The 55,938-nt window shown below is 70.3% G+C and carries 58 protein-coding genes (2 of these 58 running past the window's edge); 22 read left to right on the top strand and 36 right to left on the bottom strand.

The window, feature by feature from the left end:
- On the bottom strand, positions 1 to 852 hold the 5' portion of the coding sequence (locus AXK61_RS12705; protein WP_068574315.1) for a BTAD domain-containing putative transcriptional regulator. It extends 288 nt beyond the left edge of the window; the window shows 852 of its 1,140 coding nt (coding positions 1-852); its start codon is at positions 850 to 852; its stop codon lies beyond the left edge, outside the window.
- Positions 853 to 1,060: 208 nt separating this feature from the next.
- On the opposite strand from AXK61_RS12705, the gene AXK61_RS12700 reads away from it, so the two are divergent.
- From AXK61_RS12700 to AXK61_RS12670, 7 genes are all read left to right on the top strand, one after another.
- Positions 1,061 to 2,311, top strand: coding sequence for an inorganic phosphate transporter (locus AXK61_RS12700; RefSeq protein WP_068745609.1), 1,251 nt, complete (start codon positions 1,061 to 1,063; stop codon positions 2,309 to 2,311).
- Positions 2,312 to 2,314: 3 nt separating this feature from the next.
- Entirely contained in the window at positions 2,315 to 2,617 is a 303-nt protein-coding gene (locus AXK61_RS12695; protein WP_068745608.1) for a hypothetical protein, read from the top strand.
- Positions 2,618 to 2,625: 8 nt separating this feature from the next.
- A complete protein-coding gene (locus tag AXK61_RS12690) occupies positions 2,626 to 2,937 on the top strand; it encodes a DUF3349 domain-containing protein (protein WP_068745606.1) in 312 nt (103 codons plus the stop codon).
- 148 nt (positions 2,938 to 3,085) lie between these two features.
- Positions 3,086 to 3,436, top strand: a complete 351-nt coding sequence (locus AXK61_RS12685) for a DUF3349 domain-containing protein (RefSeq protein ID WP_068745605.1) — start codon at positions 3,086 to 3,088, stop codon at positions 3,434 to 3,436.
- 9 nt (positions 3,437 to 3,445) lie between these two features.
- Positions 3,446 to 4,603 (top strand): o-succinylbenzoate--CoA ligase, encoded by a 1,158-nt coding sequence (gene menE, locus AXK61_RS12680; protein WP_068745604.1) that lies wholly within the window; start codon positions 3,446 to 3,448, stop codon positions 4,601 to 4,603.
- 68 nt (positions 4,604 to 4,671) lie between these two features.
- Positions 4,672 to 6,465 (top strand): acyl-CoA dehydrogenase, encoded by a 1,794-nt coding sequence (locus tag AXK61_RS12675; protein WP_082789328.1) that lies wholly within the window; start codon positions 4,672 to 4,674, stop codon positions 6,463 to 6,465.
- 21 nt (positions 6,466 to 6,486) lie between these two features.
- A complete protein-coding gene (locus tag AXK61_RS12670; protein WP_068745603.1) occupies positions 6,487 to 7,362 on the top strand; it encodes a 1,4-dihydroxy-2-naphthoate polyprenyltransferase in 876 nt (291 codons plus the stop codon).
- A gap of 205 nt (positions 7,363 to 7,567) precedes the next feature.
- Here AXK61_RS12670 and AXK61_RS12665 read toward each other — a convergent pair whose 3' ends face one another.
- The 3 genes from AXK61_RS12665 to AXK61_RS12655 form a co-directional block, all read right to left on the bottom strand.
- Positions 7,568 to 8,095, bottom strand: coding sequence for a LysR family transcriptional regulator (locus AXK61_RS12665; RefSeq protein WP_068574302.1), 528 nt, complete (start codon positions 8,093 to 8,095; stop codon positions 7,568 to 7,570).
- Positions 8,096 to 8,338: 243 nt separating this feature from the next.
- Positions 8,339 to 9,442, bottom strand: a complete 1,104-nt coding sequence (cds1, locus tag AXK61_RS12660; protein WP_068574300.1) for an L-cysteine desulfhydrase Cds1 — start codon at positions 9,440 to 9,442, stop codon at positions 8,339 to 8,341.
- A complete protein-coding gene (locus AXK61_RS12655; RefSeq protein WP_068574298.1) occupies positions 9,439 to 9,738 on the bottom strand; it encodes a DUF4229 domain-containing protein in 300 nt (99 codons plus the stop codon). The genes cds1 and AXK61_RS12655 overlap by 4 nt, the downstream gene beginning before the upstream one ends.
- Before the next feature lie 177 nt (positions 9,739 to 9,915).
- Between AXK61_RS12655 and AXK61_RS12650 the strand changes: the two genes are divergently transcribed.
- The gene (locus AXK61_RS12650) at positions 9,916 to 10,077 is read left to right on the top strand and encodes a BldC family transcriptional regulator (protein ID WP_074850913.1); all 162 of its coding nucleotides are present in this window, start codon (positions 9,916 to 9,918) and stop codon (positions 10,075 to 10,077) included.
- Between the two features lie 88 nt (positions 10,078 to 10,165).
- Here the strand turns inward: AXK61_RS12650 and ccsB are convergent, their stop codons facing one another.
- The 6 genes from ccsB to hemL are packed head-to-tail and all read right to left on the bottom strand — an operon-like array spanning position 10,166 to position 16,133.
- Complete coding sequence (gene ccsB, locus AXK61_RS12645) at positions 10,166 to 11,161, bottom strand: c-type cytochrome biogenesis protein CcsB (RefSeq protein WP_068574294.1); 996 nt, start codon at positions 11,159 to 11,161, stop codon at positions 10,166 to 10,168.
- Positions 11,162 to 11,163: 2 nt separating this feature from the next.
- Entirely contained in the window at positions 11,164 to 12,807 is a 1,644-nt protein-coding gene (gene resB / locus AXK61_RS12640) for a cytochrome c biogenesis protein ResB (RefSeq protein ID WP_068745602.1), read from the bottom strand.
- The gene (locus AXK61_RS12635; RefSeq protein WP_068574290.1) at positions 12,804 to 13,589 is read right to left on the bottom strand and encodes a cytochrome c biogenesis CcdA family protein; all 786 of its coding nucleotides are present in this window, start codon (positions 13,587 to 13,589) and stop codon (positions 12,804 to 12,806) included. The genes resB and AXK61_RS12635 overlap by 4 nt, the downstream gene beginning before the upstream one ends.
- Entirely contained in the window at positions 13,589 to 14,179 is a 591-nt protein-coding gene (locus AXK61_RS12630) for a TlpA disulfide reductase family protein (protein WP_068574289.1), read from the bottom strand. The genes AXK61_RS12635 and AXK61_RS12630 overlap by 1 nt, the downstream gene beginning before the upstream one ends.
- A complete protein-coding gene (locus tag AXK61_RS12625; protein ID WP_068574287.1) occupies positions 14,176 to 14,805 on the bottom strand; it encodes a histidine phosphatase family protein in 630 nt (209 codons plus the stop codon). Before AXK61_RS12625 ends, AXK61_RS12630 begins: the two co-directional genes overlap by 4 nt.
- A 23-nt stretch (positions 14,806 to 14,828) precedes the next feature.
- Positions 14,829 to 16,133, bottom strand: coding sequence for a glutamate-1-semialdehyde 2,1-aminomutase (gene hemL, locus AXK61_RS12620; protein ID WP_231855529.1), 1,305 nt, complete (start codon positions 16,131 to 16,133; stop codon positions 14,829 to 14,831).
- Between the two features lie 236 nt (positions 16,134 to 16,369).
- Here hemL and AXK61_RS24955 point away from each other — a divergent pair, with 236 nt between their 5' ends.
- From AXK61_RS24955 to AXK61_RS25710, 7 genes are all read left to right on the top strand, one after another.
- Entirely contained in the window at positions 16,370 to 16,546 is a 177-nt protein-coding gene (locus tag AXK61_RS24955) for a hypothetical protein (RefSeq protein WP_156485648.1), read from the top strand.
- Positions 16,543 to 16,938 carry a type II toxin-antitoxin system death-on-curing family toxin gene (locus AXK61_RS12615; protein WP_068574285.1) on the top strand — a complete coding sequence of 132 codons (396 nt, stop codon included), beginning with the start codon at positions 16,543 to 16,545 and terminating at the stop codon, positions 16,936 to 16,938. Before AXK61_RS24955 ends, AXK61_RS12615 begins: the two co-directional genes overlap by 4 nt.
- Before the next feature lie 83 nt (positions 16,939 to 17,021).
- Positions 17,022 to 18,434, top strand: coding sequence for a WS/DGAT/MGAT family O-acyltransferase (locus tag AXK61_RS12610; RefSeq protein ID WP_068745601.1), 1,413 nt, complete (start codon positions 17,022 to 17,024; stop codon positions 18,432 to 18,434).
- Positions 18,431 to 19,912, top strand: a complete 1,482-nt coding sequence (locus AXK61_RS12605) for a carboxylesterase/lipase family protein (RefSeq protein WP_068745600.1) — start codon at positions 18,431 to 18,433, stop codon at positions 19,910 to 19,912. The genes AXK61_RS12610 and AXK61_RS12605 overlap by 4 nt, the downstream gene beginning before the upstream one ends.
- Positions 19,913 to 20,109: 197 nt before the next feature.
- The gene (locus AXK61_RS12600; RefSeq protein WP_068745597.1) at positions 20,110 to 21,621 is read left to right on the top strand and encodes a carboxylesterase/lipase family protein; all 1,512 of its coding nucleotides are present in this window, start codon (positions 20,110 to 20,112) and stop codon (positions 21,619 to 21,621) included.
- A 40-nt stretch (positions 21,622 to 21,661) separates the two neighbouring features.
- Positions 21,662 to 23,626 carry an acyl-CoA dehydrogenase family protein gene (locus AXK61_RS12595; RefSeq protein WP_068745595.1) on the top strand — a complete coding sequence of 655 codons (1,965 nt, stop codon included), beginning with the start codon at positions 21,662 to 21,664 and terminating at the stop codon, positions 23,624 to 23,626.
- Between the two features lie 12 nt (positions 23,627 to 23,638).
- Positions 23,639 to 24,274, top strand: a complete 636-nt coding sequence (locus tag AXK61_RS25710; protein WP_231855528.1) for a hypothetical protein — start codon at positions 23,639 to 23,641, stop codon at positions 24,272 to 24,274.
- Between the two features lie 29 nt (positions 24,275 to 24,303).
- Here the strand turns inward: AXK61_RS25710 and AXK61_RS12585 are convergent, their stop codons facing one another.
- A complete protein-coding gene (locus tag AXK61_RS12585; RefSeq protein WP_068574274.1) occupies positions 24,304 to 26,604 on the bottom strand; it encodes a serine/threonine-protein kinase in 2,301 nt (766 codons plus the stop codon).
- Between the two features lie 191 nt (positions 26,605 to 26,795).
- Here AXK61_RS12585 and AXK61_RS12580 point away from each other — a divergent pair, with 191 nt between their 5' ends.
- Positions 26,796 to 27,716 carry a tetratricopeptide repeat protein gene (locus tag AXK61_RS12580; protein ID WP_082778171.1) on the top strand — a complete coding sequence of 307 codons (921 nt, stop codon included), beginning with the start codon at positions 26,796 to 26,798 and terminating at the stop codon, positions 27,714 to 27,716.
- 61 nt (positions 27,717 to 27,777) lie between these two features.
- Positions 27,778 to 28,719, top strand: a complete 942-nt coding sequence (locus tag AXK61_RS12575; protein ID WP_068745593.1) for a hypothetical protein — start codon at positions 27,778 to 27,780, stop codon at positions 28,717 to 28,719.
- A gap of 19 nt (positions 28,720 to 28,738) precedes the next feature.
- On the opposite strand, the gene AXK61_RS12570 is transcribed toward AXK61_RS12575, so the two are convergent.
- The 7 genes from AXK61_RS12570 to AXK61_RS12540 all read right to left on the bottom strand — a co-directional run bounded on the left by AXK61_RS12570 (position 28,739) and on the right by AXK61_RS12540 (position 35,161).
- The gene (locus tag AXK61_RS12570) at positions 28,739 to 29,554 is read right to left on the bottom strand and encodes a DUF1266 domain-containing protein (protein ID WP_175400083.1); all 816 of its coding nucleotides are present in this window, start codon (positions 29,552 to 29,554) and stop codon (positions 28,739 to 28,741) included.
- A 41-nt stretch (positions 29,555 to 29,595) separates the two neighbouring features.
- Positions 29,596 to 30,075, bottom strand: coding sequence for a hypothetical protein (locus tag AXK61_RS12565; protein WP_068574267.1), 480 nt, complete (start codon positions 30,073 to 30,075; stop codon positions 29,596 to 29,598).
- Between the two features lie 69 nt (positions 30,076 to 30,144).
- A complete protein-coding gene (locus AXK61_RS12560) occupies positions 30,145 to 30,822 on the bottom strand; it encodes a TetR/AcrR family transcriptional regulator (RefSeq protein WP_068574265.1) in 678 nt (225 codons plus the stop codon).
- 3 nt (positions 30,823 to 30,825) lie between these two features.
- On the bottom strand, positions 30,826 to 32,991 hold the full coding sequence (locus AXK61_RS12555) for an MMPL family transporter (protein ID WP_068745592.1): 2,166 nt from the start codon (positions 32,989 to 32,991) through the stop codon (positions 30,826 to 30,828).
- 99 nt (positions 32,992 to 33,090) lie between these two features.
- Entirely contained in the window at positions 33,091 to 33,714 is a 624-nt protein-coding gene (locus tag AXK61_RS12550) for a CYTH domain-containing protein (RefSeq protein WP_068745590.1), read from the bottom strand.
- Between the two features lie 23 nt (positions 33,715 to 33,737).
- Entirely contained in the window at positions 33,738 to 33,944 is a 207-nt protein-coding gene (locus tag AXK61_RS12545) for a heavy-metal-associated domain-containing protein (protein WP_068574257.1), read from the bottom strand.
- 71 nt (positions 33,945 to 34,015) lie between these two features.
- Positions 34,016 to 35,161 (bottom strand): serine hydrolase domain-containing protein, encoded by a 1,146-nt coding sequence (locus AXK61_RS12540; protein WP_068745587.1) that lies wholly within the window; start codon positions 35,159 to 35,161, stop codon positions 34,016 to 34,018.
- Positions 35,162 to 35,200: 39 nt separating this feature from the next.
- On the opposite strand from AXK61_RS12540, the gene AXK61_RS12535 reads away from it, so the two are divergent.
- A complete protein-coding gene (locus AXK61_RS12535; RefSeq protein WP_068745585.1) occupies positions 35,201 to 35,680 on the top strand; it encodes an NUDIX hydrolase in 480 nt (159 codons plus the stop codon).
- A 290-nt stretch (positions 35,681 to 35,970) separates the two neighbouring features.
- Positions 35,971 to 36,384, top strand: coding sequence for an endonuclease domain-containing protein (locus tag AXK61_RS12530; protein WP_068745583.1), 414 nt, complete (start codon positions 35,971 to 35,973; stop codon positions 36,382 to 36,384).
- Between the two features lie 103 nt (positions 36,385 to 36,487).
- On the opposite strand, the gene AXK61_RS12525 is transcribed toward AXK61_RS12530, so the two are convergent.
- Positions 36,488 to 38,233: a GMC oxidoreductase gene (locus tag AXK61_RS12525; protein WP_068745581.1), complete on the bottom strand. Its 1,746-nt coding sequence runs from the start codon at positions 38,231 to 38,233 to the stop codon at positions 36,488 to 36,490.
- 132 nt (positions 38,234 to 38,365) lie between these two features.
- Between AXK61_RS12525 and AXK61_RS12520 the strand changes: the two genes are divergently transcribed.
- Positions 38,366 to 38,938, top strand: a complete 573-nt coding sequence (locus tag AXK61_RS12520; RefSeq protein WP_068745626.1) for a TetR/AcrR family transcriptional regulator — start codon at positions 38,366 to 38,368, stop codon at positions 38,936 to 38,938.
- Here AXK61_RS12520 and AXK61_RS12515 read toward each other — a convergent pair.
- The 7 genes from AXK61_RS12515 to AXK61_RS12485 all read right to left on the bottom strand — a co-directional run bounded on the left by AXK61_RS12515 (position 38,922) and on the right by AXK61_RS12485 (position 45,563).
- A complete protein-coding gene (locus tag AXK61_RS12515) occupies positions 38,922 to 39,413 on the bottom strand; it encodes a DUF3093 family protein (RefSeq protein WP_068745579.1) in 492 nt (163 codons plus the stop codon). The two genes, AXK61_RS12520 and AXK61_RS12515, sit on opposite strands and share 17 nt — an antisense overlap.
- Entirely contained in the window at positions 39,410 to 39,991 is a 582-nt protein-coding gene (locus AXK61_RS12510; protein WP_156485647.1) for a hypothetical protein, read from the bottom strand. Before AXK61_RS12510 ends, AXK61_RS12515 begins: the two co-directional genes overlap by 4 nt.
- A gap of 55 nt (positions 39,992 to 40,046) precedes the next feature.
- Entirely contained in the window at positions 40,047 to 41,039 is a 993-nt protein-coding gene (gene hemB / locus AXK61_RS12505) for a porphobilinogen synthase (RefSeq protein WP_068745574.1), read from the bottom strand.
- Positions 41,040 to 41,060: 21 nt separating this feature from the next.
- The gene (locus tag AXK61_RS12500) at positions 41,061 to 42,782 is read right to left on the bottom strand and encodes a bifunctional uroporphyrinogen-III C-methyltransferase/uroporphyrinogen-III synthase (protein ID WP_231855527.1); all 1,722 of its coding nucleotides are present in this window, start codon (positions 42,780 to 42,782) and stop codon (positions 41,061 to 41,063) included.
- Positions 42,783 to 42,808: 26 nt separating this feature from the next.
- On the bottom strand, positions 42,809 to 43,783 hold the full coding sequence (gene hemC, locus AXK61_RS12495; RefSeq protein WP_068574241.1) for a hydroxymethylbilane synthase: 975 nt from the start codon (positions 43,781 to 43,783) through the stop codon (positions 42,809 to 42,811).
- Entirely contained in the window at positions 43,776 to 45,113 is a 1,338-nt protein-coding gene (locus AXK61_RS12490; protein ID WP_068574239.1) for a glutamyl-tRNA reductase, read from the bottom strand. Before AXK61_RS12490 ends, hemC begins: the two co-directional genes overlap by 8 nt.
- Before the next feature lie 207 nt (positions 45,114 to 45,320).
- On the bottom strand, positions 45,321 to 45,563 hold the full coding sequence (locus AXK61_RS12485) for a glutaredoxin family protein (RefSeq protein WP_068574237.1): 243 nt from the start codon (positions 45,561 to 45,563) through the stop codon (positions 45,321 to 45,323).
- 122 nt (positions 45,564 to 45,685) lie between these two features.
- Between AXK61_RS12485 and AXK61_RS12480 the strand changes: the two genes are divergently transcribed.
- Positions 45,686 to 46,573: an HAD family hydrolase gene (locus tag AXK61_RS12480; protein ID WP_068575280.1), complete on the top strand. Its 888-nt coding sequence runs from the start codon at positions 45,686 to 45,688 to the stop codon at positions 46,571 to 46,573.
- A gap of 108 nt (positions 46,574 to 46,681) precedes the next feature.
- Here the strand turns inward: AXK61_RS12480 and AXK61_RS12475 are convergent, their stop codons facing one another.
- The 10 genes from AXK61_RS12475 to AXK61_RS12430 all read right to left on the bottom strand — a co-directional run bounded on the left by AXK61_RS12475 (position 46,682) and on the right by AXK61_RS12430 (position 55,484).
- Positions 46,682 to 47,560, bottom strand: a complete 879-nt coding sequence (locus AXK61_RS12475; protein ID WP_197466799.1) for a hypothetical protein — start codon at positions 47,558 to 47,560, stop codon at positions 46,682 to 46,684.
- 279 nt (positions 47,561 to 47,839) lie between these two features.
- Positions 47,840 to 48,910 carry a lysophospholipid acyltransferase family protein gene (locus AXK61_RS12470; RefSeq protein ID WP_068574232.1) on the bottom strand — a complete coding sequence of 357 codons (1,071 nt, stop codon included), beginning with the start codon at positions 48,908 to 48,910 and terminating at the stop codon, positions 47,840 to 47,842.
- The gene (locus AXK61_RS12465; RefSeq protein WP_068745573.1) at positions 48,907 to 49,998 is read right to left on the bottom strand and encodes an NAD-dependent epimerase/dehydratase family protein; all 1,092 of its coding nucleotides are present in this window, start codon (positions 49,996 to 49,998) and stop codon (positions 48,907 to 48,909) included. The genes AXK61_RS12470 and AXK61_RS12465 overlap by 4 nt, the downstream gene beginning before the upstream one ends.
- A 75-nt stretch (positions 49,999 to 50,073) precedes the next feature.
- Complete coding sequence (locus AXK61_RS24375) at positions 50,074 to 50,175, bottom strand: 30S ribosomal protein bS22 (RefSeq protein ID WP_003402602.1); 102 nt, start codon at positions 50,173 to 50,175, stop codon at positions 50,074 to 50,076.
- A gap of 161 nt (positions 50,176 to 50,336) precedes the next feature.
- Complete coding sequence (locus tag AXK61_RS12460; protein WP_068574228.1) at positions 50,337 to 50,582, bottom strand: helix-turn-helix domain-containing protein; 246 nt, start codon at positions 50,580 to 50,582, stop codon at positions 50,337 to 50,339.
- A 128-nt stretch (positions 50,583 to 50,710) separates the two neighbouring features.
- Positions 50,711 to 51,520, bottom strand: coding sequence for a pyrroline-5-carboxylate reductase (gene proC / locus AXK61_RS12455; protein WP_068745571.1), 810 nt, complete (start codon positions 51,518 to 51,520; stop codon positions 50,711 to 50,713).
- 25 nt (positions 51,521 to 51,545) lie between these two features.
- A complete protein-coding gene (locus AXK61_RS12450) occupies positions 51,546 to 52,367 on the bottom strand; it encodes a thioesterase family protein (RefSeq protein WP_068745569.1) in 822 nt (273 codons plus the stop codon).
- A 39-nt stretch (positions 52,368 to 52,406) separates the two neighbouring features.
- Positions 52,407 to 53,252 carry a sugar phosphate isomerase/epimerase family protein gene (locus AXK61_RS12445; RefSeq protein ID WP_068745567.1) on the bottom strand — a complete coding sequence of 282 codons (846 nt, stop codon included), beginning with the start codon at positions 53,250 to 53,252 and terminating at the stop codon, positions 52,407 to 52,409.
- 14 nt (positions 53,253 to 53,266) lie between these two features.
- Entirely contained in the window at positions 53,267 to 54,364 is a 1,098-nt protein-coding gene (locus AXK61_RS12440) for a hypothetical protein (RefSeq protein WP_156485645.1), read from the bottom strand.
- Positions 54,365 to 54,524: 160 nt separating this feature from the next.
- Positions 54,525 to 55,484 carry a Ppx/GppA family phosphatase gene (locus AXK61_RS12430; RefSeq protein ID WP_068745561.1) on the bottom strand — a complete coding sequence of 320 codons (960 nt, stop codon included), beginning with the start codon at positions 55,482 to 55,484 and terminating at the stop codon, positions 54,525 to 54,527.
- A gap of 48 nt (positions 55,485 to 55,532) precedes the next feature.
- On the opposite strand from AXK61_RS12430, the gene AXK61_RS12425 reads away from it, so the two are divergent.
- A protein-coding gene (locus AXK61_RS12425; RefSeq protein ID WP_068745622.1) for a hypothetical protein crosses the window boundary here: on the top strand, positions 55,533 to 55,938 show its beginning. The gene runs 410 nt beyond the window's last position; the window shows 406 of its 816 coding nt (coding positions 1-406); the start codon lies at positions 55,533 to 55,535; the stop codon falls past the right edge of the window.

Raw genomic sequence — 55,938 nt, 5'->3', positions numbered from 1 at the left:
GGCCGCGGCCACCGACACGTCGGTCTCCGTCTTTTCGAAGGCCCGTGGGTCACCGGGCACTGCCGCTGGACGAGCGGCGGCGAAGGCGAGCGGCTCCTGGCGCAGCACCTTGCCCTCGAGCTCGACCAGTGCGGGTGTCGGGTCCGCGCCCAGCTCATCGGCGAGGGTGCGGCGCAGATCGCGGGCCGCCTCGAGCGCATCGGCCTGCCGCCCGGTGACGTACAGCGCCGTGATGAGCTGCCCCCACAGCGGCTCCTGCAGCGGATGCTCGGAGACCAGCCGGCGCAGCTCGCCGATGACGGACGCCGCCCGGCCGGCCGCGATCTCCGCGTCGTACATCGCGGACTGCACGGCGGCCCGCTCCTCCGCCATGCCCACCGCGAAGTTGTCCGCGAACTGCAGGCCGCGCAGATCCGCCACCGCATCCCCGCGGAACTCGGACAGCGCGGAGGCGAACATCAACGACGCGTGGTCGTAGCGCCCCGCTGCGGCGAGTTCGGCGCCCCGTCTGCGCGCCGCGTCGAACCGGCCCACATCGGACTGCTCCGGCGCCAGATCCAGACGGTAGGTCGACCCGGAGGTGACCAGTTGCGCGTCGAGCCCGGACCCTGCGCCCGGGCCGCGCAACGCCTTGCGGAGGCCGCTGACGAACACCTGGAGGCTCGCGCGTGCCGACGCGGGCGGGTTGCCGTCCCACACCTGCTCGCTCAGGGAATCGACGGTGACCGCGCGCCCGCGGTTCATCACCAGCAGCGCGAGCACCGACCGGGGCTTCACACCGGAGACCTCGTTGGGCGCACCGTCGACGGAGAGCGAGACCTGACCCAGCACCCGGATATCCAAAGACGCCATGCCGGAATAGTAGTCGGGACGCATCGACCGCCCGGTTGAGCACCTGCAAAACCACCCCAAAACGGACATCGCCCGAGAGTTCTGAGAGCACCCTGAATGAACATCTGATGAACGATGGTAGGACGGTAGAGAATCTGCAGGTCAGAACGGTGTCGGGCCCGTCTCACCCGTTTGGTGGAACCACCCCTTCGGCCGCACTATTTTCACCATGAACAGCGAACTCATCATCCTGCTGTTGGTGATCGTGACGGCACTCGCCTTCGACTTCACCAACGGCTTCCACGACACGGGCAACGCGATGGCCACGTCCATCGCGACCGGCGCCTTGAAGCCGAAGACCGCAGTGAGCCTGTCGGCGATCCTGAACCTGGTCGGCGCCTTCCTGTCCGTCGAGGTCGCTCTCACCGTGACCAACGCGGTGATCAAGATCCAGAACAAGGACGGCTCCCCGAAGACGGAGTTCACCGAGCAGCACGGCCGCGCCCTGCTGATCATCGTGCTGGCGGGCCTGATCGGCGGCATCGTCTGGAACCTGCTGACCTGGCTGCTGGGCCTGCCCAGCTCCAGCTCGCACGCGCTGTTCGGCGGCCTCATCGGCGCTGCGCTCGCCTCCGGCGCCGGCGTCGTCTGGGTCGGCCACGGCAAGCTCGACGGTGTCGTCGGCAAGGTGATCATGCCCGCGCTGTTCGCGCCGATCGTCGCCGGCCTCGTGGCCGCCGTCGGCACCTTCCTGATCTTCAAGATCGTCGCCGGTGTCGCCGAGCGCTTCACCGAGGAGGGCTTCCGCTGGGGCCAGATCGGTACCGCCTCGCTCGTCTCGCTGGCTCATGGCACCAACGACGCGCAGAAGACCATGGGCGTCATCACCCTCGCCCTCATCGGCTACAGCGCTTCGACCCCCGCCTCGACCGGCCCGTTCGCCTGGCACGACACCCACGGCGTCCCGTTCTGGGTCAAGGTGGCATGTGCCGTGGCGATCGCGCTCGGCACCTTCCTGGGCGGCTGGCGCATCATCCGCACCCTCGGCAAGGGCCTGATCGAGATCAGCTCCCCGCAGGGCATGGCCGCCGAGGCCTCCTCCGCCACGATCATCCTGGCCTCGAGCCACCTCGGCTTCGCCCTCTCCACCACGCACGTCGCCACCGGCTCGATCCTCGGCTCGGGCGTCGGCAAGCCGGGCGCGAAGGTGCGCTGGGGCGTCGCCGGCCGCATGGTCGCGGCATGGGTGATCACCCTCCCCGCCGCCGCCGTCGTGGGCGCCGTCATGTGGTTCGTCGCCGCCAAGATCCCGACGCTGGCCGGCCCGCTGGTCGCGTTCATCATCCTGGCCACGCTGTCGGGCTACATGTACTGGCGCGCGCAGCAGCAGAAGGTCGACTCCAACAACGTCAACGCCGAGTGGGACGACGAGACCAATGCGGTCGCGCCGGCCGCCGACGAGAAGATTGCGAAGGTCTAAGACATGGAAACCATCTCCCTCGCCCTCAGTGCGGTCTGGAAGGTCCTCCTCGTGGGCCTGATCCTCGGCGCAGGTCTGCCCGCCCTGTTCGCCGTCGGCGTCCGCGGCCTGGCCGTCGGCAACGGCCACGAGCGGGAGGACGGCACCGTCCACCAGCCGAACCCGCTCGGCAACGTTCTCGCCGCGATCGCCTTCGTCATCGTCATCGCCGCGATCCTCCTCGGCATCGCGATGATCGTCGCGTCCGGCTTCAAGTACGAGCTCACCTTCGAGCACATCTACCCGTGGTTCGAGAAGAAGAAGTAGGGGCGGACATGACCACCGAGAACACCCAGGACAGCGTCCTGACGCAGGTCCTCGACTGGCTGCGCGCCGGTTACCCCGAGGGCGTCCCGCCGAAGGACTACTTCCCCCTCCTCGCCCTGCTCAAGAAGCAGCTCACCGAGGACGAGGTGAACTCCGTCATCGGCCGCATCCTCGCGAACCGCCCCGACGAGGTGCACCGCGAGGAGATCGAGGCCGCGATCACGAAGGTCACGCAGACCGAACCGAGTGATGCCGACCTGCGCCAGGTCGCGAGCAAGCTCGCCGCGGGCGGCTGGCCGCTCACCGGTTTCGCCCACTGAGAGAAGTTCGCTCAGCCGTCGACCACGACACCACGCGGACGGCCCCCTATGCTGGTCACAGGCATAGGGGGCCGTTCACGATAGTCTCCCTGTGACATTGCAACACCCGGCGCCCCGCGCGGCGCACTGCACCGGAGGTGAACAGCTCATGAGTTCGGGTTCGGGCTTCCTCGCCAAGATCGTGGACTGGCTGCGTGCCGGCTACCCCGACGGCGTGCCCAGCACGGATTACCAGCCGCTCCTGGCACTCCTCGACCGCCAGTTGACCAGGGACGAGGTCAAGGAGGTCGCGCGCGAATTGATCGACGACGCGCACCTCACCGAGGCCGGTCTCGACCCGATCACCCGTGTCGACGCCGGCGTCGCCATCAGCGGTCACACCCACGAGCTGCCGCTCGAGAAGGACATCGCGCGGGTCCGCGAGCGGCTCGAGCGCAAGGGCTGGCCCTTCGACAACTCCCCCCTCGACCCCGATTACCACCGCCGCGACTCGCAGTAGCCTGATCGGGTGATCCTCGAGCCGCTGCCGATCGACACCGTCGAATCCGCCCTGCCGCAGTTGGAGGCACTCCTCGCCGGCACCGCCCCGGCGTGGCTGCCCGTCCCCGCGCAGGATCCGCGCGAGGCCGCGCGGCTCAGCGGGGCCCTCGCCGGGGGCGAGGCCATCGACGAGCGGGTCGCTCTCGTGGTCGCGACCTCCGGCACCACCGGCACACCCAAGGGCGCGATGCTCACCCGGGAAGCGCTCGCGGCCAGCGCCGCGGGCACGCACGCACGGCTCGGCGGCACGGGCCAGTGGCTGCTCGCGATGCCGCCGCACCACGTCGCGGGAGTGCAGGTGATGTTGCGCTCCCTGGCCGCCGGACACGCACCCGCCCAGCTCGACGTCCGCGGCGGCTTCGACCCCGGGTCCCTCGCTCCGGCGCACGCCGCGATGACGGCGGACCGTCGGTACGTCTCACTGGTGCCCACCCAGCTCGTGAAGGTCCTCGCCGACCCCGCCGCCACCGACGCCCTGGCCCGCTTCGACGGCGTACTCATCGGCGGCGCCGCCTGCCCCGCCCCGGTCCGCGAGGCGGCGCTCACCGCCGGCATCCGGATGGTCCGCACGTACGGGATGAGCGAGACGGCCGGGGGCTGCGTGTACGACGGTGCGCCCCTCCCCGGCGTCGAGATCCGCCTGGACGGTCCGGAATCCCGGGTCGTCCTGGGCGGCCCGACGGTGGCCCTCGGCTACCGGAACCTGCCCGATCATCCCGCGTTCGCGGAGCCCGGGCACTTCCGCACGGACGATGCGGGAACCCTGTCCGACGGTGTCCTCTCCGTCACGGGCCGGCTCGACGAGGCCATCTCGACCGGAGGCCTGACGGTGCTCCCCCAGGTCGTCGAGGCCGTCCTCGCGCGGGTGCCCGGCGTGGCCGAGGTCGCCGTCTTCGCCCAGCCCGATCCGCGGCTCGGCCAGCGCGTCGCCGCCGCCGTCGTCCGGACCCCCGGCACACCGGAGGGCGCGGTCACCGTCGAGGCCCTGCGGCGTGCGGTGGAGGCCGAACTGGACCGGACAGCGGCACCGCGCGCGGTGTATCTCGTCGACGAGCTACCGCGGCGCGGGCCGGGAAAGATCGATCGACGGGCATTGGCGGCGCAGATCACAAATATTCACGGTTGAAGGAATCTGGTCTAAGCTTACTGCCGAGTAAGATCGCTCGGCAGTAGTCAGCCCCGGATCGGAGAACCGTGAAGCAGAACATCGCAGCGCAGACGCCGCTGCTCAACCCCCGCGACGTCGACTTCCTGCTCTACGAGTGGCTGAACGCCGAGGAGCTGACCAAACGCGAGCAGTTCGCCGACCACTCCAAGGAGACCTTCGACGCCGCGCTCGACCTGGCCGCCGACATCGCGGTGCAGAAGCTGTCGAACCACTACAAGGAGGCCGACGCCGCGGAGCCGACGATCCAGCCCGACGGCACCGCGAAGACGCTCCCCGAGACCAAGGCCGGCCTGGACGCGATCAACGAGGCCGGCTTCACCTTCGCCGAACTGCCGGCCGAGGAGGGCGGCATCGGCCTGCCGTCGCTGATCAGCAAGGCCGCGTTCGCGTGGATGCAGGCGGCGAACGTCTCGACCACGGTCTACTCGGGCCTGACGCTCGGCAACGGCAACGTCATCCGCTCCTTCGGCACCGACGAGCAGAAGCGCCTGTACCTCGAGCCGATGATCGAGGGCCGGTTCACCGGCACCATGTGCCTCTCGGAGCCCGACGCCGGCTCGGCGCTCGCCGACATCAGCGCGAAGGCCGAGCCCCGCGGCGACGGCACCTACGCCATCACCGGCACCAAGATGTGGATCACCGGCGGCGACCACGAGATGACCGAGAACATCGTGCACCTCGTGCTGGCCAAGGTTCCGGGCGCGCCGGACGGGGTCAAGGGCATCTCGCTGTTCATCGTCCCGAAGTACCTGGTGAACGACGACCAGTCCGTCGGCGAGCGCAACGCCGTCAACCTGGTGAGCCTCAACCACAAGATGGGCAACAAGGGCACCACGAACTGCCTGCTCTCGCTCGACGGTGCCACCGGCTACCTCGTCGGCGCCGAGAACCGCGGCCTCGTGCAGATGTTCCAGATGATGAACGAGGCGCGCGTCGCGGTGGGCCTCGCATCGTCGGCGATCGGCTACACCGGCTACCTGCAGTCGCTGGAGTACGCGAAGACCCGCGTGCAGGGCCGTCCCGTCACCGCCCCGACCGGGCCGCAGGTTCCGATCATCGAGCACCCGGACGTGCGGCGGATGCTGCTGGCGCAGAAGAGCTATGTCGAGGGCGGGCTCGCGCTCTCGCTCTTCTCCGCGCGGCTGATCGACGACGCGCACACGGCACCGTCGGAAGAGGAGCGCGCGGCCGCCGGCCAGCTGCTCGACCTGCTGACCCCGATCATCAAGAGCTGGCCCAGCGAGTGGGCGACGCGCGCCAACGACCACGCCATCCAGATCCACGGCGGCTACGGTTACACCCGCGACTACAACGTCGAGCAGCTCTACCGGGACAACCGGCTCAACGCGATCCACGAGGGCGCCAAGGCGATTCACGGCCTGGACCTGCTGGGCCGCAAGGTGCCGCAGCAGGGCGGCGCGGCGTTCGGCGCGCTGCTCGGCCGGATCGAGGCGACCGCGGCCCGCGCCGCCGCCGTCGACGAGCTCGCCCCGTTCGCCGAGGCGCTGCGCGCCGCGAGCGCCCGCGCCGTCGAGGTGACGATGACGCTGGGCGGCTCCGGCGATCCGTCGCTCTCGCTCGCCAACGCCACGTCGTACCTGGACGGTCTCGGTCACGTCGTGGTGGCGTGGCTGTGGCTGGATCAGGCCCTGGCCACCTACGCCGAGGACGGGACGGCGCGCAACGAGGCGTTCTACCGCGGCAAGCGGGCGGCGACGCGGTACTTCTTCGTCTACGAGCTGCCCAAGGCGCACACCGAGTTCGACCTGCTCGCGAAGCTCGATCGGATCACGCTCGACCTGGACACGGCGGTCCTCTAGCGACTGCATAGGGTGGGTCGCATGGCAACCCCCGCGCAGTGGCTCGAAGGAGCCCGGCCCCGCACGCTCCCGAACGCGATCGCCCCGGTGATCGCGGGCACGGGGGCGGCGGGGTTCCTCGGCGGGGCGGTGTGGTGGAAGGCCCTGCTGGCGCTCGTGGTGTCGCTGGCGTTGATCATCGGCGTCAACTTCGCCAACGACTACTCCGACGGTGTCCGCGGTACCGACGACGACCGCGTCGGCCCGTTGCGGCTCGTCGGGTCGGGGCTCGCGTCCCCCGCCGCGGTCAAGCGCGCGGCGTTCCTCTGCTTCGGCGTGGGCGCGGTGGCCGGGATCGCCCTGTCGCTGGCCTCCGCGTGGTGGCTGATCCTCGTGGGCGCGGTGTGCGTCGCGGGCGCGTGGTTCTACACGGGCGGGTCGAAGCCCTACGGCTACCTCGGCTTCGGCGAGATCGCGGTGTTCGTGTTCTTCGGCCTGGTCGCGGTGCTCGGCACGCAGTTCGTGCAGGCCGGCAGGGTCGACGGTGCCGGCGCTCTCGCCGCCTGCGCGGTGGGCGCGTACAGCTCGGCGGTCCTCGTCGCCAACAACCTGCGCGACATCCCCACGGACCGCGAGTCGGGCAAGATCACCCTCGCGGTCCGGCTCGGCGACTCCCGCACCCGCGTCCTGTTCGCCGTCCTGGTGGGCGTCCCGACGGTGCTCGGCCTGGTCCTGGCCCTCGTCTGCACGCCGTGGGCGCTGCTGACTCTGCTGTCCGCGCCCCTCGCGATGCGCGCCGCGCTCCCGGTGGTCCGCGGCGGCCAGGGTCGCGATCTGATCCCGGGCATCGCCCAGACCGGCCTGGCCATGCTGGTGTGGTCCATCGCCGCCGCGGTCGGGCTGTTCCTGGGCGCGTGACGTAGGCGTCGTCCGCCGCACCGCACGTCCCGACTAGGACCGCTGGTACGCGCGACACCGGTAGGCACGATCCCCGTTCGGCGGCGGCGGGTCCCGTGTCGTTCTGAAAACCCATGCGTGACACGCATGGCCGCATCGTCGCAGGTCACAGTACGTTCTTCCGAATCGAGCAATGCGCCCCGCGCATGGCTCACGCTGTCGACGACTAGACGCGCAGCAGGAATTCGGCCAGCTCCGCGGGCGGATCGGGCAGATTCACCAGCTCGACCCGGGAGGTGCGCATCGCCTTGACCACGTGGGTCTCCAGATCCTCGATGCCCGGACCACTGCGGAGCACCATCGCGATCTCGACCTCGCCAGCGAGCAGAGCCGCGATCGGATCATCGAGGATCACCTCCTCGGCGTGGGGCGTGTGCTCCCGGTTCCACCGGATCATCGTGCTCTCGAGGTGCGCGGGCAGTTGCACATCAGCGCGATGGGCCAGGCGGAACGCCGCCGGTCGCTCGCCACCGAGGGTGCGGAGCTCGTCGAAGCCGCCCACGATCCGCTCGATGAGCGTGATCGCCGAGCGCGCCCCCGTGGCCAGCTGCGCTCCCTCGACCCCGCGCCGGAAGAGAGGGAACCCCACCAGCTTCTCGGCGGCCGCGACCGACCGCGTGACGGTGGATTGGGCGACGCCGTGTACCCGCGCCGCCTCACTGATGCTGTGCGTGTGCGCGACTGTGGCCACCACCCGTAATCGTTCTATGTCCGACATGTCGGGACGGTACCGCCGGTCACTGACGAGTTTTCGCTTCCGCCCGGGCGGGTTCGGCGCTGCGGTCGGTCGCGGCGCCCAAGCCATGCGCCCGGCGCATGGTTCGCGTCACGGAAACATAGCGTGACCAGTAATTTCACCCGCCATGCGTCCCACGCATGGCTTTCCGAACGAGACACGCACCTCGGCCTGCAGGCCGGCCGCAGAACCCCGTCGGACCTACTCCCGCCAGGAACCGTCCGTCAGGAACCGTTCGACGGTGAGCGTCGGCGGGATCAGGTCGAAGCCCTTGGACGCGACCCAGGCGTCGTCGAAGTAGGTGTCGAGGTAGCGGTCACCGTCGTCGGCGAGGAGCGTGACGACACTCCCGGACCGGCCCGCGTCCACCATCTCGGCGATCACGCCGAACGCGCCCCACAGGTTCGTGCCCGTGGATCCGCCGACGCGGCGTCCGAGCATCGCGGACGCGATGCGCGCCGCGGCGATCGAGCCCGCGTCGGGCACGCCGACCATCCGGTCCACGATCTCGGGGATGAAGGAGGGCTCCACGCGCGGCCGGCCGATGCCCTCGATCCGCGAGGACTGCCCCGTCTCCACCGAGCAGTCCCCCGCCTCGAAGCCGGGCAGGAAGCTGGAGTTCTCCGGGTCGACGACGCACAGGCGCGTGGCGTGCCGGCGGTAGCGGATGTACCGGCCGATCGTCGCGGACGTGCCGCCGGTGCCCGCGCCGACCACGATCCACGCCGGCTCCGGATGCTCCTCGAGCGAGAGCTGCGAGAAGATAGACTCGGCGATGTTGTTGTTCCCGCGCCAGTCGGTCGCCCGCTCGGCGTGCGTGAACTGATCCATGTAGTGCCCGCCCAGGTCCCGGGCGAGGCGCGCGGCCTCGGTGTACACCTCGTCGGCGCGATCGACGAAGTGGCACGTGCCGCCCTCCCGCTCGATGAGCGCGACCTTCGCGGGCGACGTGGTCCGCGTCATCACTGCCACGAAGGGCAGGCCGAGCAGCTTGGCGAAGTACGCCTCGGACACCGCGGTGGAGCCCGACGACGCCTCGATCACCGTGGTCCCCTCCCGCACCCACCCGTTGCAGAGGGAGTAGAGGAACAGGGACCGGGCCAGGCGATGCTTGAGGCTGCCCGTGATGTGGGTGGTCTCGTCCTTGAGGTACAGCTGGACGCCACCGCCGTCCCCCTGCGCCCAGGACCCCAGCGGGAAGCGCAGCAGGTGCGTGTCGGCACTGCGGCGCGCATCGGCCTCGATGAGCCGCACTGCGTTGTCCACCCAGGCGCGGTCCCCGGACCGATCGCAGACGACCGTCATTCGTCCACGCCCTGTAGCCGCCGACGGAAGTCGTCGCGCTTCTCCTTGCGGGCGGCGTCGATCACCGAGGCGCTGCGGTTGACGCGATCCCGCAATCCCTTGCCGACGACCATCGACAACGGAAGGGCGACGACGAGAGCGAACAGGAAGACGATCACGAGTGGGACGTCGTCCGTGAACAGCCGACCGATTCCGTAGAACACCGCCGCGATCACGGCGACAAGCGCCAGGCGGAACAGCGTATACAAAACAATGTCGCGCGCCAGCGTCCGCTTGGCGGCTCCCGTATCGGTCATGCCGATCAGCCTACTCCCCGTCCGAAATCCGACTTTACCAATACTTGACAGTCCGATAGAGGTTCGAGTACTCGGGCAAATCGCTGCATACTGGGCATCATGACCACGGCACACCCGAACCTCGCCCAGCGCACCGTCGACCCGCGCGCCGCGGCGCCCCGTCAGCCCGAGCGCCTCATGACCCCAGGCCAGGTGGCTGCTCTGTTCAACGTGAACCCGAAAACGGTCACCCGGTGGGCGGGTGCGGGCCTGCTCGGCTCGGTCCGGACCCCGGGCGGGCACCGTCGCTTCCGCGCATCGGAGGTCTTCGCTCTACTGAACCAGAACACCACGGCGTAGCCGGTCCGCAGGCCGGAAAAGGGGCGCCGCTCCGTCGTTGATGACGGAGCGGCGCCCCTTTTCCGTACGCGGATTTCCGGCGCGGATATCAGCCCGCGTAGGAATGCAGACCGGTCACCACGTAATTGATGAAGAACAGATTGAACACCATCGCGGCGAATCCCAGGATGTTCAGATAGGGCGCTGCCTTGCGCCACACGGAGGTCGCCCGCGCATGCAGGTACGCCGCGTAGATCACCCACGCGATGAACGACACCGTCTCCTTCGGGTCCCAGCCCCACGGCCGGCCCCACGCCGCCTCGGCCCAGATCGCACCGCAGATCACGCCGGCGCTGAACAGCGGGAACGCCACGATCACGGTGCCGTAGGCCACGCGATCGAGCACCTGCGCGGAGGGCAGGGCCTCGACCAGCCGGCCCGGGAAGCCCGACGATGCCTCCACAGTCCCGTCCGGCCGCTCGTAGCGGCGCCGGAACAGGTACAGCAGGCTGGCCACACCGGAGACGAGGAAGATGCCCGAGCCGATCGACACGATCGACACGTGGATCGCGAGCCAGTAGGACTTCAGCGCGGGCACCACGGGGCCCGCGGTGGTGTACAGCACGCCCTCGGCGACGAACATCAGCGCCAGCACCGGGAGCAGCACGAACACGAGGATCGGCCGGGTCTCGGACTTGCGGAGCATGATCAGTGCGGCGAGCACCGCACCCGCGCAGGTGATGGTCACGAACTCGTACATGTTGCCCCAGGGCATGCGACCGGTGGCGATACCGCGGGAGACGATCGACGCGACGTGCAGTAGCAGGCCCGCCACGACCACCGCGTAGCCCATCCGGCCGATCCGCTCCGACCGGGAGCGACGCGGACCGTCGTCCACGACGACGCCGGGCGTGCCGGCCGTGGCGATGGGCGCCCCGCCCGCGGCGACGAGCTCCCGGCTGCGGTCACGGGCCGCGGTCGCGGTGACCCGGGTGGTCGCGAGTTCGATCACCAGCAGCACCAGGGCGACCGCGTAGATCGCGGTGGCGCTGAGGAACATCGTCTCGGCGTACCCCGCGAGGGTCGTGTTGGTCGTCGGTCCCATGGTCAAGCCACCTTCTCACCGTTGCGGCCGACGAGGCGGTCGGCCAGTGCATCGAAGTCTTCGTTCCATCCGGCCTGGTCGGTGCGGGCCAGTCCGGCGATCTCCATCACGGTACCGCCGCCCTCGCGCGGGGTCAGCCGCACGAACACCCGTCGCCGTTTCACCGTCAGCGAGACGATCAGCCCGCCGAGCATCCCGATCGCGAAGAGCAGCGTCCAGTTCTGCGCGGGATTGTGGCTGACCTGCAGCGCGGCGAAGTTGGTCACGCCGTCGAAGCGCACCTGCGTGCCGTCCTCGAGCGTCGTCGACTGGCCGACGTCCAGGTTCACGCGGGCCTTCTTCTCGAGCCGTCCGGAGTCGATCTGGTCCCGGCTGAGCGAGAAGATGTTCTGCGGCTTGCCCGAGTCGAGGCCGGTATCGCCCTCGTAGACGTCGATCGCGACGGCCGGGTCGTTCGGCGCCGGGAACCGCGAGGTCAAGAGGGACCCGTTGAGCTGCTTCGTGGGGGCGAGCAGGCCCTCGATCCCGATCTGCTTGGTGCGGCGCTCGTCCTCGGTCTTGTACAGCTCGGCCGGCGGGTCGAAGCGCAGCGCGCCGGAGCTGAGGAAGTAGACCTTGTCCTGCGGCGCGAACTGCATGGTCTGGGTACGGGTCTGCCCGCCCGGGTAGGTCACGGTGAACGTGCCGGCGTAGCCGTGGCCGAGCATGTAGACGCGCACGCCCTCCATGCGCAGGGGCTTGTTCACCTCGATCGTGAACTTCTTCCACGTGCCGTCGCGCAGGCCGTCGCGGTCCTGGTAGGAGGCGTTCGTGGAGAACATGTCGGGCTGCGCGTTCGGCAGGAAGGTGGCGTTGACGGCGTCCGCCTTGATGCAGAAGGGTGCGAGCCCGGTGCCGTCGACGAGGTTGCCCGCGCGGAAGTTGTCGTAGTTCGACGAGGTGTTGCAGAAGCCCTCGTCGCCGGCGATCACGATGCGCGAGCCCTCGTAGCCGAACTGCTGCCCGACGCCGATCGCCACGAGGATGCCCAGCAACGACGCGTGGAAGAGCAGGTTGCCCGCCTCGCGGAGGTAGCCCTTCTCGGCGGAGACGGTGACGGTGGCGCCGCCATCGGTGCCGGCCTCGGCCGCCGTTTCCACCCGGGAGATCTTGCGCCAGCCGCGAAGTCCGGCGAGCGCCGTCCGCGCCGCGGTCTCCGGGTCCTCGTCGCTCTCGCGGATGGTGTGCCGAGGCAGGCGGGACAGGTTGCGGGGAGTGTTGACGGGGGCCGTGCGCAGCGCGCGGACGTGCTCGAACAGCCGCGGCAGGATGCAGCCGACGAGTGAGACGAACAGCAGCGCGTACACGGCGGTGAACCACACCGACTTGAACACGTCGAAGAGCTGCAGCTTGTCCATGATCTCGCCGACCGTGCCGTGGTCGGCGATGTACTTGGCGGTCGCGGCGCCGTCGATGTCGCGCTGCGGCAGCAGCGCGCCGGGCATGGCCGCCACGGCGAGCAGGAACAGCAGGACCAGCGCCGTCTTCATCGAGGTCAGTGAGCGCCAGGTGTTGCGGACCGTGGCGATCGCGCGGCGCAGCGGCGACTGCCGCTGCGGGCTCGACGGCGGGACCGGCGGGTTCGGGTGTTTCGTCAAGGTACTCATATGGGCATCACCGTGTCGGAGACGAAGAGGCGGCGCACCAGGTCGATGAACTCGGCCCAATAGCCGGTGACCAGCGCGACGCCCACCGCGATCATCAGCACTCCGCCGAGGATCTGGATGCGGCGCGAGTTGCGGCGCAACCACCCGACCGCGCGGACCGCCACCGTCGACCCGAGGGCCAGGATGATGAAGGGCAGACCGAGCCCCGCGCAGTAGGCGACGATGAGGACCGCACCGCGGGCGGGTTCGGCGTCCGTGCCGACGACGATCGACAGGATCCCCGCCAGCGTCGGGCCGATGCACGGGGTCCAACCGAGCGCGAACACTCCGCCCAGCAGGGGCGCGCCCGCGAGGGTCGTCCACTGCCGCGGCGCGAACCGGACGTCGCGCTCGAGCATCGGGACGAGGCCGATGAACGCCAGGCCCATGACGATGGTGATCACGCCCCCGATGCGCATGAGCGTGTCGGCGTTGAGGGCGATCGACGTGGCCAGCCCGAAGACCGACATGGTCATGAGCAGGAAGACCGCGGTGAACCCGGCGACGAACAGCACCGCCGCGCCCATGACGCGCCACCGTCCGGCGCGCACGCCCGCGCGGGCCTCGTCGACGGTGGCGGCCGGCGCCTCCGCCCCGACGAGCCCGGCCAGGTACGACAGGTAGCCCGGCACGAGCGGGACGATGCACGGCGAGGCGAAGGAGACGAGCCCCGCGAGCAGGCACGCGCCGAGCGCGAGCAGCAGCGGGCCCGAGACGGCCGCGGTGGCGAAGGCCTCTCCCATCAGCCCTCCCCCAGTACCTTCTCGACGGTGCCGAGCAGTTCCTTCTCGCCGACCGTCGTGAGGTACGACGCCGCCACCCGGTGCTTGCGGTCGAGGACGAAGGTCATCGGCACGACGGTCGTCGGGTACTGCTCGCCGATGGCCAGCAGCGCGCGGCCGGGCGGGTCGTAGATCGACGGGTAGGTCAGGCCCTGGGAGCCGATGAAGTCGCGGGCGGCGTCGTCACCGGCGGTCTCGCGGACGTTGATGCCGAGGAACTGCACTCCGCGGTCCTTGGTGGCGAGGTAGGTCCGTTCCAGCTCGGACGACTCGAGGCGGCACGGCGCACACCAGCTGCCCCACACGTTGATGACGACGACCTTGCCGTCGTAGTCGGAGAGCTTGAGTGTGGTCTTCTCGTCCATCACGCTGCGCCCGGACAGGTTCTCGACGGTGCTGCGCTTGTCGGGCTCGTAGAACTGCCGGACCTTGCCGCCGGGTGCGATGACGCCGCCCTTGGCCGCCTGGTCGGAGTACTGGACGCAGCCGGACGCGCCGAGGGCGACCGCGCCGAGGACCACGAGGGCGGCGGCGCGGCGGGCGAGCCTCACGCGCCCGTGATCCGCGGGTCGGACGCTCCCGCGGGTTCGGAGTACACGAGGTCGACGAGGGCGTCGCCGTCGTAGACGAGGCTGGTCAACGACGCCAGGGAGCACTGCCGCTTGCGCGGATCGTGCCAGAGCCGCTTGCCCTCGAGGTAGCGCCGCAGGGTCACGACCGGCAGCTGGTGGCTGACCAGCACCGCCTCGTGGCCGCGGGCCCGCTCGCGGGCGATGTCGACGACGCCGAGCATGCGGTGCGCGATCTGGAGGTAGGGCTCGCCCCACGACGGGGTGAACGGATCGCGCAGCTTGGCCCAGTGCTTGGGCTCGCGCAGCGCACCGTCGCCGACGGACACCTTGAGCCCCTCGAACTGGTTCCCCGCCTCGATGAGCTCCTCATCGGTGATGATCGCCAGGCCGTGGGCGGCGGCGATCGGCGTCGCGGTCTCCTGTGCGCGCTGCAACGGCGACGCGAACACGGCGGTGATGTCGTGGTCGGCCAGCGCGTCCGCGACCTTGCGCGCCTGGGCGCGGCCGGTGTCGGACAGGCGGAAACCGGGGAGGCGGCCGTAGAGGATGCCGTCGGGGTTGTGCACCTCGCCGTGCCGCATCACGTGCACGATCGTCTGCGTCATCTTGTGTTCTCTCCTACCGGGGCTCACTGCTTCGCCGCGGCGGCGGCGCGGGCGGCGGCGGGCAGGGCCGCCTCGATGGACTCGAAATCGGTGTCGGTGAGCGCCGCGGAGACGAACCACGCCTCGAAGGCGCTCGGCGGCGGGTAGACGCCCTGCTCGAGCAGCGCGTGGAAGAAGGGCGCGAACCGGAAGGTCTCGGCGGCCTTCGCCTGGTCGTAGTTCACGACCGGGCCGTCCGTGAAGAACACGGAGACCAGGTTGCCCGCGTACTGGACGTGGTGCCGCACGCCCTCGGCGGTGAGCGCGTCGCCGATCAGTCCGCCGAGCCGGATCGAGTTGGCGTTGAGCTTGGCGTACACCTCGTCGGTGGCGTTCCGGAGCGTCGCGAGACCCGCGGCCACGGCGACGGGGTTCCCGGAGAGCGTTCCGGCCTGGTAGACGGGGCCGAGCGGGGCGAGCCGGTTCATCACCTCGGCGCGGCCGCCGAAGGCCGCCGCGGGAAGGCCGCCGGACATGACCTTGCCGAAGGTGAACAGGTCGGCGTCGACGGGCTCGAGCCCGTACCAACCGGCCTTGCTGACGCGGAAGCCGGTCATGACCTCGTCGAGGATGAGCAGCGCACCGTCGGCCTCGGTGATGTCGCGCAGGCCCTGGTTGAACCCGGCCTGCGGCGGCACGGCGCCCATGTTGCCGGCGGCGGCCTCGGTGATCACGGCGGCGATCTGGCCCGGGTACCGCGCGAAGGCCTCGCGCACCGCGTCCAGGTCGTTGTAGGGCAGGACGACGGTGTCCTGCGCCTGCGCTCCCGTCACGCCGGGGCTGGTGGGCAGGCCGAGGGTGGCGACGCCGGAGCCCGCGTCGGCCAGCAACGCGTCGACGTGGCCGTGATAGCAGCCCGAGAACTTGATGATCTTGGCGCGGCCCGTGACGCCGCGGGCCAGGCGCACGGCGCTCATGGTGGCCTCGGTGCCGGAGTTGACCAGGCGGATCCGCTCGACGGGGGCGACCCGCGCGATGAGCTCCTCGGCGAGCTCGACCTCGGCCTCGGTGGGGGCGCCGAAGCTCAGCCCGGTCGTGGCGGCGCGCTGCACGGCCTCGACGACGGCGGGGTGCGCGTGGCCGAGGATCATGGGGCCCCAGCTGGAGACGAGGTCGACGTAGGTGTTGCCGTCGGCGTCCGTGAGCTGCGAGCCCGTCGCGCTGGTGATGAACCGCGGGGTGCCGCCGACGGCGGAGAACGCGCGAACCGGCGAGTTCACACCGCCGGGAATCGAGCGGGCCGCGCGGTCGAACAGTGCGGCGCTGGCCTGGGTCTGGGGAGAACTCACGACCTCCAGTGTCCCAGGCCGAAGCAAATCGTCAACTACAGGGTGTAGGAGAAGTCGCCGAGTGCGGGCATTTCGGGTGCGGGAAACCATCCGCACCCGGAAAGCGCGAGCGCACCCGGCATGCCGGGTGCGACCGGGTGATCTGGGTGCGGGAGGCCATCCGCACCCGAAATGCGCGGCCGCCATCGACAAGATCTCTCTCGCGACGGCGCATCGCGATCGGTAGTATCGACCGTATGAGCAGCGAGATCACCAACCGCAGGTCGGCGTCGGGACAGCCGCGCCGAGCCGCAGCGGCCGGGGATCCGAGCCGGTCCGAGGAGTACTCCGAGGCGGCGTACCGCTCCGCCGTGCTCGAGGCTGCCGAGTTCGTGGCCGACCGATCGCGCGAGCTCAACCGCCGACTGGCATGACCTCGGTCTTCCTGACCCCGGAAGCCGTGCTTCTGGTGGGCGGCGTCGCCACGGGATTCCCACTCAACATCCGTGACCAGGGCAATTTCGATTCCGCTGTACTGCGGCCCCGCACGACGATCTTCGGCGCTGACGCCTACCCGACGCTGTACGCCAAGGCTGCCGCGCTGATGCAGTCGATCGCCCGGAACCACCCGTTCGTAGACGGAAACAAACGCACCGCGTGGGCGTCCGCGTGGGCCTTCCTCCGACTCAACGGCGTGAACCTCGCCGCGGACTACGACGTGGACGACGCAGAGCGATTCGTCCTCGACGTGGCCGTCGGCGCGATCGAGGACATCGAGGCGATCGCAGGACGGTTCGCGGAGTTCGCAGAATCAGCTTCCACCTGATCCCAGCCACCGACCACCTATAGTGGAACAGGTTCCACATACCGGGGCCGCACATCATCGCCGATGCACTGGGGGCACGACCAATGGAACGACTCAGCGGACTGGACGCGTCCTTCCTGTACCTGGAATCGCGCTCCCAACTGATGCACGTGTCCGGGCTGCTCGAACTCGACCCTGGCACCGTCGAGGGCGGCTACCGCTTCGAGGACCTGCAGTCCGAGCTGGCGCGGCGCATCACGGGCATGCCCGCGTTCCGCCGCAAGCTGCACGACTCGGTGGTCAACCTCGACCACCCCGTGTGGGTCGAGGACGAGTCCTTCGACATCGAGGCGCACGTGCACCGCATCGCGGTCCCGGCGCCGGGCGGGCAGCAGGAGCTCGCCGATCTGTGCGCGCACATCGCCGGCCAGGCCCTCGACCGCAGCAAGCCGCTGTGGGAGATGTGGGTCATCGAGGGGCTCGCGGATGGGAAGATCGCCGTGATGCTGCGCATGCATCACGCGGGCGTCGACGGGGTGACGGGCGCCGGCCTGATGGCCCAGCTCTGCTCGCTGACCCCGGAGCCGCCCGCCCTCGACCCCGATCAGGTGGCGCGCACCACCGGCGGCGCGCCCCTGCTCGCCCTCGCCGCCGACGGCGCGAAGAACGTGCTGCTGCGCCCGCTGTCGCTGGTCTCGCTGCTCCCCCGCACGCTGCCGGTCCCGGTCAAGTGGTGGACCCGCGCGCGCCGCGGCGCCGCGATGCCCGCCCCGTTCAGCGCGCCCCGCACGTCGCTGAACAGCGCGATCACGGGCCACCGCTCGATCGCCTTCGCCTCCGTGCCGCTCAGCGACGTGAAGCGGGTCAAGGACCACTTCGGCGTGAAGATCAACGACGTGGTCCTCGCCGCCTGCTCGGGCGCGATGCGCGAGTTCCTGCACGACCGCGGCGAGCTGCCCGAGCAGCCGCTGGTCGCGATGATCCCGGTGTCGGTGCACGAGGCGGAGATCGGCGCGACGCTGGTCGAGGGCTCGAACAAGGTGACCGGCATGTTCACCCGCATGACCACCGACGTGGACACCCCCGTCGAACGCCTCGAGGCGATCCGCGAGCGCGTGGCGACGAGCAAGGAGCACCACGGCGAGCTCGACGACAACCTGCTGCGCTCCTGGGCGCAGTTCGCGCCGGCGTCGATCATGTCGCTGGGCGCGAAGCTGTACGGCGAGAACAACCTGCCCGAGCTGCACCCGGTGATCTACAACCTGGTGATCTCCAACGTGCCGGGCCCGGACTTCCCGCTGTACTTCCTCGGCGCGCGGATCCACTCGATGTACCCGCTCGGCCCGGTGTTCCACGGCGCGGGCCTCAACGTGACGGTGTTCTCGCAGGAGGGCACACTGAACATCGGCGTGATCGCCTGCAAGAAGCAGGTACCCGACCCGTGGCCCATCGTCCGTGCCTTCGAGCGCGACATCGCGGCCCTGGTCGCCGCAGTCGACGAGGGGACGGAACCATGACCGACGGTCCGCGCGTACGGATCGATGCCGGCGAGCTCTCGGGGCTCGACCAGGGCACGGTGCACGCCTTCCGCGGCATCCCCTACGCGCGGCCGCCCGTCGGTGCGCTGCGCTACCGGGCACCGCAGCCGGTCGAGCCGTGGGACGGGGCCCGCGATGCCACCGCGTTCAGCGCGGCCGCGCCGCAGAACAAGAAGTACACGCTGGTCGGCTTCCGCGAGTACCAGCCCACCAGCGAGGACTGCCTCACGCTGAACGTGGTCACCCCCGCGCGGCCGGCCACCACGCCGCGCCCGGTGATGGTGTTCCTGCACGGCGGTGCCTATCTCATGGGCAGCTCCGCGACACCGCTCTACTACGGCAACTCGCTCGTCGAGCGCGGCGACGTGGTGTTCGTCTCGATCAACTACCGCCTCGGCGCTCTCGGCTACCTGGACCTCACGGAGTTCTCCACGGACGAGCGCCCGATCGACGGGAATCTGGGCCTGCGCGACCAGGTCGCGGCACTGGAGTGGGTGCAGCGCAACATCGCGGTCTTCGGCGGCGACCCCGGCAATGTCACGATCTTCGGCGAGAGCGCCGGCGGCAACTCCGTGACCACGCTGCTCGCGGTGCCCGCCGCCCGCGGCCTGTTCCACCGCGCGATCGCGCAGAGCTCCGCGCCCGAGCTCACCGTCGACGCCGTCACCGCCCGCGGCTGGGGCAAGCGCTTCGTCGAGATCATCGGCGGGCCGGAGAAGATCGACACCAGCACCTCCGAGGAGCTGGGCCGGGCCGGGAACCACCTGATGGGCGAGCTCAACCGGGAGCAACTCGGGGTCATCCCGTACGGCCCCACGGTCGACGGTGACGTCCTCCCGGAGGATCCGGAGCTCGCGATCGCAGCCGGACGGGGCGCCGACGTCCCGCTGATCATCGGCACCAACCGCGCCGAGGCCACGCTGTTCACCAAGATGCCCGGCATGGGGAAGCCGACGGCGGAGCGCGCCGCGCACACCCTCGGCGCCGAGCCGGACCGGTTCGGCCCGCTGGCCGCGGCGTACTCGGGCTTCCCGGGCATCCCCGCGATCAATCGGATCATCGGCGACTACATGTTCTGGGCACCGTCGTTGCGCATCGCGCAGGCGCACGCGCGGCACGCGCCCACGTACTTCTACCGCTACGACTTCTCCCCGAAGACGCTGGATCTGTTGGGCTACGGCGCCACGCACGCGACGGAGCTGATGGCGGTGTTCGGCGTGTACCACGGAACGACGGGGTGGGTCCTCGGCGCGCTCGGCGACCGTCGCATCGCCATGCGCGTGTCCGACGGTATGCAGCGCGACTGGATCACCTTCGCCCGCACCGGCCGCCCTGCGAGCGAGTGGCCCACCTACAACGGCACCTCCCGTGCCACGCTGGTGATCGACGACCGCAACCGCATCGTCTACGACCCGTCCCCCGAGATCCGTCGGGCCTGGGAGAACTTCACGGGGTGACGAGCCCTATCCCGACGGTGCACTCCGTCGGGACGTCTGACGTCCGCGCGACACTCGGATTTCGTCCAGCTCGGACAGCGAGTCCACCGTGGACAAAATCCGAGGGTCGCCCTCCCGACGCTGGCGGACCCGGCGAACACCGCCCGCTTCCGGTCCGTGGCCCGCCCGGCGAGCAGCGACGCAGGCATACTCGGGATGTGAACACCGTCGTGGAGACCGAGTCGGGAGCCGTGCGCGGCGTGGCACGGGGCGCGGTGCTGGCGTGGCGCGGCATCCCCTTCGCGGCGCCGCCCGTGGGCGAGCTGCGCTGGCGCGCGCCGCAGCCGGCACCGTCGTGGTCCGGGGTCCGGGACGCGGACGACTTCCGCAACGCCGCGGTGCAGCACCCGAAGAGCACCCCCGTGGGGCTCGGGAAGTACCAGCCGGTCGATGAGGACGCTCTGACGCTCAACGTGGTCGCCCCGGCGGAGCCGTCGGCCACACCCCGCCCGGTGATGGTGTTCATCCACGGCGGCGCCTACCTCATGGGTAGCTCGGGAACGCCGCTCTACTACGGGAACTCGCTCGTCGAGCGCGGCGACGTGGTGTTCGTCTCGATCAACTACCGCCTCGGCGCCCTCGGCTACCTGGACCTCACGGAGTTCTCCACCGAGCGCCGCCCGATCGACGGGAACCTGGGCCTGCGCGACCAGGTCGCGGCACTGGAATGGGTGCAGCGCAACATCGCCGCGTTCGGTGGCGACCCCGACAATGTCACGGTGTTCGGCGAGAGCGCCGGCGGCAACGCCGTCACCACACTCCTGGCGACTCCGGCCGCCCACGGCCTGTTCCACCGCGCGATCGCCGAGAGCTCCGCCCCGGGGCTGACGACGGACCTGCAGACCGCCCGATCCCGCGGCCGACTCTTCCTCGAACTACTCGGCGGCGCAGCACAACTGGGGACCGACGCGATGCTCGTCTCCCGCGCCGGCCACCACACGATGCGCAGGCTGGAGAAGGAGCAGCCGGGCGTGGTCCCGTACGGCCCCGTCGTCGACGGTGACTTCCTCCCGGAGGACCCGACTCTCGCCATCGCCGCCGGACGGGGCGCCCGGGTGCCGTTGATCATCGGCACCAATCGCGATGAGGGCACGATGTTCACGCGCTCCGGGCAGCTCGCCGAGCCCTCGGTGGACGTGATGGCCCGGACGCTGAACGCCGCACCCGACCAGATCGCGGCGATCGGGATGGCGTACCCGGGGTTCCCCGGAAAAGCGGCATGGCAGCGACTGTTCGGCGATCACGAGTTCTGGGCACCGTCGGTCCCCATCGCCGAGGGGCACAGCGCCCACGCCCCCACGTTCATGTACCGCTACGACTACGTCCCGACCGCCTTGCGCGCCGCGGGCCTCGGCGCGAGCCACGCGAGCGAGCTGCTCGCGGTGTTCGGTGTCTTCGCGGGCAAGGGCCGGGTCCTCGCGCTCGGCGATCGGCGCACCGCAGCGCGCGTGACCACCGAGGTGCAGCGGGACTGGATCGCGTTCGCCCGCACCGGGCGGCCCTTCTCCGACTGGCCGCAGTACGACGGTGCCGCGCGCCGCACGCGCATCATCGCCGCACAGTCCCGGGTGGAGGACGATCCGGATGCGACGCAGCGTCGCGCGTGGGCCGCCTCCGGCCTGCCCGGGACCGCGCTGCCGGTCGGCGACCGCACCGGCCCTCTCGCCTGAGTCCTCGCCAGTACCGTTACCGGCCGGTAGGGTCGGAATCATGACGAATCCGGCACCGTCGCCCGAACTGACCGCAGCGCTGCGCGCCATCCTGGACGGCCGGTGGGCCGCGACGAGGGACACCGTGCGCGCCCAGATCGAGGACGGGAACGTGGTTCCCAAGACCGGCCTGAGCCTGGACGAGTACCGCGAGCTGATGCTGGGCCAGATGAAGGACATGGTGCCGCTGGGCTTCCCGGCCGACGGCTTCCGCGTCGAGCACGGAGGCACGGGCGACGTGGGCGCCGCCGTCACGGCGATCGAGACGCTCGGCTACGGCGATCTGTCCCTCATGGTCAAAGCGGGTGTGCAGTGGGGCCTGTTCGGCGGCGCCGTCGAGAACCTCGGCACCCGGTACCACCACGACCGGTACGTCAAGGGCCTGATCGAGCTCGACGTGCTCGGGTGTTTCGCGATGACGGAGACGGGCCACGGCTCCAACGTCCAGGAACTGGAGACCACCGCCACGTACCTCCCGGAGACCGGCGAGTTCGAGATCCACTCCCCCACGTCCAGCGCTCGCAAGGACTACATCGGCGGCGCCGGCGCGCACGCTCGCTACGCGTCGGTGTTCGCCCAACTGATCACGGGCGGCCCGGGCGAGGAGCCGAAGGGCCGTGGTGTGCACTGCTTCGTGGTGCCGATCCGCGATGAGAACGGCGCCGACCTGCCCGGTGTCACCACCTCCGACTGCGGATACAAGGGCGGCCTGCCCGGCGTGGACAACGGCCGCATCGTCTTCGATCATGTGCGTATCCCGCGGGCGGAGCTGCTGAACCGCTACGCCGAGGTCGCCGAGGACGGCACCTACTCCAGCCCCATCGAATCCGACAGCAAGCGGTTCTTCACCATGCTCGGCACGTTGATCCGCGGGCGCGTCACGGTGGGAGCGGCAGCGGGCGCGGCGGGCCGGCTCGGGATCACGCTGGCCACCAAGTACGCGCTGGTGCGCCGCCAGTTCGATGCGCCGGGCGGCGCGGGCGAGCTGCTGCTCCTCGACTACCGCACGCACCAGCGTCGCCTGCTTCCGCTCGTGGCCCGCGCGTACGCCTTCGCCATCGCCCAGAACGAGCTCACCGCGGAACTGCACGAGCTGCAGTCCGGCGATCCGGATGCGGTGGACCCGGCGTACGCCCGCGAGATCGAGGGCAAGGCGGCGGGGATCAAGGCCGGTCACACCCGCCTGGCGTCCGACGCGATCAGCGCCGCGCGCGAGGCCTGCGGCGGCGCCGGCTACCTGTCGGAGAACCGGCTTCCACTGCTGCGCGGCGACATCGACGTCTTCACCACCTTCGAGGGCGACAACCTGGTGCTCACGCAGCTGGTGGCGAAGGAGCAGCTCACCGCCTACGCCTCCGACGTCCAGGGCCTCGACGCCGTGGGCTGGGTGCGGTTCGTGGCGAACATGGCCAAGGACGTGGTGCTGGAGAAGACCGCCGCCCGCCAGGTCGTGCAGACCCTGCTCGACGATTCGGACGAGGACACCGAGGAGAGCGAGCTCACCCACCCCGGCACCCAACTGCGCCTGCTCCGGAACCGGGAGAACCACCTGCTGCGCACCGCGGCCGACCGCATGCGTCGCGCCAAGGATCCCGACGAGGATCCGCTCGCGGTGTTCACCGAGACGCAGGACCACCTGATCAAGGTGGGCGACGCGCACATCGAGCGGATCGTGCTGGAGTCCTTCGTCGACGTGATCACCGACGTCAAGGACCGGCAGACCCGTGACGCGCTCAAGCTGATGCGCAACCTGTACGTGTACTCGTTGCTCGAGCGCGACCTCGGCTGGTACCTCATGCACCGCCACGTGTCGGTGGAGCGCGCCAAGGCGATCCGCCGCGGCGTCAACGAGCTGTGCGGCAAGGCCCGTCCGATCGCCGAGTCCCTCGTGGACGCGTTCGGCGTTCCGGCTGCGGCCCTGGACGTCCCGATGCTCGATCCCGCCAACAGCGTCTCCGTGCGTTAGCGGGGTCCGACGGTGCCGCCCACGCCCGAGTGGCGCGACGCGCACGCCCGCCTCGGGCGCGAACTGCGCCGCGCCACGCGGGATCCGTGGTGGCGGCGGCCCCGTCGGCCGCCGATCGCATCGGTATCCGATCTGCCCAGGACCGACGCTGACTACCCCGAAGCCGTTCCGGTGCTGCTCGATTGGCTGGAGCACACGGCTGAGCACACCGGCATCGATGACGTCCGCGAGGTCCAGATCTTCCGTACCGGCCTCTGCCACGCGCTGACGATGCGCTGCGCCGTCGGCACCCGGGCTGTGCCGCTGATGATCTCGGCGCTGTACACCGACACCTCACTGCATCCGTCGATTCTCGCGAGCTACACCCAGGCGGCTCAACAGATCGCGGAACCGTCGGACTACACGAGGTTCCGCGAGATCGCCCTCGACCGGTCAATCGGCTACGGCCGCGCCCCGATCCTGGAGTGGCTCTTCGAGATCGATGTCGACGACGCCCTCGTCGTGAACATCGGCGAGCTCGACGACCCGACGGTCCGCGCCTACATCCTCCGGTCCTTCCGGCACGGCAAGAACTCCCGTCGCCCGGCCCGGCTCCAGGCCGTCGTCGCGCCGTACGTCACCGATCCCGAGACCGAGGTCCGCACGTAGGCCAAGGCCCTCCTCAAGCGCTTCTGACGTCACACCACCCGCACGATCGGACCCGCGACCGCCCCGGTGTAGATCCCCGATCCGACTGACGTCACCTGCACACCGCTACCGAGCTCGCGACTGGACCAGCCGTCGTGACCCTCTGCCTGAATCTGCGGGCCGTAGTCCGACAGCACGAGGAGCCGCTTCCCGTCCGTACCGAAGAGCGTGAGTTTGATGTTCTCGTACTTCGCGGTGAGCACCGACTCCGCGGTGAACAGATCGAGCGCCTGGAAGGGCCCGTTCTCCGGACCGACCACGATCTGCCGGCCCAGCGCGGTGTATCGGGTCGGCTGGTTCGTTCGTACGACGGAACCGTCCAGATCTCTGGTCCAGAGCACGGTTCCGGTGTCGGGATTCACCACAGCGACCCGGCCGCTGTTCGCAACATTGAACGCGGGCAGTGAGGGCGGCGCGTTCCCCGGCTTGATCGGCCAGATGCCGTTGGCATTCTCGAACGTTCCGCGGCGCCTGCCGTCGAGATCGTAGAACTCCGCCGACCACTTCTGTGAGCCGCCCGCACCCCTGGACGTCGTGACCAGGGAGAAGCCGCCTTGGAACGGCCCCCACGCCGTGTCGCCCGGCGCCTCCGCGAGAACCTTCCCATCGGTCAGTCGCAGGATGCGGAGCGTCGAAGTGTCCTTGACGAGCGGATCGGTCGACTTCGCCGTCGTGGTCACCGCCACCACTCCCGCGCTGGCACCTCCTTCAACCGACGTCGCATCCGCGGGCACCGTCCACGCGACCGATCCATCCGCCCGGAGCACTCGATCTCCCACCTTGGGGGGCCGCGGCCGAGCACCGTCGTGGCCGCCCCATCCGCCGACGAAGACTCCGTTCGCCGCGACGGGCGACTCGATCGACCTCGCGATCGGGATGGCCTTGCGAGCGACCAGATCGACCGCCAGGAGACCCGAGTCACTTCCACTCCCCGTGGCACACAGCGCAGCCCGCCCCGTCACTGCGCACTGTTGGGCGGGCTCACCGTTCCCCGGCATCGGAACCGTGAACAGCGACTTCCCCGAGGCCGCATCGAGTACGTCGATCACTGTGCCCGGATAGTAGGTCACGAGAGCGCGCTCATCGTCCGCTCCCAGCAGTCGACTCCATCCGCCTGCAGGGCCCTGGAAGGTCCATCGTGACGTCGTGGGTGCGCCGTTCAGCGAGGGCATCAGCGGTGTCGCGAGAATCGGCGTGAGCTTCGCAGCCTCACTCGACACGGCGTCGTCACCGCTGCCCTTCCCGCGGTTCCCGATCACGACCGCCACACCCACGATCAGGGCGATCACTGCGACGATCGCGACCCCGGCGATGACCGGGCCGCGCCGACGCGACCGAGCGGGCTCCGCTGTCCGCCCGTGCGCGCGTGGCACCACCGTCGGCGCACCGGCCGGGTACTCCCCGCGCGCCACCGTGCGGTCGGTGTCCGCACTCACGGGTCCGACCGCCGGCGCGGATTCGCCGGCATGTGACAGCGCTTCGGCGAGGTCGGCCGCGAACGCACCGGACGACGGATACCGGTCCGCCGGCGACTTCGCGGTGGCCCGTGCCAGAGCCGCGTCGACCGCCGCCGGGAGGCCCGGTCGCAGCGTCCGCACCGACGGCAACGGTTCGCCCAGGTGGCCCGCCATCACGGTGGCGGCATTGGTACTCGCGTACGGCGCACTCCCGGTCAGAAGCTGAAATGCTGTGCAGCCGAGCGAGTACTGGTCCGATCGGCCGTCGAGCGGAAGCCCCCTGAGTTGTTCCGGGGACGCGTAGTTCAGAGTTCCGACGGTGACGCCCGTCCCGGTCAGGTCGGACGACTCGGCGCCCATCCGGGCGATCCCGAAGTCGCTGAGGAGCACCCGCCCCGTGGTGCTCATCAGAATGTTGGCGGGCTTCACGTCGCGGTGGACGAGCCCGGTCGAGTTCGCCGCGTCCAGCGCTGCGGCGGCCTCCGTCACCACCCGCGCGGTCCGCGCCGCGTCCAATGGGCCGTGGGACCGCACCAGGTGTGCGAGGTCCTCGCCGTCCACGAGTTCCATCGCGATCCACAGGTGGCCGTCGAACTCGCCCCGGTCGTACACGCGGACGATCGCCGGGTGCACGAGCCCAGCAGCGAGATCGGCCTCCCGCTCGAACCGTGCCCGGAACGCCGGATCCGCCGCGAACTGCGGCAACAGCACCTTCAACGCATCCGACCGCGGTAGTCGCGGATGACGAGCGACGTAGACCTCGCCCATCCCACCTGCACCGAGCAAACGCTCGATCACGTATCCCGCGAACTCCGCCCCCGGCTCCAGCGCCACCGCAGCTCCTCCTGTGCACAGCAACGACCACGGTTGGCCATCGCGAAGACCATATCGTTCACCGCTTGACGTCGTCTTGGATCTGAGTTGCGTACGCGGCGAACGTTCCGTCCACCGCGACCTGAGGATGAGGCCCCGAGAATCGATCATGAATTCGTCGGTCTGGGACCGTGGCGTCGTACTGTGACGCCATGGCATCGCAGTCCTACGTCGACCTGCGGCGAGCGCTCGACGACCCGCGCACCGACCCGCAGCTGCTCTTCCATCAGGCCTGCGAGTTGTCGGGGGCGTTCGTTCGCAACGAGCACCTGATCGGCCTGCTCCCGCCGGACGCGCCGCACGTGATGATCGCGGGCTTCGAGCGGGCGGGTGGAGCGGGTGTCGCCGACGCCTACGTCGAGCTCGCGGCGCTGTACGTGACGGGCGGGACGTGGCAGTCGCCGCTGCTGCCCCTCGACGACGCCCGCGCGATCGATCTGTATCGCAGGGCGATCGCCGCCGGCTCCGACGAGGCCCCGTACCTGCTCTCGCGCGCGATCTACCGCGCGGACCGCACCGATGTCGCGCACGAGGCCTGGCGGAAGGCCAAGGCGTTCCAGGTCACCCACCCCGACCGCCTCGATGCCCTGGTCCACGCGGGCTACCTCCTGCAGGCCGGGTTCGGCGTCCCCGAGAATCAGGAGGCTGCCGGGGACTTCTTCACCGAGGCCGCCGGTCGGGGCAGCGCCGACGGTGCCTTCGAGGTCTCGGTCCGCTCGCTGAACGGTGTGGGTGCGGCTCAGGACGACCAGGAAGCGCTGCGCTGGTCGCGGCGCGCGGCCGAGCTGGGCAGCTCCCGCGCCGCCTACAACCTCGGCGCCGCCTACGCCACCGGGCGGTACGGCCTCGTCCGCGACCCCGAGGAATCGCTGCGCTGGTACCTGCGCGCGGCGGAACAGAATCACGGGATGGCGGCCTTCACCGCGGGGGTCATGCTGCTCACCGGCGACGGTGCCCTCCGGCCCGATCCGCCGCGCGCAGCGCGCCTGCTCAGTGACGCCGACTACCTGCTCGGGGAGGGCACCGTCGACCTGCGTCTTGGCGCGATGGGCCTCGAGCGTCCGCTCGGGTGATCCTTCGGGATCGTCGCGGACGGCCCCGGCCCACCGGGCGCGCGACGGCTACCATCGGCCTATGACCGAGTTCAGGACCGCGGGCGGTTGGCTCCTCCTGACGGACGGCGCCGTCGAGATCCACCGCGGCGGCAGGACGGTGACGGTGCCGCTCGGGGACGTCGAGGACATCCGCATCACGGCGGGGTTCGTGCACGTCCAGCGCGTAGGAGCTCCCGCGACCTCCGCTGCGGACCTGTCCGGCGATCCCACCATGATCTCGATCGCACCCGAGCAGTGGCCAGCGGCCGTCGCATTCCGGGACGCGGCCTTCAAGGCCCGTCGCGCCCCGCAGGGGGACCCGTCGCCCGTGCTCCGGCCACCGTCGACCGCCGTGGACGACACGCTGACCAGGCCCGCCGCAGCGCGCCCGAACTACGGTGCCGCGAGCCGCGAACGCCCGGACATCAAGGCCGCCATGTACTGGTTCCGACAACTCGATCCGCTACCGTCCGCGGATCAGTGGTTGGTCGATGCAGTCGGCGACGACGAACTGGTGCTCGGCGCCTTCGAGGTGTGGCGGGTGAAGGACGAGGGGTGGCAGCCGCTGCTCGTCACGGATCGACGGTTGCTCTACGCGACAGCCACACCGACCCCGACGATCCTCGAACTTCCCCTTTCCGTGCTCATCCGGATCACGCAGGGGGAGTCGAACGACGCGGGGCACGTTCAGGTGAACCTCGTCGATCGCACGGGGCAGTACAAGGTGTGGCTGCGGTCGAACTCCGCGTACCACCGCTTCTACCTGACCACGAACAATGCGCGCAGCTTCTCCATCTACGCCGTCGCGCCCGCACCGGAACCGTTGCGCGGCAACGAGGTCGCCGAACAGTACCGGGCCTACTCGGCGTTGATGACCCAGATCGACGCCGGCACGGTGCCCGAAGCGGAGGTCGGGGCGCGGGTCGCGGCGATCTTCGGCGTCGCACCTCCCGAGCAGTCCCCGCGGCGCGACTGGGAATGAATTGCGACGGAGAGCACCATCAGGGCTGCAGCGAGACCCGCCGCCACGGGCTGGTGTCGGCCTCGAGCAGGTAGTGGAGTTCAGCCGCGACGCGGGTGTCCTCGGCCTCGACCTCGGTGACATCGCTCATGGCCAGCCAGAACGCGCGACCGGTGAGCAGGCCGTCGGCGAAGGTCTCCCAGTCCGGGTACTCGGCCTGCGCGCTCCGCAGCGCCGCTCCCATCAGCTGCCACGCCTCGCCCTCGTCGATGAGGCCGGCGGTGAATCCCATGCGCGCCACCACCGGGACCCGCGCGAGATCCCACGCGCGCACGTGCGGGGGCAACGACACCGCACCCAGCCGTCCGAGCAGCTTCATCGCGATGAGCCGATAGATCGCCTCGTGCGCCTCGATCGCCCGCCCGGGATCCTCGCCCACGAGCCGGGCACGCACCGCGATGAACCGACGGTGCTCCTCGAGCGTCAGCGGCGAATCCATGGCCTTGCCATCGCGTTTGGCGATACCCAGTGGCTCCGCGAGCGGGAAGACCACCTCGTAGAGCGGGGAGTGCATCCCGTCGAGCAGCCGACCCACCGTCCGCCGCAGCTCCACCGCGTCCTCGACGCTCCACGACTTCCGCAGGTCCGCCGCGGCCTGCTGCGCGGTGGTGCCCTCACCCCCGTGGCGGGTGCACTCCCGCCACACCGTGTCCACGGCGTGGCTGCAGGTGCGTCCGACGTACGCGCCGAGCGAGAGCGCGCGCAGCTGATTGTCGGTGATCGACGCCCCGGTCCAGTGGAAATCGGACTTGCGGTCACCATTGGGCCACAGCGTGACCTCGGGTCGAGCGGTCATGTCCATAGGTTAGTCACTCGATCGGGGGCCGGAGCGGTACGTCACGCCCGCCCACCGATCCGACCGCGCAGGAACTCCACGGCGCCCGGCGGCACCAGCTCGGAGAAGGTGCTGACGCGCCCGGCGGTGCGCATCGTGATCGTGACGAACGGGCCACGAGCGCGGACGTCGGTCATGTCGGAGTAGTTGAGCGTCGAAATCCCGGCCGGCGAGACGATGGTCATCGTCGCCGGCCCGAAGGTCGAGGTCCAGGGCGCGCCGGACGCGAAGCTGCGCCGCAGCGACCGCCGCGTGACCACGTAGGTGAGGGCCGGTAGCAGCAGGGGAAGCACGAGGATCACGATGTACGGAGTCGCACCGTCGCCGAGCGCGATCAGCGCGGCGCCCAGGGCCAGGCACAGCACCGTCGTCACGATCCACGTCGCCCGGCGCACGACCAGGAGGGCCGACGCACGCGCGATCCGCTCCGCGTCGTGCACTCCCGGCTCCCACACGTGGTGGGGCGCACCGTCGACCTGCATGCCTACTCCTTCGCCGTGCCGTCCGTTCCAGTGTGGACCTCCGGGCTTGGGATGCGCTTGCACCGCGGTTCAATCCCCGCGCAGATCGCGCACCAACTGGAGGGCCTCGGCACCGTCGGGCGGCTCGGTCATCCCGGCGGTGAGGGCCAGCCCCAGGCAGGCACCGCTGATCACGGCGTCGGCGTACTCGAACTCGTCCCCGAAGGGCAGGAAGGGTTTCGCCACCATCAGGGACGCCACGCCGTGCACGATCGTCAGCATGCGCAGCGCGATCGGGCGCGGGTCGCCCGGCGGGTAGAAGCCCACGTCCTGGAGGCGGCGCACCGTCTCCTCCAGGTGGCTGAACGCGGCGTTGTTCAGCACGACGTCCACGTCGGAGGCGGAGTCCGACGGGTCCATCATCGCCAGCCGGTACTGCTCGGGGTTCTCCACCGCGAAGCGCACGAACTCGAGTCCCTGCGCGCGCGCCGCTTCGAGCGGCGTGACGGCGCCTGCGTCGGCCGCGCGGAGGGCATCGTCGAGCTGCTCCAAGTACCGCCCGACGACGGCGTCCAGGAGCGCGCCCTTGTCCGCGTAGTGCAGGTAGATCGACGGTGGCGTGACCCCGACCCGTTGCGCCACCGCGCGAATGGAGACCGCCTCGGCGCTGCCGGTCTCGACGAGCAGTTCCGTGGCGGCGTCGAGGATGTCGGCACCGAGACGGTCACCGTCCCCGCGTTTGCTGCGCCGCCGTCGCTCCTCTGCCATGGCCTACGATTCTCGCAGACCGACGCGGTCGTACAGGCGCTTCAGCGGGGCGGCCGCCCACCAGTTCCACGTACCCGCCACCCGCATGAACGCGGGCACCAGCAGCATGCGGATCAGGGTGGCGTCCAACAGGACCGCGATCATCATGCCCACGCCGAACATCTTCATGAACGACACACCCGCGAATCCGATGGCCGCGAACACGATCGCCATCAGCAGCGCCGCAGCAGTGATCACGCGGCCGGTGCGGGCGATGCCCATCGCGACGGCCTCGTCGTTGGCGGCGCGGTCGTGCGTCGGCGAGTGGTCCCAGAACTCCTTGATCCGGGACAGCAGGAACACCTCGTAGTCCATCGACAGTCCGAACGCGATGCAGAACATCAGCACCGGCATGTTGGCGATGATCGCGCCGGTCACCGTGGTGTCGAGCCCGCCGAGCCAGCCCCACTGGAAGATCGCGACCAGGGCGCCGAACACCGCGGACAGTGAGATCACGTTCATCACCAGTGCCTTCAGCGGCAGTACGAGGCTGCCGGTGAGCAGGAACAGCAGGATGAAGGTGGTCACCGCGATCACGATCAGCACGGTGGGCAGGGTGTCGAGGATCGACTGGACCGAGTCGCGGTTGAGCTGCGCGGACCCGCCGAACGACGCCGGAGCGGGCGCGCGCACCTCGCGCAGCCGATCGAGCTGGTCCGACGCGGCATTGGTCAGCGGGTCGAGCTTCGACGAGACCGTCACCAGGACGGTGCCGTTCGACGCCCGGGAGGTCGGGTCACCGTCGGCGATCCGATGCCCGCCGAGGTACGTGCCGGTCGAGGAGACGACGGTGCCCGTCGACTCGACGGTCGAGAGGCGCGTCGCGTAGTCGGCCACGGCACCGTCGTCGACCTTCTCCGTGAGGACCACGCTGACCTGGCCCGAGGCGTCCTCCGCGAAGTCCGTGCGGATGGTGTCGCCCACCTGGTGCGAGGACGCCGAGGCCGGGAGCACGCGGTCGTCGGGGAAACCGAAATGGATGCTGAGGAAGGGGCTTCCGAGCACCAGCAGGAGCGCGATGAGGGCCAGGCCGACCGGAACGGCGCGCCGCAGCACGCCGCGGGTGAAGCGGTAGAAGAGGCTGTCGTGCGGGTCGGGTTCGGGCCCGCGCCGGCCGATCTTCAGGGCGTCCACCCGGTCGCCGAGGACGGTGAGGATCGCGGGCGTGAGGACGAGCGTGGCGAGCGCCGCGAAGACCACCACCGCCACACCCGCGTACGCGAACGAGCGCAGGAAGTACATCGGGAAGATCGCCATCGCGGCCAGTGAGAGACCGACGATCACGGCGGAGAAGATCACCGTGCGGCCGGCGGTGTTCATGGTGCGGCGCAGCGCTTCCGGCCTGTCACCGCCTGCGGCCACCTCCTCGCGGTAGCGACTGAGGACGAGCAGCGTGTAGTCGATCGCGAGCGCCAGGCCCATCGCGGTGGTGAGGTTGAGCGCGAAGATCGAGACATCGGTGATGGCCGTGAAGGCACGCAGGATGCCGGTGGTCGCGATGATCGCGGCGATGCCGATGAGGACCGGGATGGCCGCCGCCACAAGCCCGCCGAACACCCACACCAGCACGAGGAAGGTGATCGGGATGGCGACCGCCTCGGCGACGAGCAGGTCCTTCGACGACTGGTCGTTGATCTGTGCGTAGCTGTAGGCCTGACCGCCGGGCGTCATCGTGACGGGCGACGGTGCCCCGGGCAGGCTCGCGACGATGGCCTTCGCGTTGAGCGGCGCCTGCGACTCGCCACCCGCGATCGAGGCGACGATGAGCACGGTGCGCTTGTTCTCGCTGAGCAGCATCGGGGTGGGCGCGGAGAAGCCGTCGACCACGCTCTCGACCCGTCCGTCGCCCTTGAGCCGGTCGACCAGGTCACGGCCGTAGGCGGACGCCGGGCCCTCCTGCCCCTCGGGCACGGACACCGCGAGCACGAGCGGGAGGCCGCCGCGGTGGAAGTCGTCGGCCATGTGGTTGTAAGTCTGCATCGCCTCGGCCTGTGGGTCGACGTAGCCCCCGGCCTGCAGCTTGTCGGCGACGCCGGCGCCGGCGAGGCCCAGCCCCGCCAACAGGATCACCGCGAGCAGCAGCACCGCCTTCGCGCGCCGCGCGACCAGCCGCGTGAGTGCGTCGATCATCGTCCGACCTCCCGGAGAGTTGTAATAACGACGTTAAGTTAACAGCGTTATCACAGGGTCCGTCAACCGCCCGGGGTAGGAGATCGAGCATGCTGCCCGCTACACCCCGCCGAGGCGGTTCTCACCGAGGGAGTGCACGAACCGCGGTCCGAGCAGCGCGAGCTCGCGGGTGTACGCATCGGCCCAGCCGCCGAAGGGCACGTGGGCGAGGTACTCGTTGCGGAACCGGTCGTCCTCGGACACCTCGGTGGCACAGAAGTCCGGGATCGCGAGGTCGACGACGGGGCCGCCGCGCTCCACCTCCGCCATGACGAGCGGCGCGTTGGCGCCGAGGAAGTCATCGATGATCCACCCGTCCTCGCCGAGCCACATCGAGTAGCGCACCTTGGCCACGACGTGCTCCGCACGGCGGACGATCTGGCCCGCCACCAGCGCATCGAGCTCCCGCTCGGCCTCGTAGCGGGTACCACTCACGGCCGGCCCCTTGGCCGCCATCGTGCCGGTGGTCGCGTCCGCGAGGGCATCGATGAGCGCACCGGGATCGTCGGTCAATTCCGACGGGGCCGGCCCCTGCACGCGCACCCGGACCGCGTATCCGTCGGCGGCGAACAGGTACGCCTGCACGATGAGCGTGGGCGCCGGATCGAGCGCAGCGGCCTCGGGGACCTCGCGCACGAAGAACTTGCGCTCGAACTCGAAATCCCCGAAACCCTGCTCAGACATGCCTCAACCGTAACCGGTCGAGGTCACACCAGCGTGTAACCGGCTTCCTTCACCGCGGCCTCGACGGCGTCGCGAGTCAGCTCGGCGTCGCTGGCAACGGTGACCGCGCCGGTCTCGACGTTCACGTCCACGTTCGTCACGCCGCCGATCTCCGAGATCTCCTCGCGGACCGATGCCGCGCAGTGCCCGCAGGTCATCCCGGTCACGGTGTAGGTGCTCTCCACTGCCATCTTCCACTCCTCATCTCGGACGGGCCTTTGACCTCTCATGATCCGGCCCACCGTCAAACCAATCATACCCCCTAGGGGTATTTCGTGCCAGCACCCGCCTCACCCGTCGCGGCCGTCAGGAAGCGCCCGATGGCGCCGAACTCGGAGGGTCCCGCCAGCTGCAGCTGCCCGAGCCACACGGCGACCCGCCCCGTGTCCGGGTAGAAGTAGAGCGCCGTCCCCGAGCCCCCGACCCAGCCGTACCGGCCGGGGACGCTCCACGGATGAGCGCGGTCCACGTCGACCGCCCCGCCGTAGCCCCACGCCGCGCCGTCGAGGAAGACATCGCCCGGCTGCGGCGGGACCTGCACTGCCGTCATCGCCGCCACGGACTCGGCGCCGAGCACGCGGACACTGTCGAACTCGCCTCCGCCGCGGAGCATCCCGCCGAACCGGAGCAGGTCGTCGAGCGTCGAGAGCAGGCCGCCGGCGCCGGACTCGAAGACCGGCGGCGGGACGAAGGCACCGTCGGCGGGGTCGACGACCTCGAGCCCGCCGGGACCGTTCATCACGGCGTCGCCGAGCCTCGAGCGCATCGCGTCGGTGGCACGGAAGGCGGTGTCGGACATGCCGAGCGGGCCGAGGACGGCATCGTCGAGCACCTCGCCGAGCGTGCCGCCCGCGGCGCGCGCGAGCAGGACGCCCAGAACATCCGCGCCGGTGTTGTAGGTCCACCCCTCCCCCGGCTGGTGCGCGAGCGGGATCCGCGCGGCCCGGGCGAGCCACTCATCGGGCGGCGGGGTACCGAGCGGGTCCGCCGGCCCCTGGTGCAGGTCGCCCAACAGGGATGCCATCAGCGGCGCGGAGAAATCGGAGATCATCCCGAGTCCGCCGGTGAAGGACATCAGGTGCCGCACGGTGATCGGCCGGACGGCTGGCACGGTGTCGTCGAGCGGGCCGCTCGAGTCTCGCAGCACGCGCGGCTCGGCGAGCTCCGGGAGCCACCGGGACACCGGGTCGTCGAGGCCGACGGTGCCCCGCTCGACGTGCACGAGCGCGGTAGCGGCGAGGATCGGCTTGCCGATCGAGGCGATGCGGAAGACCGTGTCCCGGGACATCGCGACGCCCGGCGCCCGCTCGCCGGCGACGGCGACCTCCAGGTCCGTCGGATCGCCGAACGCGGCCACGGCGCCCGGAAGCCCCTGGGCCACCTCCCGCTCGAGCAGTTCCTGCAGCACGGCACCCTCCCGATCGGATCGTTACGTACGCTGACAAGCATGCCCATTCCCGAGTACGTGCGCAGCATCCGCGAGAAGATCGGCACCGATCTCCTGTGGTTGCCCGGCGTCGCGGCGGTGGTGGTCAACGAGGCGGGCGAGGTCCTGCTGGGCCGCCGCGCCGACACCGGCGAGTGGGCGTCGATCGCCGGCATCCTCGAGCCCGGCGAGCAGCCCGCCGAGGCGATCGTCCGGGAGATACGGGAGGAGGCGGGCGTCGAGGCGGAGGTAGTCGACCTGCTCGCGCTGCGCACCGACGAGCCGGTTCGCTACCCGAACGGCGATGCGGCGCAGTACCTCACGATCTTGTTCCTGTGCCGGTACGTCTCCGGCGAGGCGCACGTCGCCGACGACGAATCCCTGGAGATCGCCTGGTTCGCCCCGAACGCGCTGCCGCCGATGTCCGTCCGGCAGACCGAGCGCGTGCACCGCGGCCTCGCCGCCCTTCGCGGCGACACCCACCTCGCCTGGCGACCGTAGCCGTCCGGCCCGTTCCGACGATTCGATCGATCTACTCGGCGCGGCACTATTTGTCGCCTCGCCTCCCTGGATGGAATTCGTGGCGCCGACCCATCCACATCTTTGGGTACATAACTTCTTCTCTCCACAGCACACCGGTTTCGGCTGCGCTCCGCTGCTCATCGGCGGCGAGGATCAGGGCATGCACGAACTGATTCCCGAGATCGCCGCCCGGAATCGCGCTGCAATGCGCCGCCCACTGCGTCCGCGAGGACTACTACCTCGTCGCGCTCTTCGACTCCGTGCTCCGGATGACCGAACCGCACACCGAGCAGGAGCTCCGGGAGGTCTTCGACGGCGCTCCGCAGCGCGTGCAGCGACTGTTGAACGGTCTCGACCCCGCGGCGCAGTCGGGCACCGAGTCGGTGACCCGGCACCGTCTGCGGCCGGCCAACATCCAGGTCCGCAGCCAGGTGACCATCGCAGAGGTCGGCACGGCGGACCTCCTGGTCGGCGACCGCCTGATCGTCGAATGCGACAGCGACCGCTACCACAACGGCGAGCAGCGCAAGGTGGACGCACGCCGGGACCGGAAGTCGACGATCGGCGGCTACCACGTGCTGCGCATCGACTACAGCGACGTGACGTACGACTGGGACACCGTATTGGCCGACATCATCGACATGGTGCGCTCCCGGCGACATCGCGGGCGGACACGGGTCTAGGAATTCTCATCGAGAGCGGCGGCGCGGAGGATGCGGCCGCGTCGCTCACCTCGATTCGACTTCGGCGGAGCAGGTGACGAGCGACGGGCGACGGCGGGTCGCGCTAGCCGATGACCCGATCGCCCCGGCGGATCTCGACGATCGGCAGCCGCAGCGCACCGGGTGCGCTCGCCGGCACGGCCGGCCGTCGCGGCTCGACGGGCGCGATGCGACGGTACGGCTCACCCTGCGGCGCGCGGGTGTCGACCTCGCCCTTGTTGGGCCACAACGCCGCCGCCCGCTCGGCCTGCGCCGTGATGGTCAGCGACGGGTTCACGCCGAGATTCGCGGACACGGCGGAGCCGTCGACGACGCTCAGCGTCGGGTAGCCGTGCACGCGGTGGTAGGCATCGATGACGCCGGTGGACCGGTCCTCACCGATGGCGCATCCGCCGAGGAAGTGCGCGGTCATGGGGATGTTGAAGACCTCGCCCCAGGTACCGGCGGCGGCACCGTCGATCTTGTCGGCGATCCGTCGGGTCGCCTCGTTGCCCAACGGGATCCACGTGGGGTTCGGCTCCCCGTGGCCCTGGCGCGACGACATCTTCCGGCCGAACAGGCCGCGCTTGGTGAACGTCGTGATCGAGTTGTCGAGGTTCTGCATGACGAGCGCGATGATCGTCCGCTCGCTCCAACCGTTCACGAACAGCACGCGCAGGAACTCGAGCGGGTGCCGCACGACGGTGCCGAGGAACTTCAGCCAGCGCGGCACGCGGCCGCCGCCGTCGGTCATCAGCGTCTGCAGCATGCCCATCGCGTTCGAGCCCTTGCCGTAGCGCACCGGCTCGACGTGGGTGTCGCTGCTCGGATGGAAGGAGCTGGTGATCGCCACGCCGCGCGTGAGGTCCAGCTCCTTGTCGACGGTCATCCGCACCGCGGAGAGGATCGACTCGGAGTTCGTCCGGGTGAGCACGCCGACCTGGTCTGACAGCTGAGGCAGCGCCCCGGTGTCGCGCAGCCGGTGCAGCAACTGCTGCGTGCCCCACGTGCCGGCCGCGAAGACGACGTGCTGCGCCGTGTAGGTTCGACGACGCTTGCGGACCTTGGCACCGGAGCGGACCGTCGACACCGCCCAGGTGCCGTCGACCAGCTGGGTCACGTCGGTCACCGTCGTGAGCGGATGCACCTGCGCGCCGGCCCGTTCCGCGAGCCCCAGGTAGTTCTTGACCAGCGTGTTCTTGGCGCCCCACCGACAGCCGGTCATGCACTCGCCGCACTCGATGCAGCCGGTGCGGTCCGGGCCGGCGCCGCCGAAGAAGGGATCCGGAACGGTCTTGCCGGGCTCCCCGAAGTACACACCCACGGGGGTTTGGATGAAGGTGTCGCCCGCACCCATGTCATCGGCGACCTGCTTGACGATCTCGTCGGCCGGCGTCATGTGCGGGTTCTGGACCACGCCGAGCATGCGGCGCCCCTGGTCGTAGTACGGCGAGAGCTCGTCGAACCAGTCGGTGATACCCGCCCACTGATCGTCCTCGAAGAACGAGGCCGGGGGCTTGTACAACGTGTTCGCGTAGTTCAGCGATCCGCCGCCCACGCCGGCCCCGGCCAGGATCAGGCAGTCGCGCAGCATGTGGATCCGCTGAATGCCGTACAGGCCGAGCGCCGGCATCCAGACGAATTTGCGCAGGTCCCAGCTGGTCTTGGCGAAGTCCTCGTCCGCGAACCGCCGGCCCGCCTCGAGCACGCCGACGCGATAGCCCTTCTCCGTGAGGCGCAGGGCGGTGACGGATCCACCGAAGCCGGATCCGATGACGAGCACGTCGTAGTCGGTGGTATCGGCGTGCGCGGGGGTGGCTGAGCTGGACATGGCGGTCTCCTTCGGTCTCCACGGCAGGGCGGTCGCCGGGTGACATGAATCACTGTCGTGTTCTATTTGATTACACATCATGCCGATCTGTCAACCATGCGCACAGACTGAGCCAGGATGTACGCTGTCGGCATGAGCGCCCCCGCGAGCTTCCAGGTCGAGGTCAAGCAGTTACTGCGCGACCGCGCACTGGACGCCACCCGCGACCTGGTCCACGACGAGGGCTGGGGCGCGGTGAACATGTCGCTCATCGCCAAACGGGTCGGGGTCAGCCGCACGGCGCTCTACAAGGCCGTCGGCGCCCGCGACGAGGTGGCCCGCGCGCTCATCGCCCGGGAGACGGACGACTATCTCGCCGGCGTCGTCGCCCGGCTCGGCGAGCACCCCGACGACCTCCGCGCGGGCTTGGCGGCCGCCGCGACCTTCGCCCTCGAGTACGGCGCGGACAATGCGCTGCTCAAGTCCATTCTCGCGGGTGACCGCGGCGATGCCGACCTGCTCCCGCTGCTCACCACGGACCCGTCGGCGGTGCTCGACCGGGCCGTAGCCGCAGTCGCGCAGGCGCTCCCCGCCCGGGTGCCCGACGGTGCCGTCGAGGTCTTCGTCCGCCTGACCGTCAGCCACCTACTGGGGCCGCGCGGCCCCGTCGACCGGGCGGCCGATCAGATCAGCCGGGCCGCCGGCGGGCTCATCCCGCCTTCGTGAGCAGGGGCTCGAGGGACGCACGCAGCGCGTAGTCGTTGCGGGCCCAGGCCTGCACCGTCGAACCGTCCGTGAGCTGCAGCCCCACGCCGTACCTGCGGCGCGGAATCTGACTGAGGCGGCCCATCGGCCGGGCCGAGGTCCACGCGGGAAAATCCTCCGGCGCGGCCCTCTTCGGGTGGTCCGGAGCCTTCCCGGGGAGGATCCGCCCGATCTCGGCGACGGGGACGCTCTCCTCGCCGCACCGCAGCTCGTGTTCCGTCAGCTCGACGGACACGTGGGTGCGGCCGGCGGTTACCTGCAGCCACACGAAGCCCTGCGTGGCCAGGCCCAGGAACAGCCAGATCCACCACTCCCCCGTGCGGCCCGCGAGCAGCCACTGCGTGAGGATCATGGCGAGCGTGGCGAGCGGGACCAGCACCAACCAGATCCGCGAGAGTCCCCGCTCGGCGTACAGGGGCGGAGCGGGAGCAGTCACCGGCGCGCCCTCGCGATCGAGCCCGGATTGAAGTACTCCAGCGCGTCCCGGCTGTTCGCCGTGATCATCGCGCCGACCACGGCGATCGCCGCCAGGATCGCCGGCACCGCGATCTCCCCCTCGCCCGAGAAGAACCCCAGCACGCCCTGCACGAGCACGAACGCCGCGACGAACTGCAGCACCAAGCGTGACCACCCCTGGCCCCGCCACAGGAAGAACACCAGCAGACCGACCACGATCACGCCGAGGGCCACCGCCACGAGCGCGAACAGGAACACGCTGGCGTCGAACTGCTCGAAGGTCTTGTACTGCTCGCGGTTGATCTTCGCGAGGGTGCCCTCGCCCTTCTGCATCGCCGCGAACTCCTCGCGCAACGCATCGGAGCCGCGGTTGATGACCGCCGTCGCCACCGACGAGACCACCGACGCGAGGATCACGAAGATCCACAGCTGCACGGACAGCTTCACATCGTCGGGCCGGGGACCGCGCGGCGGCTTGGGCGCGGGCGGCGGCGCCGGCCACGTGGGCGGCTGCGGCCCGGGACCGGGCCAGACGGGGCCCTGGTGCTGCATGTTCACCACTGCGCTCCATCTGTCCGGCCACGCGCCGAATCGTCGTGTACGGGGCTCACGTTCACCACGTTCCCCTCTTCGACCACTGTGCGGCCTCGGTGGCCCAGTAGGTCAGGACGATGTCCGCCCCGGCTCGACGAATCGACAGCAGCGACTCGCGGATCGCGGCGTCGCGGTCGATCCAGCCGTTCTGCGCGGCCGCGGTGATCATCGAGTACTCCCCCGAGATCTGGTACGCCGCAACGGGAACCGGCGAGGCGGCGGCCACGTCGGCCAGCACGTCCAGGTAGCTCATCGCGGGCTTGACCATCACCAGGTCGGCCCCCTCCGCGAGATCGAGCTCCAACTCGCGCAACGACTCCCGCCGATTCGCCGCGTCCTGCTGGTACGTCCGGCGGTCCCCGACGAGCGACGACCCGACGGCCTCGCGGAACGGGCCGTAGAAGGGAGAAGCGTACTTCGCGGTGTAGGCGAGGATCGAGACGTCCTGGTGGCCCGCGGAATCCAGCGCGGAGCGGATCACGCCGATCTGGCCGTCCATCATCCCCGACGGCCCCAGCATGTGTGCCCCGGCGTCGGCCTGCGCGACCGCCATCAGCGCGTAGCGCTCCAGGGTGGCGTCGTTGTCGACGCGCCCGGCGCCGTCGAGCACCCCGCAGTGACCGTGTGCGGTGAACTCGTCCAGGCACGTGTCGGCCATGATGACCGTGGTGTCGCCGAGGTCCTCACGCAGGGCGCGCAGGCCCCGGTTGAGCACCCCGTCGGGCTGCCAGGCGACGCTGCCCTCGTCGTCCTTGTCCGCATCGTCGGGGACCCCGAACAGCATGATCCCGCCGACCCCGGCCCGGACCGCCTCGTCGGCCGCGGCACGCAGCGAGTCGACGGTGTGCTGGACGACGCCCGGCATCGACGAGATCGGCGCCGGCGCGTCGATCCCGTCGCGCACGAACATCGGCAGCACGAGCTGCCGCGGCTCCACCGAGACCTCGGCGACGAGCCGCCGGACGGCGGGCGTGATGCGCAGCCGGCGCGGCCGCACGTGGGGGAACGTCATGTCTCCCAGCCTACTTGACCGTTAGGAGCGCGAGCGGCGCGGCTTCTTCCGCGGCGGGGGCAGGGCGCCCTCGGCGCGGAGCCGGGACGCGTGTGCGGCGAGCGCCTCGACCAGGTCCTCCACCGATGCGGTCTCGGGCTGCACGTCCACCCGCAGGCCGAATTCGATCGCGGTCTCGGCCGTCTTGGGGCCGATGCACGCGACGATCGTGCGGGCGTGCGGCTTGCCTGCGATGCCGACCAGGTTGCGCACCGTCGAGCTCGAGGTGAAGCAGACCGCGTCGAAGTCACCGGTCTTGATCATCTCGCGGGTCGACGCGGGCGGCGGCGCGGCGCGCACCGTCCGGTACGCGGTCACGTCGTCGATCTCCCAGCCGCGGTCGCGCAGGCCCTCGGCGAGGGTCTCGGTGGCGATGTCGGCGCGGGGCAGCAGGACCCGATTGACCGGGTCGAAGACGTCGTCGAAGGGCGGGAAGACCTCGAGCATGCCCAGGCTGGACTGCTCCCCGGTGGGGATCAGCTCCGGCTCGATGCCGAAGGCGCGGACCTTCGCGGCGGTCTGCTCACCGACGCAGGCGATCTTCACGCCGGAGAAGGCGCGAGCGTCGAGGCCGAACTCGATGAACTTCTCCCACACGGCGCGCACGGCGTTCGTGGAGGTGAAGACCACCCACTGGTACCGGCCGTCGACGAGGCCCTTGACCGCGCGCTCCATCTGGGCCGGGCTGCGGGGCGGCTCGACCGCGATGGTCGGCACCTCCATCGGGATGGAGCCGTGGCTGCGCAGCCGGTTCGACATCTCGGCGGCCTGGTCCTTGGTGCGGGGCACGAGCACGGTCCAGCCGTACAGCGCGCGCGACTCCCACCAGGACAGCTTGGCGCGCTGCCCCACGACCTTGCCCACGGTGACAACGAGCGGGCCGGTCAGGCCGGCCGCGGTGTCCCCGAGGGTGGCCAGGGTGGCCTCCAGGGTCCGCTGCTTGCAGGTCGACCCCTGCGCCGTCACGGCCACCGGGGTCTGCGGCGCGAGGCCGTTCTCGACCAGCGCGGAGGCGGTGTCGGCCAGGTGCTCGGCGGTCGCGCTCAGGACCAGGGGCGACGGTGCCGCGGCCAGCGCCGCCCAGTCGACCTCGCCGCGCACGTCGGCCTCGGTGTGCGCCGAGCCCAGCGCCATTCCGGCGTAGGTGGGGACGGCGGTCGCGGGTGCGAGGCCCGGGACGATCTCGAAGGCGATCTGCGTCCGGGCGACGGCGTTGACCTCGGCCAGCACCGCGTCCGAGGACAGCGGGTCGCCCGCGACCAGACGCACGACGTCGTGCCCGTGACGGGCCTGCGCGAGCAGCGTCTTGGCCACCTCGGCCGGCTCGCCGAGCGCGGGCGCGACGGAGGCGGGGTTGCGGAACGCGGGCTCGCTCTTGCGGCCCTTCGCCGCGGAGGCGGAGGCCGTGTCGGCGCCGTCCTCCTCGGTGTCGATCGGCTCGACGGGCAGGGCGGACCCCACGATGTCGAGGACGGTCTGCGGAACGTCGGGGTCGGTGAAGACCGTCCGGGCGCCCGCGATAGTCTGCTCTGCACGCAGGGTGAGCAGACCCGGATCGCCCGGGCCGGAACCCACGAAGGTGATGCGCCCCGGCACCGTCGCGCGGCCCCGGGCCGGCTTGTTCGCCTTCGCGGCGGCGCGGGTGGACACCGCGTCGGTGTCGGCTGCCGTGTCGGCCTTCGCGGTCTGTGCAATGCGGCTCATGTATCGGCTCCCAGTAGTTGCGGGTGCTACGCGAGCAGGTCGCGTGCGCCCAGGTCGAGCAGCTCCCGTGCCAACGCGATGCCCAACGCGTCGGCGTCGCCCACCGGACCGACCACGGAGGCCCGGACCGAGTCGGAGCCGTCCGCCGCGAGGGCGACGCCCCGCAATGACAGCTCCTCGAAGATCCGACCGTCGTCGTCGAGGGACTCGACGACCTCCGCGATCGCACCGACAGGCGCGGTACACCCGGCTTCCAGCTCGGCGAGGAGGGCACGCTCGGCGGAGACCGCCGCGCGCGTGACCGGATCGTCCAGGCCGGAGAGCACGGAATGCAGTTCCGCATCGTCGCGTCGGCACTCCACTGCGAGTGCGCCCTGAGCGGGCGCGGGCAGCATCTGCACCGGGTCGAGCGCTTCCGTCACCTCGTTGTGGCGACCGATCCGCTTGAGTCCGGCGAGGGCGACCACGATCGCGTCGAGTTCACCGTCCGCTACTTTGCGTAACCGAGAGTCAAGGTTGCCTCGTAGGGGGCGGATTTCCAAACCCAGACCCAGTGCAGTAAGCTGTGTGGCTCGCCGCGGGCTCGAGGTGCCCACCACGGAGCCCGCCGGCAGCTCCCCCAGGACGAGTCCGTCGCGCGCCACGAGGGCGTCCCGGGAGTCCTCCCGAGTCGGCACGGCGGCCAGCGAGAGCCGATCGTCGGGCGCGGTGGGCAGGTCCTTGTACGAGTGCACGGCCACGTCCACCTCGCCGGCGGCCAGGGCGTCACGCAGCGCGGAGGTGAACACGCCGACGCCGATCTTCTCGACCGGATCGGAGCTCAGATCGCCGGGCGTGGCCACGATGACCAGCTCGGCGGGGTGCCCCTGCGCGATCAGGGCGTCGCGCACCGTGCCGGCCTGCGTGGTCGCGAGCAGCGAGCCTCGGGTGCCGATGCGGATAGGGCCGGGCGGGGTGGCGGGAGTGGAATCAGGGACGGATTGCGTGGCCGGTTCAGACACTTCGGTCTTCGGATCCTTCGGTTGCTGAGACGACGCCCGTGGCGCCCGGCTTGAGTTCGAAGAGCTCGCGCAGCGCCTGCGCGTAGGAGTCGCCGCCCGGCGTCGCCGCGAGCTGTTTGACGCGCACCGTCGGGGCGTGCAGGAGCTTGTCGACGACGCGGCGCACCGTCTGCGCCACCTCGTCCCGATCCGTGCCCTCCAGGCCCGGCAGCCGTGAGTCGAGGCGCAGCAGCTCGGCCTCCACGACCTCGGCGGCGCGGCGACGCAGCGCCGTGACGGTCGGAGTGACCTCGGCGGACCGCTGGGCCGAGAGGTACTCGGCCAGCTCGTCGGAGACGATCCCACGCGCCTTCTCGGCGTCCTCGGCGGCCGCCTGCGTGCCGGGCTCGCGGGAGAGCGCGTCGATGTCGATGACGGTGACGCCCGGCAGCCCGACGACGGCGGGGTCCACGTCGCGCGGCAGGCCGAGATCACAGACCACCAGATCACTGTCGACGGTGCGCTGCGCGAGGGCGGAGTGCACGTCCGCGAGACTGACCACGCTGCCGACCGCGCCGGTGCAGGCGATGAGGACGTCGGCGTCGGCGAGCGCCTCGACGATGCCCTCCATCGGGACGGACCGCGCACCGTCGACCCCGGCGTCGAGAGCGGCCTGCGCGAGGCGGCCCGCCTTCTCCTCCGTGCGGTTGGCGACGGTGACATCGGCGACGCCCGCCCGCGCCAGATGCGCGACGGCGAGGCCGCCCATTGCGCCGGCGCCGACCACGACGGCGCGCCGCAGCGAGCCGCCCTGTGCGCCGAGGACCGACTGCGCACGGTCGAGCGCGACGGAGACGACGGAGGCGCCGGCCTTGTCGATACCGGTATCGGTGTGCACGCGCTTGCCGACGTGCAGCGCGCGCTGTGCGAGGTCGTGCACGACCCGGCCCGCGACCTGGTTCTCGTCGGACGCGGCGTACGCGCCACGGATCTGGCCGAGGATCTGCTGCTCGCCCACGACCATCGAGTCGAGGCCACTGGCCACCGAGAACAGGTGCTGGACCGCGGCCTCGGAGTAGCGGACGAAGGCGTGCTTGCTGAGCTCGTTGATGGAGAGGCCGGAGCGGGCGGAGAGCACGTCCGACACCGCTTCGAGCGCGGGGTGGAAGGCCTCGACGACGGCGTAGATCTCGATCCGGTTGCAGGTGGTGACCACCATGACCTCGTCGATGTGGGGCGACTCCATGAGCTGCGCCAACACCTTGGGACGATCGGTCTCGGTGATGGCCAGTTTCTCCAGCACCGACACCGGCGCGCTGCGGTGCGACGCGCCGAACAGCAGAACCGACACCCTCGCTGCTCCTTCGAAGATCATCTGCGGGCAACTACAGTCGGTAGTTTCCCGTACAGGCACGGTACCCCGCATCCCCTGAAATGGGAAAACGCGCCCAGCCCGACCTCACCCGTGCAGGTGACGAGGGGTCGCCCGCGAGGGTCGTTCAGCCCAGGATATCGGCTCTCAGGTGCGCGACGTCCACTTCGAACAGCCGCGGACCACTCAGGTGGCCAGATCCGCGCGCAGCCTGCGGACGTCCACCTCCCAATAGCTGTGCGTGGAACCATCGAGCAGTACCACCGGCAGCATGTCGCCGTACTCACCGCGCAGCTCCGTGTTGCCCGGCGCGTCGACGTCCACCTGCTCGTAGTCGAAGGGCACCTCGGCGCGGAGCGCGGTGAGCTCGTCGTGCGCGCGGGCGCACATGCCGCAGCCCTCACGGGTGAGGAGTGTGATGACAGCCATGTGCTCAGTGTGCCGGGTGCGGAGCGCGGTGGCACCGATGCGGGCCGCCTTCCCGGGCCTGCCCGCACCCCAGGCCCGCGGGATATAAGGTTGGACGAGACCACGCAACGCGGGAGGTGCCCTTGTCCGACCAGGCCAGCGCTGACGAACGTCGGCAGAGTGCGGCGGGCGAAGCGAGCGCCGATGCCGCACACTCGCTGCTGCTCGAGAAGGAGGGCCGCGAGGACGGTACGGTGCCGCCGGATCTGACGGCCGCCGCCTTCTTCGACGTCGACAACACGATGGTTCAGGGCGCGTCGATCGTGCACTTCGCCCGTGGCCTGGCCGCGCGCAACTACTTCAGCTACTCCGACCTCGCGTCGGCCGTGTGGGCGCAGGCCAAGTTCCGGCTCACCGGCAAGGAGAACAGCGAGGACGTGGCCGCGGGGCGCGAGAAGGCGCTGTCCTTCATCGCCGGCCGGTCCACGGAGGAGCTCAAGGCCGTCGGCGAGGAGATCTACGACGAGATCATCGCCGACAAGATCTGGCCCGGTACCCGCGCGCTGGCGCAGATGCACCTCGACGCCGGCCAGCAGGTCTGGCTCGTCACCGCCACCCCGGTCGAGCTGGCGCAGACGATCGCGGACCGGCTCGGCCTCACCGGCGCGCTCGGTACCGTGGCGGAGTCGCAGGACGGGATCTTCACCGGCAAGCTCGTGGGCGACATCCTGCACGGCCTCGGCAAGGCCCACGCAGTCCGCTCGCTGGCGATCCGCGAGGGCCTGAACCTCAAGCGCTGCACCGCCTACAGCGATTCCCACAACGACGTGCCGATGCTCTCCCTGGTCGGCACCGCCGTCGCCATCAATCCGGATTCCGACCTGCGCGATGTCGCGCGGGTGCGGGGCTGGGAGATCCGCGACTACCGCACCGGCCGCAAGGCCGCCAAGATCGGCGTCCCGACCGCCATCGGCGTCGGCGTCGCCATCGGCGGCGCAGCCGCGCTGATCAAGCACTTCAGCGACGACTAGCGACGTCCGGGTCGACGGTGCCGCCCGGCCTGGGCGGCCGTCTTGCGGGGCGGACCGCGGTCCACCGATCAGTTCTGATTCTTCATAACGCTGCAGCGTTATGCAGAATCAAGACCGATAGCGGGAAGATCCGTCGAGGAGCAGGTCGAAGGGCTCGAGAGCGTCGCGCAGCTTGTTCCGGAGGCGGTCGGGTTCCTCGCAGTCGTCCCAGTCCCAGTGCGTCGGGTACAGCTTCCGCCCCATGAGCAGGCTGTCGCGTTGGATCCGCTGCTCCGAGGTGAACCCCTTCCCCTGCTTCCCCTTGCCGTCGAACTCGCCGACCACGCGCTCGGCCCACAGGAAGTCGACCCGCGCCTCGAGCGCACCCGCTTCGTTGAAGAACTCCCGCTGCAACTCCGGGCGCGGGATCTCGGGCCATTTGAGCATCAGCGCCCGGCTGCGGGACTCGCCGACGGACTCCGACAGCGGCGACGCCTCGGCCAGTGCGGCAAGCAGATTGGCGATCCCCCGCCGCCGACCGAGCCTGCCGATCGCCGCCTCCAGCTCCTCCCGCGAGACGCCCAACCGCAACGCCGCATCCAGCGCACAGACGGCCGCGACGAAATCACCGGCCAGCGCGAGGTCGAGCGCCGTTCGCGCGATCGACGTGACCGTCACCCCGTCGACCACGACGACGTCCTCCGCGTCCAGTCGTCGGACGTGCAGCCTGCGGCGCCCCCGCTTCGTTCCACCGCGGACGCCGTCCGCCGTGAAATCGACGGTGCGCCAATCGGAGTTCAGTGTCCCCATCCCGTGCACCGCGGCCGCCGCCTCATGGCTGAGCACCGTCGCGTCGCTCGATCTCTGCGCGGCGGCGATCGCGCTGAGCCGCAATTCCTCCCACGGCAGCAGCCTCCCACCGAGGTGGTAGACACCGCGCCACACCCGCGTCATCTTCTGCTCGCGTTGCCATACCCGGATCTGGCGATCCGTCGCACCGACTGCCAACAGTTCCTTCCGATGGCGGTGTTGTGCGGACGTGTCCTCCGACATGCTCATCCCCCTGACCGACGCCCCCACGCCGTCCGCTGCATTGTCGCGTACGCGCGCGAATCCGGGTGCGGTTCCCCTGTTCCCGGATCTGCCGCTATCGGTCTTGACTCTTCATAGCGTTGCAGCGTTATGCAGAGTCAAGACCGATCGGTGGACCGCGGTCCGCCGCGGAAGTCGGGCGCCGGAGCGGAGAAGGCACCGTCGGGGCCGCGCAGCGGCGGCCTCCCGGCACCCCTAGAAGTCCTGGAAGATGTTCTTCCGGCGCGCGAGGATGCGGTACAGCGACTGCTGGATGGTCTCGCGCACGTTGTCGGTGAGCTCGAAGACCACCATGGGGTCGTCCGCGTCGGCTTCGGTGAAGCGGTCCGTCGCGATCGGCTCACCGAACTCGATGTGCCACTTCGACGGTAGCGGGACCATGCCGAGCGGACCGAGCCACGGGAACAGCGGCGTGATCGGCGCGTAGGGCAGGCCAAGCAGACGCGCGACGGGCTTCACGTCCGCCAGCATCGGGTAGATCTCCTCGGCGCCCACGATCGACACGGGGATGATCGGGACCTGCGCGCGGATCGCGGCCGTCACGAAGCCGCCGCGCCCGAAGCGCTGCAGTTTGTACCGGTCGCGGTAGAGCTTGCCGATGCCCTTGAACCCTTCGGGCCACACCGCCACGAGCTCGCCCCGGGTGAGCAGTGCCTCCGCGTCGGCGTTGCAGGCGACGGTGGCGCCCATCTTGCGCGCGACCTCGCCGATGAACGGGTACTCGAAGGCCAGGTCCGCCGCCAACAGGCGTAGGTGACGCTGGTCCGGATGGTTGTCGTGCACCGCGACGGCCGACATCAGCCCGTCCAGCGGGATCACGCCGGAATGGTTCGCCACCAGCAGCGCGCCGCCCTCACGGGGCAGGTTCTCGGCACCCGTGGTGTCCACGCGGAACCACTTGTCGTACATCGGACGCAGCGCCGGCAGGAACACCGCGTCGGTGAGGTGCGGATCGAAACCGAAAGGATCGATGTCGTAGTCGCCGGTGAGACGCTCGCGGACGAAGGCGGCACCGTCGACCACCGATTCCACGGCGCGCTCGCGCCAGCCCGGACCGGGCTCGGCGGGCTGTGCCGCGGCCAGGTAGTCGGGGTTGAGGGCGTGCACCGTGGCCTCGCGGCGCGGGGCCGACGGTGCCGGGGTGCCGGTGAGCGCGGACGGGTGCCGCTGCTGCGCCCGCTCGCGCCCTTCGGAGCGAGCGGCGGTGTCGATGGACACGGGCAACTGCAGCACCTTCGCGTGCTGTGAGCCTGATGGGTTGGTCATAGATCTACCGTCCAGCCGTGCCGTCCTGAAGAGCCGATTCCCGCGAACCGTCGAGCGAGGGCCGCGACCCGTTGCTCGACACCCACGATCGACTCCACACCGATTGTAGGTTCTGCCGGGCCGTGGCGGGCGACGTCTTCCATGACCTGGCGCGTGGTGAACCGCGGCGCGAAGCCGAGATCCTGCCGCATGCGCGTCGTGTCGAAGGCGTTGCCGAAGCTGAGGTAGGCGAGCTGCACCTTGTCCGTCTGACCGCGACCTCGGCCGCGGATGGCGGCAACAGCGGGACCGAAGGCGGTCTTGACCACCGGGAGCGGCACCCGGCCGGACAGGCGGATGGCCTGCGACATCGAGATGGCACCGTCGCCCGCGATGTTGAACGTGCCCGCCCGACCCGCGACCACGGCGTGCTCCAGCGCCCCCAGCGCGTCGTCCTGGTGCAGCAACTGCAGCCGGGCGTCGCGGCCGATGATCGAGGGCACCACGGGCCGCTCGAACAGCGAGCCGAGCAGGGTCTCGATGTTGGGGCCGAGGATGGGAGCGAGCCGCAGCACTGTCAGATCGATGTCGGTGCGACGGCGAGCCATGCTGCGGGCGTAGGTCTCCGCGTCGAGCAGGTCGCGCGGGTGCCCACTGGCCGCGGCCCCGCCGACCAGGTCCTCGGTGACCAGCGCCGGGTTGCGCGACCGGGAGCCGTACACCTGGGTCGAGGAACGCATCACGACCCGCTTGACCGTCTCCGACTTCTGGCAGGCCGCGAACACCCGCATCGAGCCGAAGACGATCGCGTCCTTCGTGGACGCCGACGGGAAGTGGTTGTCGGTGACCGAGGTGGAGCAGTGGACCACCGTGTCCACCTCGTTGGTCGCCATGATCTTGCCGAAGATGTGGCTGCGGTAATCGACGCGGATGAACTCCGCGGGCTCCATCCGCCGGTGCAGCGCCTTGGTCGGCGGCACCGCGTCGACCCCGATCACGCGCTCGATGTCCGGCCGCTGGGCGAGCCGGCGCACGAGATAGCCGCCCACGAACGTGGACGCGCCCGTCACCATGACGACGCGCGGCGCATTGACGGCCGACTCACTCATTACTGAAGGGTAACCGGAAACACGAAAGCCCGCCCAGATCCTGGGCGAGCTCTCATGAAAGTGTGACCAGAAGGCCTACTTGCCGAGTTTCCTACGCTGCACCCGAGTGCGGCGGAGCAGCTTGCGATGCTTCTTCTTCGACATGCGCTTGCGGCGCTTCTTGATCACTGAACCCATGGGTTCCTCACGTCTCTCTATCGAATTGCCATGATCGTGCGCGGCGGCCGGGTACGAGAAGAGCCCCCGCGTCCACGCAGCAGACTTCTACTCTACCCGGCGCAGTGGCCCAGGCGAAATCCGCCCGGGCCACGATCGCCGCTGATGCCCTTCGGCGGAGCCTAGCCCGCGTCGAAGAACGAGGTCTGCAGGTAGTCGTGCACGGCCTTCTCGTGCACACGGAAGGACCTACCCACACGCACCGCGGGGAGCTCCCCGTTGTGCACCAGGCGGTAGACCGTCATCTTCGACACCCGCATGAGGGTGGCGACCTCGGCCACCGTCAGGAACGACGAACCGGCTGCCTGGGGAGCCTGAGCTCCGGCACCGATCTCGGCGGGCTTGCTGTTCTTGTTTGCAGACGCCATGAATTCCCTAACCTCCGGCACATGTCGCGCCGCCGGCTTCCCCTCCGGCGGACCTGACACGCACGTGCTTCGAGCAGCTTAGCGGTACCAATGGGAATAATGCGACGGGAGTGAGCTAACCGAAGCTTCTACGCGAGGCGCCCGAGCTCGGCCGATCGCTCGGCACAGGCCCGAGTCGCCGCGTAAAACGCAGGTCGGAGGCCATTTTTCTCCAGTTCGCGGATCGCTGCCGCCGTCGTACCGCCCGGGGAAGTCACCGCCGCCCGGAGCTCGGTGGGCGACGGAGAAGTCTCAACCATTAGTGCACCCGCGCCCGCGATCGTGTGCGTGGCGAGGGTCGTGGCCTGGTCCCGGGTCAGCCCCAGATCCACGCCCGCGTCGATCATCGCCTCGGCGACGAGGAAGGCGTACGCGGGTCCGGAGCCCGACAGAGCGGTGAGCGCGTCCAGCTTCGACTCGGGCACGACCAGCACCTCGCCGACCGCCTCCATCACCGATCGCACGAGCGCCACGTGCGCCTCCGTCGCGTCGCGCCCACCGGAGACGCCGCTCATCGACTTGCCGACGAGCATCGCCGTGTTCGGCATGACCCGCACGACGGGAGTCCCCGCCGGCAGCGCCGCCTCGTAGGCCGCGGTGGGCACCCCGGCGGCCACGGAGGCCACGACGGCGCCGTCTCGCAGCCCGGCCGCGACGTCCGGCAGGATCGCCGACACCACGTCGGGCTTGACGGCGATGACGACGAGGTCGGCACCGTCGACCGCCTCCCCGACGGTGCCGACGGCACGTACGCCGTACCGCTCGGACAGCTCGCCGGCGCGGCCCGCGTGCGGCTCGGCCACCGTCAGCGTTCCGGGCTCGTGCCCCGCGGCGACGAGGCCGCCCAGCAGCGCCTCCCCGATCCGCCCGCCGCCGATCAGCGCGATGTTCTCACTCATGTCGTTCCTCCTCGAGAGGGTCGTGTCAGGGGTTCGAGACCGGCATCATCGCCAGCTGCCGGGAGGTCGCGACGACCTGCCCGGACTCGTCGACCAGCAGGTGGTCCTCCTCGAACCAGCGCTGCCCGACGACGGGCGCGGACGCCCGGAAGCGTAACCAGCCCTGGGCCGGCTCGCGGCGCACCGACGCCGTCAGCGTGAGCGTGGGCGCCCATCCGACGCCGCCGAGGTTCGCCACCACGGGGAGCGAGATGTCAGTGGCGAGCAGGGCGAACAGGCCCGACAGCGGCTCCTCGCGCAACCGCACCCAGCCGCGGGTCTCCGCCGGTCCGGTGCGGCCCTCGGCCACGGGCAGGGTGGCGGCGTCGTAGTGGACCTCCGCGACCCGACCCACCTTGAAGATCTTGGCCGCGGGGTGGTCGGCGTCCCAGGCGAGGGCGTCGTCGGTGGGCGTCGCCGGCATGTCGTCGAGCGGGTTCGGCTCGCGGTAGCGCTCGTCGCCCTCGTCGCGCTGCGCCAGTGTGACGGTGGCCTGGACGTACACCCGGTCGCCCTGCACGGCCTCGACGTTCACGACGGAGGTGGTGCGGCCCCGCTTGGCCACCCGGGTCCGCAGTTCGACGGTGCCCGGGTCCGGCGCGCCGAGGTACTCGGCCGAGATGACGACCGGCACGACGGACGGGTCGGCACCGTCGTCCTCGAGGTACGCGGCCTGCGCGCCCGCGGCGAGCACGGCCAACAGCGCGCCGCCGTGCACCTTCCGGCCCACCGACCAGGTGGGGTCGATGTCGGCGGTGTACCCGCCCGGGGCCTTCGTGACCGACACGAGGTCCGCGAACAATGCCATCCTGCGCTCCTTACCGGGACGCCCCGGGTGCCCGGGGAGTCAGACGTCGGCGTCGGCCCGCAGGTGCTCCCGCGCGAATTCCAGCGCCTCCGTGAGCATCGCACGTCGCTCCCCGGGCGTTTTCGCCGAGCCGGTCGCGATCTCGAGGATCACGTGGCCGTCGAAGCCGGACGCGGCGAGCCGGCGGCACACCTCGGCGGCCGGTTGGGTGCCGTGACCGGGCACGAGGTGCTCGTCGACGGCGGCGCCGAGCCCGTCGGTGAGGTGCAGGTGGCGCAGGCCGTCGCCCATGCGATCCATGAGCGCGAGCGCGTCGACACCCGCGGTCGCGGTGTGCGAGAGGTCCAGGGTGTAGTTCGTGTAGCCCACGTCCGTCGGGTCGATCGACGGCGCGAAGGCCGAGACCGCCGTGCCCGGGTTGCCGCGCCGCTTGAGGCGCTCGACCGACTCTCCGCGACGGAAGACGTCGAACCGAAGGGGGAACATGTTCTCCACGGCGACGGCCACGTCGCTGCCGTCCTCGAGCTCGCTCACCAGGTCGACGAAGTTCTCGGCGTAGCGCCGCTGCCACCGGAACGGCGGGTGCACCACGACGGTGTCCGCGCCGAGGTCCTCCGCGGCCGTCACGGCCCGGCCGAGCTTGGCCAGGGGGTCCGATCCCCACACCCGCTGGCTGATGAGCAGGCACGGCGCGTGCACGGAGAGCACCGGCACGTCGTAGCGCATCGACAGCCCGGCGACGTTCGCGATGTCCTGGCTGGCCGTCTCGTGCCAGACCATGAGCTCGACGCCGTCGTAGCCGACCTCGGCGGCGTACCGGAACGCGTCCTCGAGCTTCTCGGGGTAGACCGAGGCGGTCGACAGGCCGACCGCGATACCGCTCACCCCGCCGAGGCTACTCAGTTCGTGCCCAGCACCATCAGGAGCGGGCCGAACGTGATCACCAGGCCCACGAGCAGGGCCAGCCCCAGCGTCAGATAGTCAGTGGTCCTCCGCAGGAAGTGCGTGAAGGTCACGATGCCGATGATCACGATGAAGGCCAGCACGACCGTCAGCGCGATGGTCGGCATGCCGCCACCCCAGTTCCACAGCTTGAAGAAGCCGAAGAACAGGCCGGCGCCGGCGGCGATGCCCAGCACGACCTCCGCGGCGAGAACCAGCCAGCCGCGGCCGTTGCCCGGCTCCGACTTCTGCGGGGCTTCGTCGTCCTGATCGTCCGCCTTCGCGAGGAAGTCGGACTCCTTCTCCGTGTCGAGCGCCGCGCGGGCCTCGTCGATCTGCTCGACACTCATCCGCCCGGTGTCCGGGACCGACGGTGCCGCACCCTCGCCGTCCGTGGGCTCGGGGACGTCCGTCACGGGAGCCACGTCGACGGTGTCGTCCGTCTCGATCTCCGCGAACCGGGCCTGCCGCTCACGGACCTGGGCGGTGTTGAAATCGGCCGTCGCCATGATCGGAGCCTCGGCCTGATCCCACCGCGACCACGCAAAGTTCTCCTCGGCGTGCCCCTCGTCGGTGTGGTGTACGACGTCGACGCCCTCCGCCCCGTCCGCGAGGTCCTGCGCGGCGGGCTCCGCCGGCGCCTCCTCCGCGCGGGTCTCACCGACGGCAGCGGCCAGGAACGACGAGGTGATCGGCTCGTCCTCGCTCGCCACGGCCTCGGCCGGCGCCTCAACGGCATCGTCGGCCGCGGACTCGGCGGGCTCGTCGACGACCTGCTCGTCGACGACATCAGCCTCGACCTGCGCGTCCGCGGCGTGCGACTCGGCACCCTGCGGCACACCGTCGGACTGCTGGGCCTGCGCGGGCTGCTCGAGGTCAGCGGCCTGCGGGGCGGGCTCATCGTCGCGGACGACGGGGATCTCCCCCGTCAGCTCGGCGACGGTCACGGAGTTCTCACCGCCGCGGTGGCGCCGACGGCGACCACCCGACGCCGCCGGGGCGCCGCCTTCCCTGGCGAGCAGCTCCGCCAGCGAAATCCTTCGCTCCTCGCTCATCACGTCACCGTCCTGTGGTTCGTCGGCCCCATGGGCCGCGCGTACGCCGGTGCTGTCACAACCGCCACACACGCCAATCTGGTCTGTCGCAGATCCTACTTCTTCACCGCACCGCGACCGTGACGGCGCGCGCGGCGATCTACCATCTTACTCACAGCATTTACTGGACTTTACCGCCGTGTTCCGGTGTGAAACCCGCCTGCGTATCCAGATAACGGAGGATCACGCCCTCGCGCAACGCCCACGGGCAGATGTCCAGCGCCTCGACGTTCAGCGACCGCATCGCCGCCTCGGCCACCAGCGCACCGGCCACGATCTGCCCCGCGCGATCGGAGCTGAGCCCTTCGAGCTCCTTCCGGTCGGCTGCCGTCATGCGGCTGATGAACCCGATGAGCTGGCGCAGGCTGCTCGCGGTGAGGGTGCGCTTGACCCGGGGTCCGGCGGACGAGGGCGCGGCCCCCGTCAGGCGCGCGAGCGTGCGCATCGTCTTCGACGTGCCCGCGACCATGTCCGGGGTGCCGGCCGCGAGCAGGCGCTCCGCACCGGGGGCGATCTCGGCGTCGAGCCAGTCGCGCAGCATGCTCACGCGACGACGGCCGGGCGGGTCCTCCGGCAGCCATTCGCGGGTGACGCGGCCCGCACCCAGGGGCAGCGACAGCGCGACATCGGGCTCCTCGTCGACACCGTTGCTCATCTCCAGCGAGCCGCCGCCGATGTCGATGTTGAGCACCCGGCCGACGCTCCAGCCGTACCAGCGGCGCACCGCGAGGGCGGTGAGGCGCGACTCGTCGGCACCCGAGAGCACCTCGACGTCGACGCCGCTCTCCGCCTTGACGTGGGCGAGGACGCTGTCGGTGTTGCTGGCGTCGCGCACCGCGGAGGTGGCGAAGGCCATCACCTGTGCGCAGCCCGAGCTCGTGGCGATCTTGGTGAACTCGGAGACGGACGAGACCAGCGCGTCCTCGCCGGCCTGGCTGAGGCGGCCGCTCGGCTCGATCTTCTCGGCCAGCCGCAGCGTGGCCTTGGTCGAGCTCATCGGAGTCGGATGCGCACCCCAGTGGGCGTCGACCACCAACAGGTGCACCGTATTGGACCCGATGTCGAGTACTCCCAATCTCACGGTGTCAATCTAGACCCGACTACCGTGGGCACCGTGACCGACCTTCCCATGCCCGGCCTGCGGCGGCCCGTTCCGGAGGTACCGCTGGACTTCCCGCGCGAGTGGCTCGAATTCCCCGATCCCGCGGATCCGAACCACCTGATCGCGGCGGACCTCACGTGGCTGCTCTCGCACTGGACGTGCATGTTCGGCACCAGCTCGTGCCACGGCATCGAGCCGGGCCGGGAGACCGACGGCTGCTGCAGCCACGGCGCGTTCCTGTCGGACAAGGACGATCGGAAGCGGCTCAAGAATGCCGTCGCGAAGCTCACGGACGCCGACTGGCAGTTCCGGTCGAAGGGCTTGGGCAAGAAGGGATACCTCGAGGAGGACGACCTCGACGACGAGCCCGCGATCCGGACGCGCAGGTACGAAGGCGCCTGCATCTTCCTCAACCGCCCCGGGTTCGCGGGCG

It is taken from the genome of Tsukamurella pseudospumae (assembly GCF_001575205.1).
Lineage (GTDB): Bacteria > Actinomycetota > Actinomycetes > Mycobacteriales > Mycobacteriaceae > Tsukamurella > Tsukamurella pseudospumae.
This window is presented reverse-complemented; position numbering and strand designations above follow the sequence as displayed.

Coding starts and splice junctions, on each gene's coding strand:
- AXK61_RS12625 (WP_068574287.1), bottom strand. CDS start 14,805: ATGACGCAGACGATCGTGCACGTGATGCGGCACGGCGAGGTGCACAAC.
- AXK61_RS12605 (WP_068745600.1), top strand. CDS start 18,431: ATGACCGACGGTCCGCGCGTACGGATCGATGCCGGCGAGCTCTCGGGG.
- AXK61_RS12565 (WP_068574267.1), bottom strand. CDS start 30,075: ATGCAGGTCGACGGTGCGCCCCACCACGTGTGGGAGCCGGGAGTGCAC.
- AXK61_RS12530 (WP_068745583.1), top strand. CDS start 35,971: ATGACCGAACCGCACACCGAGCAGGAGCTCCGGGAGGTCTTCGACGGC.
- AXK61_RS12465 (WP_068745573.1), bottom strand. CDS start 49,998: ATGAGTGAGTCGGCCGTCAATGCGCCGCGCGTCGTCATGGTGACGGGC.
- AXK61_RS12610 (WP_068745601.1), top strand. CDS start 17,022: ATGGAACGACTCAGCGGACTGGACGCGTCCTTCCTGTACCTGGAATCG.
- AXK61_RS12580 (WP_082778171.1), top strand. CDS start 26,796: ATGGCATCGCAGTCCTACGTCGACCTGCGGCGAGCGCTCGACGACCCG.
- proC (WP_068745571.1), bottom strand. CDS start 51,520: ATGAGTGAGAACATCGCGCTGATCGGCGGCGGGCGGATCGGGGAGGCG.
- AXK61_RS12635 (WP_068574290.1), bottom strand. CDS start 13,589: ATGGGAGAGGCCTTCGCCACCGCGGCCGTCTCGGGCCCGCTGCTGCTC.
- AXK61_RS12440 (WP_156485645.1), bottom strand. CDS start 54,364: ATGAGCGAGGAGCGAAGGATTTCGCTGGCGGAGCTGCTCGCCAGGGAA.
- cds1 (WP_068574300.1), bottom strand. CDS start 9,442: ATGACGGTCGTCTGCGATCGGTCCGGGGACCGCGCCTGGGTGGACAAC.
- AXK61_RS12690 (WP_068745606.1), top strand. CDS start 2,626: ATGACCACCGAGAACACCCAGGACAGCGTCCTGACGCAGGTCCTCGAC.
- AXK61_RS12520 (WP_068745626.1), top strand. CDS start 38,366: ATGAGCGCCCCCGCGAGCTTCCAGGTCGAGGTCAAGCAGTTACTGCGC.
- AXK61_RS12450 (WP_068745569.1), bottom strand. CDS start 52,367: ATGGCATTGTTCGCGGACCTCGTGTCGGTCACGAAGGCCCCGGGCGGG.
- AXK61_RS12535 (WP_068745585.1), top strand. CDS start 35,201: ATGCCCATTCCCGAGTACGTGCGCAGCATCCGCGAGAAGATCGGCACC.
- resB (WP_068745602.1), bottom strand. CDS start 12,807: ATGAGTACCTTGACGAAACACCCGAACCCGCCGGTCCCGCCGTCGAGC.
- AXK61_RS12575 (WP_068745593.1), top strand. CDS start 27,778: ATGACCGAGTTCAGGACCGCGGGCGGTTGGCTCCTCCTGACGGACGGC.
- AXK61_RS12595 (WP_068745595.1), top strand. CDS start 21,662: ATGACGAATCCGGCACCGTCGCCCGAACTGACCGCAGCGCTGCGCGCC.
- AXK61_RS12485 (WP_068574237.1), bottom strand. CDS start 45,563: ATGGCTGTCATCACACTCCTCACCCGTGAGGGCTGCGGCATGTGCGCC.
- ccsB (WP_068574294.1), bottom strand. CDS start 11,161: ATGGGACCGACGACCAACACGACCCTCGCGGGGTACGCCGAGACGATG.
- AXK61_RS12460 (WP_068574228.1), bottom strand. CDS start 50,582: ATGGCGTCTGCAAACAAGAACAGCAAGCCCGCCGAGATCGGTGCCGGA.
- AXK61_RS24955 (WP_156485648.1), top strand. CDS start 16,370: ATGAGCAGCGAGATCACCAACCGCAGGTCGGCGTCGGGACAGCCGCGC.
- AXK61_RS24375 (WP_003402602.1), bottom strand. CDS start 50,175: ATGGGTTCAGTGATCAAGAAGCGCCGCAAGCGCATGTCGAAGAAGAAG.
- AXK61_RS12560 (WP_068574265.1), bottom strand. CDS start 30,822: ATGGCAGAGGAGCGACGGCGGCGCAGCAAACGCGGGGACGGTGACCGT.
- AXK61_RS12550 (WP_068745590.1), bottom strand. CDS start 33,714: ATGTCTGAGCAGGGTTTCGGGGATTTCGAGTTCGAGCGCAAGTTCTTC.
- AXK61_RS12685 (WP_068745605.1), top strand. CDS start 3,086: ATGAGTTCGGGTTCGGGCTTCCTCGCCAAGATCGTGGACTGGCTGCGT.
- AXK61_RS12650 (WP_074850913.1), top strand. CDS start 9,916: ATGACCCCAGGCCAGGTGGCTGCTCTGTTCAACGTGAACCCGAAAACG.
- AXK61_RS12615 (WP_068574285.1), top strand. CDS start 16,543: ATGACCTCGGTCTTCCTGACCCCGGAAGCCGTGCTTCTGGTGGGCGGC.
- AXK61_RS12470 (WP_068574232.1), bottom strand. CDS start 48,910: ATGACCAACCCATCAGGCTCACAGCACGCGAAGGTGCTGCAGTTGCCC.
- AXK61_RS12570 (WP_175400083.1), bottom strand. CDS start 29,554: ATGACCGCTCGACCCGAGGTCACGCTGTGGCCCAATGGTGACCGCAAG.
- AXK61_RS12500 (WP_231855527.1), bottom strand. CDS start 42,782: ATGAGCCGCATTGCACAGACCGCGAAGGCCGACACGGCAGCCGACACC.
- AXK61_RS12700 (WP_068745609.1), top strand. CDS start 1,061: ATGAACAGCGAACTCATCATCCTGCTGTTGGTGATCGTGACGGCACTC.
- AXK61_RS12555 (WP_068745592.1), bottom strand. CDS start 32,991: ATGATCGACGCACTCACGCGGCTGGTCGCGCGGCGCGCGAAGGCGGTG.
- AXK61_RS12695 (WP_068745608.1), top strand. CDS start 2,315: ATGGAAACCATCTCCCTCGCCCTCAGTGCGGTCTGGAAGGTCCTCCTC.
- AXK61_RS12525 (WP_068745581.1), bottom strand. CDS start 38,233: ATGTCCAGCTCAGCCACCCCCGCGCACGCCGATACCACCGACTACGAC.
- AXK61_RS12670 (WP_068745603.1), top strand. CDS start 6,487: ATGGCAACCCCCGCGCAGTGGCTCGAAGGAGCCCGGCCCCGCACGCTC.
- AXK61_RS12545 (WP_068574257.1), bottom strand. CDS start 33,944: ATGGCAGTGGAGAGCACCTACACCGTGACCGGGATGACCTGCGGGCAC.
- hemB (WP_068745574.1), bottom strand. CDS start 41,039: ATGACGTTCCCCCACGTGCGGCCGCGCCGGCTGCGCATCACGCCCGCC.
- AXK61_RS12655 (WP_068574298.1), bottom strand. CDS start 9,738: ATGACCGATACGGGAGCCGCCAAGCGGACGCTGGCGCGCGACATTGTT.